The organism is Vibrio sp. CyArs1 (assembly GCF_022432925.1).
Classification (GTDB): Bacteria; Pseudomonadota; Gammaproteobacteria; order Enterobacterales; family Vibrionaceae; genus Vibrio; species Vibrio mediterranei.
The window spans coordinates 173,015-230,685 of sequence record NZ_JAKRBO010000003.1; the positions used below are offsets into that span (position 1 = coordinate 173,015).

Annotated in this window: 49 protein-coding genes (1 of these 49 cut by a window edge); 25 read left to right on the plus strand and 24 right to left on the minus strand. The window is 43.4% G+C overall.

Annotation, left to right across the window (positions count from 1 at the left end):
- Positions 1-225: the end of a methylated-DNA--[protein]-cysteine S-methyltransferase gene (locus MMA19_RS11365; RefSeq protein WP_063602988.1), read on the plus strand. The gene continues 252 nt to the left of window position 1, outside the view; the window shows 225 of its 477 coding nt (coding positions 253-477); the start codon falls outside the window, past its left edge; its stop codon occupies positions 223-225.
- 423 nt (positions 226-648) lie between these two features.
- On the opposite strand, the gene MMA19_RS11370 is transcribed toward MMA19_RS11365, so the two are convergent.
- Positions 649-2,196 (minus strand): DUF3612 domain-containing protein, encoded by a 1,548-nt coding sequence (locus MMA19_RS11370; RefSeq protein WP_081411533.1) that lies wholly within the window; start codon positions 2,194-2,196, stop codon positions 649-651.
- Positions 2,197-2,351: 155 nt separating this feature from the next.
- On the opposite strand from MMA19_RS11370, the gene MMA19_RS11375 reads away from it, so the two are divergent.
- The 3 genes from MMA19_RS11375 to MMA19_RS11385 all read left to right on the plus strand — a co-directional run bounded on the left by MMA19_RS11375 (position 2,352) and on the right by MMA19_RS11385 (position 8,938).
- Entirely contained in the window at positions 2,352-2,924 is a 573-nt protein-coding gene (locus MMA19_RS11375) for a malate synthase (RefSeq protein WP_006070283.1), read from the plus strand.
- Between the two features lie 160 nt (positions 2,925-3,084).
- Entirely contained in the window at positions 3,085-5,988 is a 2,904-nt protein-coding gene (locus tag MMA19_RS11380) for an HD domain-containing phosphohydrolase (protein WP_240206252.1), read from the plus strand.
- A 55-nt stretch (positions 5,989-6,043) separates the two neighbouring features.
- Positions 6,044-8,938: an HD domain-containing phosphohydrolase gene (locus MMA19_RS11385; RefSeq protein WP_240206253.1), complete on the plus strand. Its 2,895-nt coding sequence runs from the start codon at positions 6,044-6,046 to the stop codon at positions 8,936-8,938.
- 74 nt (positions 8,939-9,012) lie between these two features.
- On the opposite strand, the gene MMA19_RS11390 is transcribed toward MMA19_RS11385, so the two are convergent.
- Together MMA19_RS11390 and MMA19_RS11395 are read right to left on the minus strand one after the other, a co-directional pair.
- The gene (locus MMA19_RS11390; RefSeq protein ID WP_063602991.1) at positions 9,013-10,035 is read right to left on the minus strand and encodes a diguanylate cyclase; all 1,023 of its coding nucleotides are present in this window, start codon (positions 10,033-10,035) and stop codon (positions 9,013-9,015) included.
- 239 nt (positions 10,036-10,274) lie between these two features.
- Positions 10,275-11,516, minus strand: a complete 1,242-nt coding sequence (locus tag MMA19_RS11395; RefSeq protein WP_240206254.1) for an NADH:ubiquinone reductase (Na(+)-transporting) subunit B — start codon at positions 11,514-11,516, stop codon at positions 10,275-10,277.
- A 65-nt stretch (positions 11,517-11,581) separates the two neighbouring features.
- Between MMA19_RS11395 and MMA19_RS11400 the strand changes: the two genes are divergently transcribed.
- Genes MMA19_RS11400 through MMA19_RS11410 form a run of 3 tightly spaced genes read left to right on the plus strand, consistent with a single transcriptional unit; the run spans position 11,582 to position 15,295 of the window.
- Positions 11,582-13,000, plus strand: a complete 1,419-nt coding sequence (locus MMA19_RS11400; RefSeq protein WP_346657536.1) for a DASH family cryptochrome — start codon at positions 11,582-11,584, stop codon at positions 12,998-13,000.
- Positions 13,001-13,011: 11 nt separating this feature from the next.
- Positions 13,012-14,562 (plus strand): cryptochrome/photolyase family protein, encoded by a 1,551-nt coding sequence (locus tag MMA19_RS11405; RefSeq protein ID WP_240206255.1) that lies wholly within the window; start codon positions 13,012-13,014, stop codon positions 14,560-14,562.
- Between the two features lie 7 nt (positions 14,563-14,569).
- A complete protein-coding gene (locus tag MMA19_RS11410) occupies positions 14,570-15,295 on the plus strand; it encodes an SDR family NAD(P)-dependent oxidoreductase (RefSeq protein WP_240206256.1) in 726 nt (241 codons plus the stop codon).
- A gap of 5 nt (positions 15,296-15,300) precedes the next feature.
- On the opposite strand, the gene MMA19_RS11415 is transcribed toward MMA19_RS11410, so the two are convergent.
- Positions 15,301-15,459: a DUF2256 domain-containing protein gene (locus tag MMA19_RS11415; RefSeq protein ID WP_081875819.1), complete on the minus strand. Its 159-nt coding sequence runs from the start codon at positions 15,457-15,459 to the stop codon at positions 15,301-15,303.
- A gap of 133 nt (positions 15,460-15,592) precedes the next feature.
- On the opposite strand from MMA19_RS11415, the gene MMA19_RS11420 reads away from it, so the two are divergent.
- Genes MMA19_RS11420 through MMA19_RS11430 form a run of 3 tightly spaced genes read left to right on the plus strand, consistent with a single transcriptional unit; the run spans position 15,593 to position 17,251 of the window.
- On the plus strand, positions 15,593-16,390 hold the full coding sequence (locus MMA19_RS11420; protein WP_240206257.1) for a PhzF family phenazine biosynthesis protein: 798 nt from the start codon (positions 15,593-15,595) through the stop codon (positions 16,388-16,390).
- A gap of 43 nt (positions 16,391-16,433) precedes the next feature.
- Positions 16,434-17,015 carry an HD domain-containing protein gene (locus MMA19_RS11425; protein WP_240206432.1) on the plus strand — a complete coding sequence of 194 codons (582 nt, stop codon included), beginning with the start codon at positions 16,434-16,436 and terminating at the stop codon, positions 17,013-17,015.
- Positions 17,012-17,251 carry a GNAT family N-acetyltransferase gene (locus MMA19_RS11430; RefSeq protein ID WP_006070294.1) on the plus strand — a complete coding sequence of 80 codons (240 nt, stop codon included), beginning with the start codon at positions 17,012-17,014 and terminating at the stop codon, positions 17,249-17,251. The genes MMA19_RS11425 and MMA19_RS11430 overlap by 4 nt, the downstream gene beginning before the upstream one ends.
- A gap of 59 nt (positions 17,252-17,310) precedes the next feature.
- On the opposite strand, the gene MMA19_RS11435 is transcribed toward MMA19_RS11430, so the two are convergent.
- Positions 17,311-19,164 (minus strand): heparin lyase I family protein, encoded by a 1,854-nt coding sequence (locus MMA19_RS11435; protein ID WP_240206258.1) that lies wholly within the window; start codon positions 19,162-19,164, stop codon positions 17,311-17,313.
- Between the two features lie 532 nt (positions 19,165-19,696).
- Here MMA19_RS11435 and MMA19_RS11440 point away from each other — a divergent pair.
- From MMA19_RS11440 to MMA19_RS11465, 6 genes are all read left to right on the plus strand, one after another.
- Positions 19,697-20,473, plus strand: a complete 777-nt coding sequence (locus tag MMA19_RS11440) for an alpha/beta fold hydrolase (RefSeq protein WP_006070296.1) — start codon at positions 19,697-19,699, stop codon at positions 20,471-20,473.
- Between the two features lie 425 nt (positions 20,474-20,898).
- On the plus strand, positions 20,899-22,350 hold the full coding sequence (locus MMA19_RS11445; RefSeq protein ID WP_171389933.1) for a YfcC family protein: 1,452 nt from the start codon (positions 20,899-20,901) through the stop codon (positions 22,348-22,350).
- Between the two features lie 598 nt (positions 22,351-22,948).
- On the plus strand, positions 22,949-24,169 hold the full coding sequence (arcA, locus tag MMA19_RS11450; protein WP_038227808.1) for an arginine deiminase: 1,221 nt from the start codon (positions 22,949-22,951) through the stop codon (positions 24,167-24,169).
- 38 nt (positions 24,170-24,207) lie between these two features.
- Positions 24,208-25,119, plus strand: coding sequence for a carbamate kinase (gene arcC / locus MMA19_RS11455; RefSeq protein ID WP_240206259.1), 912 nt, complete (start codon positions 24,208-24,210; stop codon positions 25,117-25,119).
- A gap of 95 nt (positions 25,120-25,214) precedes the next feature.
- Complete coding sequence (argF, locus tag MMA19_RS11460) at positions 25,215-26,225, plus strand: ornithine carbamoyltransferase (RefSeq protein ID WP_240206260.1); 1,011 nt, start codon at positions 25,215-25,217, stop codon at positions 26,223-26,225.
- A gap of 189 nt (positions 26,226-26,414) precedes the next feature.
- Positions 26,415-26,900: an arginine repressor gene (locus tag MMA19_RS11465; RefSeq protein ID WP_050798595.1), complete on the plus strand. Its 486-nt coding sequence runs from the start codon at positions 26,415-26,417 to the stop codon at positions 26,898-26,900.
- Between the two features lie 86 nt (positions 26,901-26,986).
- Here MMA19_RS11465 and MMA19_RS11470 read toward each other — a convergent pair whose 3' ends face one another.
- On the minus strand, positions 26,987-28,672 hold the full coding sequence (locus MMA19_RS11470) for an alpha-glucosidase (protein WP_240206261.1): 1,686 nt from the start codon (positions 28,670-28,672) through the stop codon (positions 26,987-26,989).
- Between the two features lie 32 nt (positions 28,673-28,704).
- Positions 28,705-29,724: a LacI family DNA-binding transcriptional regulator gene (locus MMA19_RS11475; protein WP_006070303.1), complete on the minus strand. Its 1,020-nt coding sequence runs from the start codon at positions 29,722-29,724 to the stop codon at positions 28,705-28,707.
- Between the two features lie 327 nt (positions 29,725-30,051).
- On the opposite strand from MMA19_RS11475, the gene MMA19_RS11480 reads away from it, so the two are divergent.
- The 4 genes from MMA19_RS11480 (at position 30,052) to ugpC (ending at position 34,857) form a co-directional block, all read left to right on the plus strand.
- The gene (locus MMA19_RS11480; RefSeq protein ID WP_006070304.1) at positions 30,052-31,404 is read left to right on the plus strand and encodes an ABC transporter substrate-binding protein; all 1,353 of its coding nucleotides are present in this window, start codon (positions 30,052-30,054) and stop codon (positions 31,402-31,404) included.
- A gap of 116 nt (positions 31,405-31,520) precedes the next feature.
- Positions 31,521-32,534, plus strand: coding sequence for a sugar ABC transporter permease (locus tag MMA19_RS11485; RefSeq protein WP_235225472.1), 1,014 nt, complete (start codon positions 31,521-31,523; stop codon positions 32,532-32,534).
- Positions 32,534-33,733 (plus strand): carbohydrate ABC transporter permease, encoded by a 1,200-nt coding sequence (locus tag MMA19_RS11490; protein WP_240206262.1) that lies wholly within the window; start codon positions 32,534-32,536, stop codon positions 33,731-33,733. Before MMA19_RS11485 ends, MMA19_RS11490 begins: the two co-directional genes overlap by 1 nt.
- A gap of 32 nt (positions 33,734-33,765) precedes the next feature.
- Positions 33,766-34,857 (plus strand): sn-glycerol-3-phosphate ABC transporter ATP-binding protein UgpC, encoded by a 1,092-nt coding sequence (gene ugpC, locus MMA19_RS11495; RefSeq protein ID WP_006070307.1) that lies wholly within the window; start codon positions 33,766-33,768, stop codon positions 34,855-34,857.
- Positions 34,858-34,903: 46 nt separating this feature from the next.
- Here ugpC and MMA19_RS11500 read toward each other — a convergent pair whose 3' ends face one another.
- The 3 genes from MMA19_RS11500 to MMA19_RS11510 all read right to left on the minus strand — a co-directional run bounded on the left by MMA19_RS11500 (position 34,904) and on the right by MMA19_RS11510 (position 37,714).
- Entirely contained in the window at positions 34,904-35,692 is a 789-nt protein-coding gene (locus MMA19_RS11500) for a LuxR C-terminal-related transcriptional regulator (RefSeq protein WP_240206263.1), read from the minus strand.
- 57 nt (positions 35,693-35,749) lie between these two features.
- Positions 35,750-36,424, minus strand: coding sequence for a GntR family transcriptional regulator (locus MMA19_RS11505; protein ID WP_006070309.1), 675 nt, complete (start codon positions 36,422-36,424; stop codon positions 35,750-35,752).
- 186 nt (positions 36,425-36,610) lie between these two features.
- The gene (locus MMA19_RS11510) at positions 36,611-37,714 is read right to left on the minus strand and encodes a DUF3541 domain-containing protein (RefSeq protein WP_198559227.1); all 1,104 of its coding nucleotides are present in this window, start codon (positions 37,712-37,714) and stop codon (positions 36,611-36,613) included.
- Between the two features lie 244 nt (positions 37,715-37,958).
- Here MMA19_RS11510 and MMA19_RS11515 point away from each other — a divergent pair, with 244 nt between their 5' ends.
- The gene (locus tag MMA19_RS11515) at positions 37,959-38,114 is read left to right on the plus strand and encodes a hypothetical protein (RefSeq protein WP_198559226.1); all 156 of its coding nucleotides are present in this window, start codon (positions 37,959-37,961) and stop codon (positions 38,112-38,114) included.
- Positions 38,115-38,191: 77 nt separating this feature from the next.
- On the opposite strand, the gene MMA19_RS11520 is transcribed toward MMA19_RS11515, so the two are convergent.
- Positions 38,192-39,853 carry a methyl-accepting chemotaxis protein gene (locus MMA19_RS11520; RefSeq protein WP_240206264.1) on the minus strand — a complete coding sequence of 554 codons (1,662 nt, stop codon included), beginning with the start codon at positions 39,851-39,853 and terminating at the stop codon, positions 38,192-38,194.
- Between the two features lie 402 nt (positions 39,854-40,255).
- On the opposite strand from MMA19_RS11520, the gene MMA19_RS11525 reads away from it, so the two are divergent.
- The gene (locus tag MMA19_RS11525; RefSeq protein ID WP_006070313.1) at positions 40,256-40,411 is read left to right on the plus strand and encodes a hypothetical protein; all 156 of its coding nucleotides are present in this window, start codon (positions 40,256-40,258) and stop codon (positions 40,409-40,411) included.
- A gap of 71 nt (positions 40,412-40,482) precedes the next feature.
- On the opposite strand, the gene MMA19_RS11530 is transcribed toward MMA19_RS11525, so the two are convergent.
- From MMA19_RS11530 to MMA19_RS11585, 12 genes are read right to left on the minus strand one after another with little or no spacing between them, the layout of a single operon-like run.
- Positions 40,483-41,121 (minus strand): hypothetical protein, encoded by a 639-nt coding sequence (locus MMA19_RS11530; protein ID WP_240206265.1) that lies wholly within the window; start codon positions 41,119-41,121, stop codon positions 40,483-40,485.
- A 56-nt stretch (positions 41,122-41,177) separates the two neighbouring features.
- A complete protein-coding gene (locus MMA19_RS11535) occupies positions 41,178-41,807 on the minus strand; it encodes a bifunctional 4-hydroxy-2-oxoglutarate aldolase/2-dehydro-3-deoxy-phosphogluconate aldolase (RefSeq protein ID WP_240206266.1) in 630 nt (209 codons plus the stop codon).
- A gap of 9 nt (positions 41,808-41,816) precedes the next feature.
- Positions 41,817-42,776: a sugar kinase gene (locus tag MMA19_RS11540; RefSeq protein WP_171389948.1), complete on the minus strand. Its 960-nt coding sequence runs from the start codon at positions 42,774-42,776 to the stop codon at positions 41,817-41,819.
- Positions 42,777-42,793: 17 nt separating this feature from the next.
- The gene (uxaC, locus tag MMA19_RS11545) at positions 42,794-44,203 is read right to left on the minus strand and encodes a glucuronate isomerase (RefSeq protein WP_240206267.1); all 1,410 of its coding nucleotides are present in this window, start codon (positions 44,201-44,203) and stop codon (positions 42,794-42,796) included.
- 22 nt (positions 44,204-44,225) lie between these two features.
- Positions 44,226-45,689, minus strand: a complete 1,464-nt coding sequence (locus tag MMA19_RS11550; protein ID WP_240206268.1) for a fructuronate reductase — start codon at positions 45,687-45,689, stop codon at positions 44,226-44,228.
- Positions 45,690-45,718: 29 nt separating this feature from the next.
- Positions 45,719-46,147, minus strand: coding sequence for an RbsD/FucU domain-containing protein (locus tag MMA19_RS11555; protein WP_088877940.1), 429 nt, complete (start codon positions 46,145-46,147; stop codon positions 45,719-45,721).
- The gene (locus tag MMA19_RS11560) at positions 46,141-46,662 is read right to left on the minus strand and encodes a YgjV family protein (RefSeq protein WP_161493974.1); all 522 of its coding nucleotides are present in this window, start codon (positions 46,660-46,662) and stop codon (positions 46,141-46,143) included. The genes MMA19_RS11555 and MMA19_RS11560 overlap by 7 nt, the downstream gene beginning before the upstream one ends.
- Positions 46,663-46,711: 49 nt before the next feature.
- Positions 46,712-47,605, minus strand: coding sequence for a sugar phosphate isomerase/epimerase (locus MMA19_RS11565; RefSeq protein ID WP_107306074.1), 894 nt, complete (start codon positions 47,603-47,605; stop codon positions 46,712-46,714).
- Positions 47,598-50,099 carry a TIM-barrel domain-containing protein gene (locus MMA19_RS11570; RefSeq protein WP_240206269.1) on the minus strand — a complete coding sequence of 834 codons (2,502 nt, stop codon included), beginning with the start codon at positions 50,097-50,099 and terminating at the stop codon, positions 47,598-47,600. The genes MMA19_RS11565 and MMA19_RS11570 overlap by 8 nt, the downstream gene beginning before the upstream one ends.
- Positions 50,100-50,125: 26 nt before the next feature.
- Positions 50,126-51,448, minus strand: coding sequence for a TRAP transporter large permease (locus MMA19_RS11575; RefSeq protein WP_088877944.1), 1,323 nt, complete (start codon positions 51,446-51,448; stop codon positions 50,126-50,128).
- Positions 51,449-51,460: 12 nt separating this feature from the next.
- Positions 51,461-51,955 (minus strand): TRAP transporter small permease, encoded by a 495-nt coding sequence (locus tag MMA19_RS11580; RefSeq protein ID WP_240206270.1) that lies wholly within the window; start codon positions 51,953-51,955, stop codon positions 51,461-51,463.
- 56 nt (positions 51,956-52,011) lie between these two features.
- Positions 52,012-52,986, minus strand: coding sequence for a TRAP transporter substrate-binding protein (locus tag MMA19_RS11585; protein ID WP_088877946.1), 975 nt, complete (start codon positions 52,984-52,986; stop codon positions 52,012-52,014).
- 347 nt (positions 52,987-53,333) lie between these two features.
- Between MMA19_RS11585 and MMA19_RS11590 the strand changes: the two genes are divergently transcribed.
- Genes MMA19_RS11590 through uxuA form a run of 3 tightly spaced genes read left to right on the plus strand, consistent with a single transcriptional unit; the run spans position 53,334 to position 56,845 of the window.
- On the plus strand, positions 53,334-54,839 hold the full coding sequence (locus MMA19_RS11590; RefSeq protein ID WP_107306066.1) for a fucose isomerase: 1,506 nt from the start codon (positions 53,334-53,336) through the stop codon (positions 54,837-54,839).
- Positions 54,840-54,850: 11 nt separating this feature from the next.
- On the plus strand, positions 54,851-55,603 hold the full coding sequence (locus MMA19_RS11595) for an FCD domain-containing protein (RefSeq protein ID WP_088877948.1): 753 nt from the start codon (positions 54,851-54,853) through the stop codon (positions 55,601-55,603).
- Between the two features lie 60 nt (positions 55,604-55,663).
- Positions 55,664-56,845 carry a mannonate dehydratase gene (gene uxuA, locus MMA19_RS11600; protein WP_240206271.1) on the plus strand — a complete coding sequence of 394 codons (1,182 nt, stop codon included), beginning with the start codon at positions 55,664-55,666 and terminating at the stop codon, positions 56,843-56,845.
- A gap of 62 nt (positions 56,846-56,907) precedes the next feature.
- Here uxuA and MMA19_RS11605 read toward each other — a convergent pair whose 3' ends face one another.
- On the minus strand, positions 56,908-57,639 hold the full coding sequence (locus MMA19_RS11605) for a sulfite exporter TauE/SafE family protein (RefSeq protein WP_006070327.1): 732 nt from the start codon (positions 57,637-57,639) through the stop codon (positions 56,908-56,910).
- Positions 57,640-57,671 lie beyond the last annotated feature (32 nt).

Sequence of the window (57,671 nt, forward strand, 5' to 3'; positions counted from 1 at the left end):
TTGTGTGATATCCCTTTCGGAGAGTCGATAAGTTACCAAGAGTTAGCGAATCGAATAGGCAAACCTAAAGCCGTAAGAGCCGTTGGAGCTGCAAATGGAAAAAACCCCATCTCAGTTATCGTTCCTTGTCATCGCGTAATTGGGAAAAGTGGTACATTGACAGGCTATGCTGGCGGAGTTGAACGAAAAAGAAAGCTGCTGGAGCTTGAAGGAATTAAGCTCTAACACTACAGAGAACCTAAAATGTTGGAGCATTGTAGGGTATTTAGTCTCTTATCTATTGGTACTGTTTTATAAATAGCAGGTTGCTTAGATACTGATTTCATATTGCTATGGTTTTTTTAATGCGTTTTTGCAAATATAGAGAAGGGTCAATTGCAAAATGCAACTGTATTTGCAAAATGAAAATACCATATGAGTATGGTTTACATGAAATCGATACTTATCTGACCAGAATTATCTGAAAACAACGATTTAAAAAGTTGGCACGCTTGATGCATTACTTAGAGCGACCCTTTTTAAGCCGAGGGTCACCTAGCCAACTGACGTTGTTAGTGAACCTCTATTGTTCACACTTGTATATAGCCAGTCACACTATTTGGTGGCTGGCTTTTTTTATTTTTAGGCTAAGAGCTAAATCACTAAGGCTTACACAATATCGCCTAGTTCAACTCCCTTACTTTCAGCACAGCCTTCATAACAGCTTGGTTTTCTCGGACATGCTGCTCCTCTCGAACAAATTAACCGTGCATCGCCTTCAATACCTCGTTCAACCCAATTGATATTGAGGATTTTAGCCACTGTTTGCAGATCCTTTTTGATAGAACGAGGAATGCTGACACTGCCACCCCCTTCGACACATGATCGTTTTAGTTCACTGGCTATCTCCAATGCGTTGCCGCCTTGAGCATCTATCGCAGGATTTAGATCAATACCCGCGCAGAGTACTCGATTATTTCCAGCCGGGTCGGTCATGTTGATGGATTCACAGCAATAAATACGAGGTTCATCACCCACATTAAGAATAGAGATTTGTGCAGAAGAGCCGTTTTGAGGTTCAGATAAGCGCCTAAATACCGCCCAGTGTTGACACGGGTCGTTCACCATCCGCATATTTCCCCATGGCAGCGGAATACCGTTTCCTCGGTAGACGGCTTTGAGCTTTCCAGGCCCGTAGGCGTCGAAATAGTGCCAATGTGGATAGGGAGATACCACGGTCATACGACGCATGGCGACAGACGGAGATACGCCTGCACGTTTGTGAACGTCGATTTCATACCCACTTCTGTCTAGTAGTTGTCTAAACGGGACTTTAGGGCAAAGTAGGGCTCCTGCAAAAAAGCTGGATTCAAAATCTCGCCATGCTTGCAAAATATCTTGTGAGTTGAGAGCAGATGTGGACTGGTTGGCTGCAGAGTCTTCCCAGCTATTGTGATGACCAACACTGAGTACGCTTTTCAGCCCTTCTTCACTGTGCAAAATTCGGTGTCCGATATAAACCGCTAGATCATATTTGAGTCTTGTTGGGTATGCTTTGAGTATTTCGTTTAGGTAGATGGTACCTGGAGGCTCAAAAAACGAGGTAACGAGTTGCTTAGCATTAATTCCTAACTCATCCACCACATCTTTCGGTGTGCGATTGACCCATTGAACTCGCAAACCTAAATCGCCAGCAATATCGATCAGATCTTCTACAGATAGATTCAATCGCTTCAGTCCCACTTCTTCTGCAGCCCGTTCTAGATCGGGAAAGTGGTTTTGCAAACTTTCTTGGTGAGCGCGGATCAAAAGATGGGCGAATTGTCTTCCGGTGATTCCGGTTTGCGACAACATTTCCGGAATGGCAATTTGCAGTATGTCGTTTGAAAATAAAAAGCTTGGCTCTAAAGCCATGCCACTGATGCCTCCGCGATTGCCTTTAACCGGAGTAATTTCTTCTTGCTCAGGCTCATTATCTAAAAACCATGCTGGATCTTTTTGGAAAACTTCGGCGATAACTTCAAGCATATCGATGCTTGGGACGCGTTTTCCTCGTTCAATCATCGATAGATACGAAACAGAAGGAGCGTACTCTGGGTTGATGCGAATACAACGCGCAGAGAGGTCTTCCATTGTTAAATGGTTGCGTTTTCTAAGGTTTCTTACCTTAGTGCCCAAAAAATGGGACTGACGGATTAGACTTTTTGACAGAGGCATTTTGTAAAATTCACATTGTAAAATTTTTGTTGTGAAATTGTAGTCAAAAACAGGCTAGTCTACAAAGTATACAAATCACAAAACGAATATAAATTTAAACACTTGTTTAGGATATTTGCTCTAAATAGAACAAAAGGCCGTATGAGGGAAAGACTATGAACATGCTGACATTCGATAAAACAGAACTACATAAAAACCACTCAACGTTTATCGCAGAAGCTGTCTTTGCCGTGGAAATGGTGAAAGCCGACGAGCAAATAGAGAAACAAAAGATGGCGAAACAGCTGCTTGATACTTTGTTTCCACTAGAAAATGGCTCACACGAAGACGTGGTAAGTTACGAAATAGATTATCGTCACGTGCAAGCTTATTTTAAGAATGGTGAGCATACGGGGTTGAAGCGCGCAAAACACTTTGTGGCTTACGCCGGTGATAAATGTGCTCCTGAAGCAATTCTATTCCGTGATGAGAGTGGGACACACGTAGAAGTGATGATGGGTAAGCGCAAAGGAACCGGTAATCTAGAGCTTGTAGAAATTGAAGATATCCAACTAGAAACGTGCACAACCTTCGGCCAAACAGAGCAATGCCATGCGTCTGGTATTCGCCATTGGGTTAGCCTAGTTCAAGGTGATGACCAAGGCCGTCCTAGAGCTTGTAGTGAAGACAAAGAGTTTACGGCGAAAAACGGTGACGATTATAACCTCGGATTTAGTTTCGCCTTTTAATACCCGCTAGCACTTTTACTTAAATACCGTTTTCCTTTGGTAGTGAAGCCCCACTTACGAGCAGTGGGGTATTTTTTTATATTATTTTTCTATATTTAACTTCTCGTCAATAGCTAACTCGACTAGTCTTATATTGTGTCAATTCAAAGTGTTAGTCGATATGCCAACCAGCTCGCAATCCAGTAAAAAGTTCACTCTGCCTTTGCATATTCATATCTCCGCAATTTTCGTCATTTTGGTGTTGGTGATAAGTGGTGTTCAGATATGGATTACTCAAACGAGCATGAATAAAGTTCTATTGAATGCGAATGAAAACTTATTTGAACGTATCGCCGGCGAGACACGCAGTAATATGTCCTATCACTTCGGCCCAGCATTTAGCATTGTCGATGCCTACTCAGCTGGAGAGCTGGTTCGGGAAGTAGACCCAGAGCAGCGTTTTGCATTTGTCCCGGAGTTAGTGTCGCTTTTAAGAGCAAATAGACATATCTTCTCGCTAAAAGCGGCGTTTCCTGATGGTGAGTGGTTAGCGGTTGTTCGTTTAGCGGATGATCGGATGCGGACTCATTTAGGGATTGACCACAGTGCAGAGTATGCGGCGTTAAACTTTAATACAGATACAAATAAGCTAGAGGTCAGAACTTACAGTGCTCACCTTGCCTTGCTGCAATCCCGTGAAATGAGTAGCCCGCTTCGCAACCCACGAAAATTAGATTGGTTTCGCACAGCATCGCTGGTACACGCTCACGTATCTAAACCATATTTTATGCCGGTACTGTCGCGAACCGGTATCACTATTCATCGAAAAGCAGCTAATGGAGCGGTGTTTGGAGCGGATATTTTATTGGATCAAGTATCTGAAGTATTAAGGGACAGTGATGAAAACCGCGATGCACTTAGAGTGTTGTATGACGACGACTTTAATGTATTTGCTTACAGCCGACCTGAATTATTTGAAGTAAGAGATGCTTTAAGACAGTCGGCACCTCTCAAGTTGGGAGAAATTAACCACCCTTTAATCTCAGGAACAACAAACATCGTTGAGTTCGGTCCGCAAGCCAAAGAAATCAACTATCAAGGAGAAAAGTGGGTAGTTAAAGTCGATAAGCTGCGCGGCACTCGTGACCAGCTATTTAACCTAGTGATGGCAGTAAAGTCAGAGCAGCTCTTGAAAGATGCCAATATTGTAGCGAAACGCTCGCTGATAGGTTCGTTCTTCGCATTATTAATCGCATTACCCTGCATTTACTATCTTTCGCAGTGGCTAGCACGGCCAATTCGTCAGGCTACTCAGAAAGCACGAGCCATACAACATTTCAACTTTGATGATGGTGGTCAGGAGCACTCTAGAGTCACTGAAATCAAAGCTATGTCGGATTCATTGACGGTGATGCAGGCGACAATAAAGCGTTTTCTTTCTCTGACCAATTCAATGGCAAAAGAGAATGACCTAGAGCGGATACTTGAATTGGTTTGTGTCGAAACCGCAGATGCAACGAGCGCAAACAGTACATATTTGTATTTGTTGAGTAAAGATGAGAAATATCTCGAACCTAAGTTTATCAAGCTCAAAACCAAAGGCATTATTGATATCACTACACAGCCGCGATTACCTCTAGATGAACCTAGGCTTGCTCAAGATGTAGAGGTATTTTTTAATCAAAAGCAACCGGTTTATTCTAAGTATTACGAGGCTAGGCCTTTTGTTGTTAAGGAAAATGAAACCGACAACTTATTGTTTATTCCTTTGATAGACCGCAACAAAAAAGTAATTGGTGGGCTGGGTTTAGGCTTTGATGAAGAGCATGAATCTCAAGTATTAATGGATAACAAAGAGTATCTAGAGACGTTGGTCGCATATGCCTCTGTTACCATTGAAACTCAAACAATGTTGGCTGACCAGAGAGCGCTATTGGACTCATTCATTCAAGTGATGGCAGGAGCTATTGATACCAAATCACCCTATACCGGCAACCATTGCCAGCGTGTTCCAGTGTTGACTGAAATGCTGACTCAAGCAGCTCAGGACTCTACTAAAGGGTCTTTCGCCGATTTTTCAATGAGTAAAGAACAGTGGGAAGAGCTGCATATTGCCTCTTGGCTACATGACTGCGGGAAAGTGACCACACCTGAGCATATTATCGATAAGTCCACCAAACTGGAGACCATCTACAATCGAATTCATGAAGTCAGGACTCGCTTTGAGGTATTAAAGCGCGATGTAGAACTAACCACTTATCGAGCTAAATTTAGTGGTCAAATAGATAATCAGCACTTGGAAGCGATTCGCTTGGCTCAGGAAGAGTTAGATAAGGAATTTGCACTGATTGCTGAAATCAATTTGGGCTCTGAGTTTTTAGATGACGACAAAGTAAAACGTTTAGAAACTATTGCTCAAAGAACATGGCAGAGCACGATTGATCCTAGATTAGGTCTTTCATGGGAGGAGCTCGCACGTTATTCGGACAATCCTTTTGTTGAAGGTAAACATGTTCCCGTGTTGGCAGATAATGAATCGCACTTGGTTGCGTGGGAAAAAGCGCCTCTTCGGGAAGAACGTTTTGTTTTAAAGGCTGGTGAGCATCAAAATAACCAAGGTGAGATGTACAACTTAACCATTCGCAAAGGCACGTTGAACCCTGAAGAACGCTACATCATAAACAGCCATATGATAGAGACACTGCGAATGCTAGAGAGCTTGCCATTCCCAAGACATATGAAAAATGTGCCTCTTTTAGCTGGCAGTCATCATGAGAAAGTGGACGGAACCGGGTATCCATTAGGTTTGAAAGCCAGCGAACTTCCCCTCCCTGCTCGTGCCATGGCTATCGCTGATGTTTTTGAGGCACTAACAAGTTGTGACCGACCATACAAGAAGTCAAAGATGCTTTCTGAAGCCATTAAAATCATGAGTTTTATGGTCAAGGACGGACATTTGGACCCAGCTTTGTTCAAACTGTTTTTAACCTCTGGTGTCTATCGTGACTATGCGCAGGCGCACATTGATAGCAAGCAAATAGATGACGTAGATATTTCTCAGTATGTGGAGGAGTTAAGCTACTAAAATCGTTGGCGTAACCTATTATTAATTATCAGCTAATTAGTTTTAGGTACGTGAAATGGATTTCAAGAAGGCGGGCAAAAGTTGGTTCCGTTACCCGCTGCACATACACATATCGAGTTTGTTTATCATCATTGTGATGTTGGTGTGTGGTGTGCAGTTATGGCTTACGTATTCAAGCTTAAATAAAGTATTGGTCGACGCTAATGACCATCTATTTGATCGAATATCTGGTGAAGCGAGAGCTAATTTGCTTCATCATTATAGTCCTGCATTTTCGACCGTCACTGCGTTTTCCAAAGGGCAGTTGAGTCGTTTTTCAACACATGAAGAACGTCTAAATTACGTCCCCGAAATCAGTTATTTATTATCCGCTAGCCCTTCTATTTTTTCCTATACTTTAACACTACCTAATGGTGACCATTTTAGTGTTTATCGAGTATTTGACCGTAAGATCCAAAAAGGTTTTGAGGTTTCTCCTGAAGCACATTACGTGGTGTTTAGTTACTATGCTGATCAGCAACTCTTGCACAGATACGAATACAATGAAGCACACGAATTAGTCAATTTTACCTCGCAAGATGGGTATCAGACCGACTTAAGAGACCGAGAGTGGTTTGATATAGCCAATCGTGACTCTGTAGCGATGTCGGCTCCCTACTATTTTCAAAAACTGGGTAAAATTGGTGTCACGGTATCAAGGCGCTCAGAGAGCGGAGCGGTGGTCGCGGCGGACATCACCTTAGATCAAATTTCCCAGGTGCTTGCCGAAACCATCAGTCGCAAATCTTCATTTCGGGTGCTCTACGATGAAAGTGGGCGCTTGTACGCCTACAGCAACCCGAAGCAAGTAATCATTCAAGAAGACGCTTTGGATAGTGCCACCATTCTTATTGAAGATATTGATAACCCAGTTGTTCACGAAGCTGTTCTGTTATTTGGCAATACGGTAGATACCGTACATGAGTTTTATGTCGACGGTGAAAAATGGATAGGTAAAGTCACCAAGTCGGTCAACAACTCGGGTCATGACTTGTATTTGATGATGATGGTGAAATCCACAGAGTTGTTGGATAAGTCTCAAGTTATCGCCAAGCGATCGATTCTGACCTCTGTGATCGTCTTATTGGTTGCTCTCCCTTTTGTGTATATTACAGCACAGCGCGTTTCTGCACCGATTCGAAGGGCAACACTACGGGCACAGAAAATTGAGAGTTTTGACTTTTCTAAAAAGACACCGCAAAAGTCACATATCAAAGAGATTCATGACTTATCTCACGCCCTGTTTGGTATGCAGCAGACGTTGTCTAGGTTCTTGCTATTGACCAATGCGATTGCAAGGCAAGACGAGTTGAAACCTTTGTTGGATTTAGTGGCTAACGGAGCACTAGATGCGACCAGTGCGAAGCGTGCTTTGTTGTATCTAAGTGATGATGACAACGTGTTGATTCCGCACAGTGTGGTCTCAAAAACGGACGATAAGTTTGATCTCTCTGAACTGTCACCAATTGATGCAAAGAATCCAGATGTCGCGTATTTATTCGAATCTTTAAATGGCACCCGCCCAAAAGCGTTAGCGGTCGAATATCAGGAAATCAAACATGCTATTCCGCAAATAGGAACCCATGACGTATTCTTGTTTCTACCGTTGTTAGACAGAGGCGGTCAGGTGTTAGGTGGTTTCGGTTTGATTATTGAAAATGAACAGCTTGATACGTTGTCGACCACACGTTTGCCATTTATTGAATCGTTAAGCGAATACGCTTCTGTTGCCATTGAGTCTCAGCAAATTCTTGCTAATCAAAAAGCGTTGCTTAACTCGTTTATTGAGGTTATGGCGGGAGCGATTGATACGAAATCTCCATACACGGGCAATCACTGTCAACGTGTTCCAGTACTAACAGAAATGTTGACCAAAGCGGCCGAGCAGTCTGAAGCCGAGCCATTTAAAGACTTTAAGCTGTCATCTGAAGAGTGGCAAGAGTTGCAACTTGCAGCTTGGCTGCATGATTGTGGCAAGGTGACGACGCCAGAACATGTGGTTGATAAAGCAGTGAAGCTAGAGACAATCTATAACCGCATTCACGAAATAAGAACACGATTCGAGGTGCTTAAACGTGATGCACATATCTTGATATTACAGCAGGCCCTAGGTGAACCATTATCGTTGGAATTACAACAAGAGCTTGATGCTACATGGAAGCACATTGATGACGATTTTGCCTTTATTGCCGCTACGAATGTAGGCGGTGAATTTATGACGGACGATGCGGTGACACGTCTTCATTCTATAGCTCTGAGGCAATGGACTAAAACTATTGATGAAGGCCAAGGGTTGTCTTGGGAAGAGCGTCGACGTTATGAGCAAGCTGAAACAAAACCTGGTGAAAGTGAGTCGGTGTTGGCCGATCAGCCATATCATGCCATTCCATGGGCAGTTGAAACAGAGCCTTCGACTCGATTTACGCTTAAAAAACCGATGTATCAGAATAATTTGGGAGAGCTGTATAACTTATCGATTCGCAAAGGCACGTTAAACGATGAGGAGCGTTATGTGATTAACAACCATATCGTTGAAACCATTAAGATGCTGGAGAGTCTGCCATTTCCAAAAGGAATGCGTAATGTTCCTGCTATAGCTGGCGGTCATCATGAAAAAGTGGATGGAACGGGATACCCTATGGGGCTCAAAGCCGATGAAATGCCGCTTACTGCCAGAGTGATGGCGTTAGCCGATGTCTTTGAAGCGTTGACCAGTGCAGATAGACCTTATAAAGAACCCAAGACGTTATCAGAGTCGATTAAGATCATGTCTTTTATGGTCAAAGACCAACACCTTGATGCAGAGTTATTTAAGCTATTCTTGACGTCTGGGGTTTACCAAACATTTGCCATGAAGTTCTTAAACCCTGAACAGATTGATGAAGTAGATATAGAGCAGTATTTATCGTGACGTAATAAAAGGGGCAGAGAGTGAATTATCTGCCCTTGTTATTCTAATTTATGACTAGGGTTTTTACTGAGCGATTAAAAAGGCATAACTCGGTTGCGGCCTGCTCGTTTGGCATCATAAAGCATCTTATCTGCGCGATCGACCAGTGAGGTGTAGGTATCACCTGCTGTAAATTCAGCGACACCAAAGGAAGCGGTAATATTGCCGACCTTTGAACCATTTTTTCGATCTTTAATCGTCATTTTTTCAATGGCCAGACGCAGTGCATCCGCCATTTGTCTTGCCACTCTCAAGGACTTATTCGGAATGATCAATGCGAATTCCTCTCCGCCAAAACGGTAGGCAGTTATCCCACCTCGACAAGCTTGTTTTAGACGTTGTGAAATACCTTTTAAGATCGTATCACCAAATAGGTGCCCGAATTCGTCATTGAATTTCTTAAAGTGGTCAATATCCAAAAAAATGAGGCTCATTGGCTGCTTAGCATCGCAGAACATGTTGAGGTCGGCGTCAAACGCTCCGCGATTATACAATGACGTCAAACTATCGAATAACGCATTGCATTGAACCTTAGCCAACTGTGATTTTAGGCGCGCTATCTCATCGCTGGCGTTTTTTAGTTGGTTATGAATAAAGTCGGTTGAATGGCGAATGTCGTTTGCTTCGTCAACCAACTGTTGAATCAAAGGCATTACTTCATCAAGTGTCGGATCGCGCTGCGATTCTATTTGCGTGCTTAATCCGTCAAAACTTTGCTCAAGCACTTTGGAGAACTGTGATGTATCGGCGATGGCATCCGTCATTGAACTTGAAACTTCAGTAACTAGGGCTTCCATATTGTGTTTGAGATCTTGCAAATTAACTTCGGCTTTGCCGGCAATATGGTCGCGATAAAGTAGATTGGTGTTTGCTGGCGGTAAAATGTCGAAATCTTTGAGAATAGCGTCAACTTCAGCGTTCAGTTCTGGAATGGTCTGATCGACATAAGTATACCAAAGTGCATAATTGGCAGGCGTCGCGGGAACGTGGTGTTTTACCATCAATGGTACTGCTTTTTTTAAATTAGCCGCCGATTTCTGAAAATCGTTCTTTTTCATGATCTAACTATTGTCCTTGGCTCATTCTGATTGGCGAGGCTTGCACTTAATTTGAACTCAGACTCTTCTGGTCCGATTATTTATAATTATCCAACGAGTTCAGTAGTTTGTCACTTTAGAAAGTTCAGTTTTTGAAAACGGACTCAAATATTAACGTGATTTTGGTTCAATAATGGCGCTATTTATAAAATGCATTAAAATTAACGCCATTATTTGTTGGCTGTGTAAATTTGTAGCGTCTAATTGCTAATGCGTCTCTCTCGCCGTCTAACTACGGCCTCTTTCACGAAGTGGTCGAATAGCGGTGCGAATAAATTAGCAAATAATATGGCGAGCATAATACCTTCCGGATAGGCTGGGTTGAGCACTCTGATACCAATAGTCATAACTCCTATCAATAAACCATAAGCCCATTTCCCTGTATCAGTAAACGCAGCGGACACTGGGTCGGTTGCCATAAAAAAGGTACCAAAAGCGACACCACCAATGACGAAATGCCAATAAACGGGCATCGAAAACATAGGGTTGGAATCCGAACCAATGGCATTCAGTAAAGTGGCGGTTACGGTGAGGCCAATTAAGACTCCCGCCACAATTCGCCAAGAGGCGATTCCGATTGCTATCAAGAATATACCCGCCAACATAATCAGTAATGTTGATACTTCGCCCATAGACCCAGGCTGGTTGCCAAAGAAAGCATCCCACCACGTTAATGGTTGTCCGGTTAGGGTACTATAAAGGGCACTCTCCCCACCTTCATACCATTGGCTTAGCGGTGTAGCGCCCGAATAACCATCTGCGGCGACCCATACGGCCCCTCCAGACATTTGAGCGGGGTAGGCGAAGTAAAGAAATGCCCGTCCAGCGAGAGCCGGATTTAGAAAATTGCGCCCTGTACCGCCGAAAACCTCCTTAGCGACCACAATACCAAAGGTTATCCCTAATGCTGCTTGCCAAAGCGGGATAGTTGGCGGGAGGATGAGAGCAAACAAGATTGAGCTGACAAAGAAACCTTCGTTAACTTCATGCTTGCGGACGATAGCAAAAAGGACTTCCCAAAAGCCGCCCACAATAAAGACGGTGAGGTAGACAGGTAAGAAGTAGCTAGCGCCAAACAACATTTTACTTGCCCAGCCCGCCGCAATCAGATCATTGGCAGACCCAAATGCCAATGATAGGCGCCAGCTTTCGGCGATCATTTGATTGATTTCTTCTGGGGAATAGGTGACCGATAGCGCTGCGACAGTCTGGTTGCCAATATTAAACATCCCCCAGAACATAGCGGGGAATACAGCGATCCAAACCATTATCATGATGCGTTTGAGGTCAATACTATCCCGCAGATGTGTCTGTCCTCGAGTGACGTGCCCAGGCGTGTAAAACAACGTGGCGACTGCCTCATAAAGTGGATAAAAAGTTTGGTATTTGCCTCCCGCTTCAAAATGAGGAGCGAGTTTATCGAGGTTTTTTTTCAATGACATCCCAAAGCCCTCCTTGAGGTGTTGTTTATAGCTTCAACAAAGTTTCTACGTGATGGAATCACAGAATGACCAACTCTCTTCTAAGCTATCAAGGGTGTTACTGCGTATCAGATGTCTGGGAAAAGATGACGTTGGGAAATGGTATGTCAAAAAGAAGAGGAATTTATTGGTTCAACCATGATCTCCGGTTGCACGATAATAAGTTATTACAAAAGGCCAGTGAGCACGTCGACAGACTGCATTGCGTGTACTTTGATGAGCTGAAAACCATGTATGACAGACGCTTTCTGCCGGTAGAGATAGACGATTCAGCGAAGCGAGAGTTCAAAATGCAGGCGCTGGGTGAGCTGAACCAATCTCTGATGCAACTCGGGCAAGTACTACATCAAGTTTCAGTCACCAGCCTTGATGAGGCCGTGAGCCAGCTAGAACAGATGTTCGACTATTATTCGATTACTGACCTGTATGTAGCGAACAGTGCAAGCTGGTACATTGACTATGTGGTTACTAAAGCGCTCTTCAAGCGCACCGATATCGTTTTGCATCGTGATGATACCGAGTCCTTATTTCACCAAACGTTACTGCCTTTTGACTTAGAAGACTTGCCACATTCTTTCACTCGTTTTAAGAACAAAATGGAAAGCATTGTAGTGCCGTCCCCATCTCAAACTACGACCCAGCTACCACCTCCAATGAATAATCGAGATGGCCTCCCTGCCAGCTATGGGTGCGAACCTTCTTCTTTGAAGCTTCATGGCAGCGTTCGTGGAGGTGAACTGGCGGGCTTAGGGCATGTGCGAGACTACTTTGCTACTCAGGCGGCGCTTAGTTACAAATCCACACGCAACGAACTCGATAACTGGAGCAGCTCGACCAAATTTTCTCTCTGGTTAGCCAACGGCAATGTGTCGCCCAGAGCAGTGGTGAATCAACTACACCGTTTCGAGCAAAAGCATGGTAGTAACGAGTCCACTTACTGGATTCTGTTTGAACTACTCTGGCGCGAGTACTTTCATTGGTACAGCCACAAACATGGCGCCAAGCTGTTTGCATTTGGTGGGATACAAGACAAGCGTCCCCTGACCACTTTTTATGCCTCAAGATTACGTCAGTGGGTCGAAGGCAACACGCCGTTTCCCATTGTGAATGCTTGCATGAACCAACTCCGCGAAACGGGTTACATGTCTAATCGGGGGAGGCAGCTGGTCGCGAGCTGTTTGGTGCACGAGCTATCACTCGATTGGCGCTATGGTGCGTGTTATTTCCAGCACATGCTTATTGATTATGATGTCGGGTCGAATTGGGGAAACTGGCAATATTTGGCTGGAGTAGGTGCTGACCCGAGGGGAAATAGAAAGTTTGATCTAGATAAACAGACCCAACTCTATGATCCTGAAAATGTTTTCATCCGTAAGTGGAAAGGTGACCAGCCAAATTCTCGTTTGAACGCGGTGGATATGGCGGATTGGCCAATTCAGGATTGATAGGAATGAAAATGGGATACAAAACGCTGAGGCTCGTCTTAGGTGACCAGTTGGATAGCCAACATTCGTGGTTCTCTGAACAGGACAATGATGTGCTCTATCTAATCGCCGAACTAAAGCAAGAATCTGAATACGTGACGCATCACATTCAAAAGCAAGTGGCGTTCTTCCTATCAATGGAAAGCTTTGCGCAAAGCCTAATGCAGCAAGGGCATCACGTTCACTATCTCACTCTAGATGACACTTGTGCTTTTGACTCTTTATCGGAGCTGATTGCCTCAGTTGGTGAGCAATACAACATCGTTAGATTTGAATATCAAAGGCCAGATGAATATCGTCTACTTGACCAACTGTCTCACTTTTCTCACCCACAATTTTCAGCCACTTTGGTGGAGTCTGAACACTTTTTACTGCCTTTTTCAGAATTAGAAACCTATTTCGTGAGAGGTAAAGCATTAGTCATGGACCACTTTTACCGCAAAATGCGCAAGAAACATGGCGTGTTGATGGAAAGTGAAACTAAACCGCTTGGTGGTAAGTGGAGTTATGATGCCAATAACCGCAACAAACTGAAAAAATCTGACATAGAAGCGCTACCCACACCGTTATTGTTTGCATCACCGACGAAGGAGACGGTGTCTCGGATAGAGCGTCACAACCTAAACTCGATAGGACGAATTGAAGAACAACTCATTTGGCCTATCAATCGCTCTCAATCTCTCACTCTACTGGCACACTTTTGCCAAGTCTGTTTGCCTAATTTTGGCCGTTTTCAAGATGCCATGACGGAACAGCATGAGAGTCAGTGGAGCCTGTACCATAGCCGCCTTTCTTTCTCGCTCAACTGTAAGATGCTATCCCCTCTAGAAGTGCTATATGCAGCCATTGAGCAATATGCTCACTCTGAAGGACAGATCACACTTGCGCAGATTGAAGGCTTTGTCCGACAGATACTCGGTTGGCGTGAGTATATTCGAGGCATGTATTGGAGCAATATGCCAGACTACTTGACGACCAATGCGCTAAAAGCCTCTAGGGCGTTACCTCAATATTTTTGGAACGGCGAGACAAAGATGAGTTGTATGAAGCGAGCCATCACTCAGTCTCTTGATTTCGCTTACGCTCATCATATTCAGCGTTTAATGGTGACTGGTAATTTCGCGTTGCTCACAGAGTTGGATCCAGACCAAGTAGAGCAATGGTATCTTGGTATTTATGTTGATGCGATTGAGTGGGTAGAAATGCCCAATACACGAGGTATGGCTTTATACGCAGATGGAGGACTTATTGCGACCAAACCTTATGGTTCCAGTGGTGGTTATATCAACAAAATGAGTGATTATTGTAGTGGGTGTTTTTATAACGTCAAAGAGCGTTCAGGCCAACAAGCCTGTCCTTTTAACGGCTTCTATTGGCGGTTTATGCATAAGCATCGTGAGTGGTTGAGTAAGAATCCTCGTACGGCGATGATTTATCGAACTTGGGACCGGTTGGCGCCCGATGTTCAAGATGAACATCTTACAACGGCCGAAGCAAACTTAGCTCGAATAGAGCGCCTGTGAGGTAGAGATGCAGCCATTGAATGTTTTGATCGTTGGTGCTTCCGGAGGGATAGGGAGTGCGTTATGCCAGCAGATTCTGACTCATACCAATGCCAATGTCTTTGCTACTTATCGCCGTGCTCAGCCTAGAGTGCAGCATGCGCGATTGTGCTGGTATGCTTTAGATGTCACCGAAGAAGATGATTATAGCTCGTTAACGACGTCACTCGATGCTGAGGTTGACCATCTAGATTGGGTCATCAATTGTGTTGGTGTCTTGTCGATAAATGAGCTCACTCCTGAAAAGACTTTAAAGGCAGTTACCTCTAACAACCTTATGACCAGTATTCAAGTTAATACCCTGCCTACTTTGCTGTTAGCAAAGCACGTTTTACCTTTTCTCAGACGCTCGGATGCTCCCCGCTTTGTTACCATCTCTGCAAGAGTGGGAAGTATTGACGATAATGAGTTAGGTGGCTGGTACAGCTATCGCTGCTCAAAAGCCGCGTTGAATATGGCGGTGAAGAACATAAGCATTGAATGGGGGCGTTTAATGAAACGTTCTTGCACGATAGCTTTACATCCAGGGACCACGGACACAGCACTTTCTCTGCCTTTTCAAGCCAATGTGCCAGAAAAACAGCTATTCGCGCCAGATAAAAGCGCAAATTTACTGTTCCACGTTTTGAAAAATCTTAGTCCAGAAGACAACGGCCGCTTCATTGCTTACGATGGCAGTGATATTACGTGGTGACGTTGTTAACATTCAGACGATTTCTTAGCTCCGCGCGCTTTACTTGAGCATCGCTTTGAGCAATATCGAACTTGTTCCCAACAGTGTTGCCACTTTTTGCGCCAAGTGAAAGGCTTATCACAACCAATGCAGATCTTACTCGGTAGGTGGGCTTTTCGGTGCATATTAGCTACTTTTTGACTCTTTTTGTTATCTACGAATTGATAACAGGCGAGATCATCACCCATAACAATTTAAACTCCGCTCGCGATTATTTTATCTATCCTTTAAAGTAGTAACGGTCCATAAGGAGTTGTCATGCAGTTAGATATCTATCAAGTAAATGCATTTACCAGCGAGCCCTTTAAGGGGAATCCTGCTGGTGTGTGTATTACTCAAGAACCGTTACCCGCCTCATTAATGCTGTCTATTGCCAAGGAAATGGCGATCTCAGAAACCGCTTTTCTATCACTATCCGATAACAGATTGCGTTGGTTTACACCACAAGTGGAAGTAGCGCTTTGTGGTCATGGAACACTGGCTACTGTTAATGTGCTAGATGAGATAGGGCTGCTAGAAAAAGATGGAAAGTGCAGTTTTCATACGCTTTCTGGGGAGCTTCATGCGCAGAAAGTTGGTGAACGTATTTCCTTAGATTTTCCACTTTATCCTGCCAATGAGGCTAACATGTCGCTTGCGAAATTGGAGGCTCTGGGTCTGAAAGAAGAGGATATCGAGTTCTGGGGTGAATTCGAAGGTGGTAAAGACTTATTGGTGATGAAAAGTGAAGAACGCCTGCATCATCTAACTCCAAATTTTCACGCTCTTAACCAATGTGAAGGTCGAGCATTGGCGGTAACGGCTAAATCTGAGCGTAGTGATGTGGATTTCATCGTTCGCTATTTTGCTCCTTGGGTTGGAGTCAATGAGGATCCTGTTACTGGATCTGCCTATTGTGCATTGGCTCCTTATTGGGCCGATAAACTCAATAAGTGTTCATTAATTGGCTTCCAAGATTCTGAGCGCGGAGGCTACGTTGGTATGATGTTGAAACAAGACCGTATTGAGCTTAGTGGTCAAGCGATTACGCTTATCAAAGGTACTATCAGTGTTTAATGAGAAATGGGTTCCTCAGTTTCTGGACTTTATTCGAGCGGAAATGATCACTGATGCGGCGCATGATCTTAACCATGTATTACGGGTCGTTAATTGTGCTAAACGCTTATCAGTGACAGAAAACGCTGATTTGGATGTGGTTATTCCAGCGGCCTATTTGCATGATTGCTTTACTTATCCTAAAGATCATCCAGAACGTGCGAGCAGTTCAACTATCGCGGCACACAAGGCGTGTCAGTTTTTGAGATCAATAGGTTACCCAGAGCTGCATATTGATGCCATCCACCATGCGATTGTCGCGCACAGTTTTTCCGCTAATATCGCAACCGATTCTATTGAAGCTAAAGTAGTACAAGATGCCGACAGATTAGATGCATTGGGTGCTATAGGTGTTACACGTTGTATTCAGGTTGCGACCAGTCTAGGTCGAACTTTGTATAGTACTGATGACCCTTTTTGCATTGAGCGTTCTGCTGACGATGCCAAGTTCACCATTGACCATTTTTACATCAAGCTATTTTCCATTGCAGACACAATGAAAACCGAAGCGGGTAAACAGGAAGCAATCAGTAGAGTGGCGTTTATGAAACAATATCTAGCGCAATTAGGGCACGAAATATCATGATTGAACATCAACAAGATAGACAGAGATTTGTACTCTCTTCGAACGGGCAAGACTCGGTATTGGATTACAAGCTTTCGGGTAATACGGTTAATTTTACTCACACCTTTGTACCAGAATCACTGCGTGGAAAGGGCGCTGCAAAACAGTTAGTCGATCAGGGTCTTGCGTGGGCTAGAGAGCAAGGCTATCAGATTGAAGCCGACTGTTGGTATGTGGCTAGATTCTTGAGTAGATAACCGTACCTTGGGTTAGCTTAGCGACGGTTTTCACACCGTCGCTGCAAGAGTGACGAAGGCTAACGTTCTGTGTCAAATGGATACGGGTCTAAGCCATTACTTTTACCGTCATCGTCACTGTCATTATAGATACCATCCACGGGGGAGCGTCCCCAAGCATCCAACTCTCTATTAATGGCTTTAGAGACAGAAACGTTGTCGAAATAGATTGTCCTAGGACTGCGAATTTCTGTATACATTCCGATCTTGGTGTAGCCATTATTGCTAATCAGCATGTTTTTACCTTTCCGGTCGAGCTTCAGCTCACCATTGACCCAGACTTTTACTCGTCCATCGTCGGCCAAAGACTTTTTAAAGTAGATACGAATATCAGTCCATTGGTCTTGTGGTGCAACGCCTAAATCGATCACCGGATAGTTAGGTGCGTGGAAGCTGAGTCTGAAAAGCCCATCATTGCTTAGACGCACTGCGGCGTGAGGACCAGAACTGAATGACTTCCACTGTGCCAAGATAATGGAGTACTTAGTGATGGTCTGCCAAGATGCATCGGGGCGAATACTGGCACTAAAATAGAAGTCATCTCCCGGTGCGTACTGATAGCGGCCATCCATAAAGGCTGTTTCGCTTCGATAAGCTGGTGGCTCGCCGTAAAACTTCATCACATGATTACCTGTGCGAGCCCAGTCTACTTGAGCTACCTCGTAATAGTGATAGCTGGCGGGTATTTTGGTGAGTGAGTCGTAACTACTAGAAAAAGAGGGGGTTAGTTCCCCAGGTAAGCCGGAATCTGCTAGACCGTTTTCCCAACCAGCAGTGTATATGGTGGCTGGATTTTCGATTGTCGTGGTTCGGTCGATTTGAATGTCGACCCAAGCTGGTTGCGATCGGTTAAATCCGTCTTCTACATGGTAGAAGAAGCCATCTAAGCCGACAAAGTCAGCATTTGGCTGATATAGTATTTGTCCTTCGACAACGGTAACTGTTCCATAGTTTGGTTCAGATGCAATGACGATGGTTAGTTCATCACCTTCAGGGTCTAGGTCGTTTGCTAACACATTGCATAGTAGTGCTTGGTTCTCTAAACCATTGCAGCTATCTGGGGAGATAATGGTGACCTCATTTTTCCACCTTTCTGGGTCAAGTGGATAATCATCGTCTATATCGGCAACACCATCTCCATCATCATCAATGTCTTTGTTATTTCCAATGCCATCGCTGTCCGTATCGAGAGACTCGTTAGGGTCATAGGGAAAGGCATCTTCGGCATCAACGACACCGTCGTTATCAGAGTCTTTGGAAAGGGGCGATAAGTCAAACTGCAAGCGATCAATACGGATTGAACCTTCTACTGCTGCGAGCGTAAACGTATGTTCCCCTTTAGTTAACCAAATGGTTTGAGGTGAGGTTTGCTCAAATTCGCGAGTAATCTGGGTGGAGGAAAGGAATGGAATCCGGAACAACACCTCTGTGCCCTTACGCAGTTCTACATGTTTGGTTTTGTCGGCAGAAGAACCTAACCAAGCAGAAAATTCGTAGTAGGCATCCTCTTCGATTTGTACGGTGTAGTTGATCCATTCGTCGCGCGCAAACCGGCCAACGTGTACCTGTCCATCACTGTGAGTAGAGAAGTCCACACCATCGTTACGGTATTGCTTTCCCCCTCGGTTCTCTGGTTCTTTGTCGAAGTAGGCGATGCCTTGTCCACCAAGGTCGTAATCTTCCGCTTCCACAATGGAAGGTAATCGGTGAATAGGTAAGGCAGACTTGGTGTCGTCCCAGGGATAAATATCTTCAAGGTCGGGAACTCCGTCGCCATCAGAATCGACATTGGCGAAGGTCAGTGAGGTACTCAGCAGCATCCCCAACATCAATGCGGGGAGAATCATTGTAGGGTAACTTAATCTTGTTCTCATAATATATTCCTTAGTTATTTACGCCTGTTACGAGCTCTGGTCGCAACATGTAATAGGCGGAGCAAATTGGAATTAAATGAGTGCACTCTTCAACACCTTAGAAAGTTTGGAATGCATATCAAACAGGTTTTATATTGATTCGGTGAATGTATGTTGGGAAAGAAAGGCTATTTCTACGCATTAGATAGAAAAATAGCGACTAAGGCTCAAAATTCACGAATAAGTTCTTTAGCCAATATATACGTGATACCAAGGGTTAATACGGCAGTAATTTTGTTAGTGATGGACACATAAAAACAGTGAATATAATAAGATTTCTTTGCGATCGGTTAGTAATGAGCGCATAAGTTTTAAATTGTCATCTTTCACACTCCAGCACATTGAATAACCGATTAAAAACTCGGCGGTAAAGTGGTTTTTGATTTTTTGTAAATTTACTTAGATTTGGAATGAAAGTCTTACAGAGATGGTGTAGAAGTGGTTAAACCACTTTGATATTCTTGGGGTGGGTATCGAGGTTAGGAGGCGTAGAATGAAGTGGAAAGTCAGTATGGCAATATTGACCGCTCTTGCTCTAGTGGGTTGCAGTAAGCCGGAGATAGAAACCGTCGATAGTGAACTAAATGCACACCACTTAGATCAAGTTGTTGTAGTGCACGGCTTAGCGAGAAGCGCTTGGTCGATGCAGAATATGTCAAAAGATATTGCCAAACAAGGCTATCAAGTCTGTGTCGTGGATTATCCAACACTTCGCCAGCCTATTGAAAATACGCTTGCCGAGAGTGCGAAGGAGCTCTCTCGATGTATTGACGAATTTAATCACTCAAAAAACCTTGTCACTAATCAGTCGAAAATTCACTTTGTTGGGCATTCATTAGGTGGGTTGGTGATCCGCTCGTACTTGGCACAGCACCCTGATTTTGTCGACTCATCGGAGATGGGAAAAGTGGTGTTTGTTGGTACTCCCAACCATGGTAGTGATGTTGCTGATTTCTTTTCGGACACTTGGATGCTATCTCTAGTGGGTGGTACCGCTGAATCGCTAACAACCAGTCCTAATTCATTCCCAAACAGTTTGCCAATTCCAAACTACGATTTCGGTGTCATAGCAGGTACGCAAAGCTACCCGGTTTTCAGTGGCATGTTTAGCAAGAGCAACGATGGGCTAGTCTCGGTGGAATCGACAAAACTTGATGGTATGCGAGACTTTATTGAAGTAGATATCAAACACGATAGGCTACGTCGTGATCCTTATGTAACCTCATTGGTACTGAACTTTATTGAGACCGATAAGTTCGAATCGAAATAACGTAGCATTATAGAACGATACGATAGTGTTAGTTCTTTAGTGCTGCGGCATTTTGTCTCGTGACTTCGTTAGCTAATAGCATTTTGAGTGACATTCTTCAAAAAATAGAAAATTCATTTCATTAGATATTTATAATTATATATCTGAATAAATATCCAAATTCAAAAGTAGTTATCATTTGAGATTGTTTTGTTTGCGAATATTCTTCAAAAATATCTAATTATTAATCCAGACAAATAATTCTATTTCAGCGGCCATTTAACTATTGCAAGAATAAGTGTGAACAAGGCACCAGAATAACAGTAAATAAAGGCGTATATTTTCTTTGAAATTATGATTAGTAATTCTTATGGCTTCAATGTGGTGATTGAATGTAAAACATACAGCTAAAGTAGCAGGATAGCCCTTCTACTAAGGAGAATACTATGACTACCCACGTCGTTCACGAGCCGAAAAAGTCGGGAGGCTTTTTTGCAAATTTCAAGTTTCCCTCAGCCTATACCATTTTATTTGTGTTGATTGCTATCGTTGCAGTCATGACCTGGATTATTCCTGCGGGTCAATATGAGAGAGTGATGAATGAAGATCTGGGCAGAGAAGTTCCAGTGGCTGGAACTTATTCTAGCGTAGAAAGTAATCCACAAACTCCAATCGACGTCTTAATGGCTCCTATTGATGGCTTCTATGATCACAATAGTTATGAAGCAGGTGCAATCGATGTCTCGTTATTTGTATTAGTCATTGGTGGCTTCTTGGGATTAGTGACTAAGACCGGAGCGATAGATGCTGGAATTGAGCGTGTAACTCACAAGTTAGAGGGTAGAGAAGAGTTGATGATTCCCATCCTTATGGCCTTGTTTGCCGCGGGTGGCACTGTCTATGGGATGGCAGAAGAATCTCTACCATTCTACACACTTCTCGTCCCAGTAATGATGGCAGCTCGATTTGACCCACTTGTAGCGGCCGCTACCATCTTATTGGGAGCTGGGATTGGAGTTCTGGGTTCCACAATTAATCCATTTGCTACGGTGATTGCTGCGAATGCATCAGGTATTCCTTTTACCGATGGTATTTTATTGCGTCTAGCCATGTTAGTGCTTGGGTGGATCATCTGTGTTGCTTATGTCATGAGATATGCTCGAATGGTCAAGGCTGACCCGTCTAAATCCATTGTTTATGATAAACACGAGGAGAACAAGGCTCATTTCCTCGGTAATAAAGGAGAGGAAAAACTCGATTTCACTACAACGAGAAAAGTGATTTTAGCGATCTTTGGTGGTTCATTTGCTGTAATGATATACGGTGTTTCGGTTGCTGGCTGGTGGATGGCAGAGATCTCTGCGATGTTCCTAGCCTCGTCTATCTTGGTTGGGCTTGTCGCTAGAATGAGTGAAGAATCTTTCATCAATAGCTTTATTGAAGGAGCGAGAGACTTACTCGGAGTAGCTTTGATTATTGGTATTGCTCGAGGCATCGTTGTTGTGATGGACCGAGGGATGATCACTGATACCATATTGAATTCTGCGGAACATATTGTCACTGGTCTTTCTTCGATCGTGTTTGTTAATGTTATGTTTTTCCTAGAAATATTATTGTCTTTCTTGGTGCCTTCGACTTCTGGACTGGCTGTGTTGACGATGCCGATAATGGCTCCTCTAGGTGATTTTGCCGGTGTTGGTCGAGAGTTGGTTATTACAGCGTATCAATCCGCTTCAGGGCTGGTGAATTTGATAACTCCAACCTCTGCTGTTGTGATGGGAGGTCTTGCCATAGCTCGGGTTCCTTACGTGAGATGGCTGAAATGGGTGGCTCCACTAATGGCTATTCTGACCGTATTCTGCGTGGTAATGCTTAGTATTGGTACGCTTGTCGGTTAAATGTTCGTTTGCCTAGTCTTTATACTGGCCCATTGCTATTAGCAGTGGGCTTTTTTTGTTGCAGTTTCTGAGTTAGCTGCGAAAGATAGTCGTCACTTCTATGCCCTTGTGACGAAATACCAATTTTTCTCCTTTTTGTTTGAATATGAGCAGCGTTCTATCGCTTATGTCCGACGGTCTCTTGAATGTGATATTTATCACGAAAATAGACTAAAAATTGTTAATGGATACAGAGGAGGTGAGCTAGGAATAGGTAACTAACAAAAGCCAATGCATATTTCTTCCAAGTAATCACATCCATTAGAATTAATAATGCGAATCAAGTTTCTTAAAAGAACGTAACTATGACTGCTTCACGAATAATCCATGCATACTATTTCATTTAATATGCGAGATTAATTCTCGGTAATTATATTTATCAAGGAATAAATATTGTTAACAGCCACTTTTATGACGCCTTTGTTTACATATATATTTGTGTGATCGGTGTCCAATATTATTTTGAATGATTGGTACATATTAATTACACCACAACGAAGCTATTAATATATTCCATAAAGAACGATTTTGGTTCTTATAATATTAGAGAGACATGATTATGAATAAACTATATGTTGGTTCTGAAGTTGGTCAGTTACGCCGTGTCTTAATACATCGTCCACGACGTGCTCTCACTCACTTAACGCCTTCTAACTGCCATCAACTGTTGTTTGACGATGTACTAGCGGTAGAGAAGGCTGGCGAAGAGCATGATGTTTTTGCCAAAACACTAGAATCACAAGGTGTTGAGGTTTTACTTCTAACAAATTTACTTGCTGAAACTCTCGCTATTTCAGAAGCAAAAGATTGGCTGCTAAATATTCAGGTTTCAGATTTTCGTTATGGCAATACCTTTGCCAACGATGTGAGATGTTATTTGAGTGATATGCCAAACATCGAATTAGCTAAAGTACTTACTGGGGGCTTGTCATTTGGTGAAATGCCGCTTGAGTCTTCGTCAATGTTGCAATCTTTATATAAAGCTAACGATTTCATTATCGACCCGTTGCCAAATCACTTATTTACTCGTGATACATCATGCTGGGTTTATGGTGGTGTCTCTATCAACCCGATGGCGAAGGTCGCTCGTCAAAGGGAAACAAATCATTTACGTGCAATATATCGCTGGCATCCGACCTTTGCTGGACAAGACTTCATTAAATACTTTGGTGATGAGCAGCAATCGTATGATCACTCGACTATCGAAGGTGGAGATGTACTGGTCATAGGCAAAGGCTCTGTGTTGATCGGCATGTCTGAGCGTACCACGCCACAGGGTGTAGAGCATTTAGCATCGAGCTTATTTAAGAATAACCAAGCTAAGCAGGTTATTGCTTTAGAACTACCGAAAGATCGCTCATGCATGCACCTAGATACGGTTATGACACACATGCGTGAGGATACGTTCTCCATCTACCCTAATGTTATTCCTGATGACGTGAAATGTTGGAGTCTTACTGGTGATGAATCCGGTCGAGTAACGGCTACGCAGCAGAGTTCGTACATTACGACGATCGAAAAAGCGTTACAGGTCGACAAGTTAAATCTTATCACTACTGGAGGCGACAACTTCGAAGCTGAACGTGAACAATGGAATGATGCAAATAACGTCCTGACGGTCAAACCCGGTGTTGTTATTGGTTACGAACGCAATACCTATACCAACGAGAAGTACGATAAAGCCGGCATTACCGTACTACCAATCCCTGGTGATGAGCTTGGCCGCGGCCGCGGTGGTGCGCGTTGTATGAGCTGCCCAATTGAACGTGATGGTATTTAGTCACTTCGCTTTTCATTACCTGTATTGGATAAAAGATTATGAAGAAACAAACTATCGTTGTTGCTTTGGGTGGTAATGCCTTACTAAAGCGCGGAGAGCCACTCGAAGCAGAAGTACAACGCCACAATATTGAAATCGCGGTTAAAACCATATCGGAAATTGTCCTGCAATATAACGTCGTTTTGGTGCACGGAAATGGCCCTCAAGTCGGGCTATTGGCATTGCAAGGACTGGAATATAAGAAAGTGAGTCCTTACCCACTTGATGTATTGGGTAGCGAGACACAGGGCATGATTGGCTACATGTTGATGCAAGAGTTCAAGAATCAAATGCCCAGTAAGAATATCACCTGCATGTTGACCCAAATGACTGTGGATCCAGCCGATCCGGCATTCAAAGATCCTACCAAGTTTATTGGCCCTGTCTATGACAAGCAGGAGGCATGTGAACTGGCTGAGAAATATAATTGGACTGTGAAACCTGATGGTGATTATTTCCGCCGTGTGGTCCCAAGTCCATTACCAACTGGCATTGTTGAGCACGAAGCTATCACCTCCCTTATTGATGAGGGGCACCTTGTTATTTGCACTGGTGGGGGGGGTATTCCGGTCACGCATAAAGATGGCAAGCTGGTTGGAGTTGAGGCGGTGATTGATAAAGACATGTCGGCAGCTTTCCTTGCCAAACAACTTCACGCAGACCGATTACTGATATTAACTGATGCCGACGCCGTTTACCTAGATTGGGGTAAACCAACTCAACATGCGTTGAGAGCCACGACACCATCAGAACTGTCACGTTACCAGTTCGATGAAGGTTCAATGGGGCCTAAAATTGATGCCTCGTGTGAGTTTATTAATCAAGGTGGGCAAATGGTGGGGATCGGCGCGCTACAAGATGGTCTTCGCATTCTTGAAGGGACCGCAGGTACCACGATTTCAAAACACTAATTTTGTCGTCGAATACGTATTTAAATTAAAGCACGAGCGTGTCAGTAGCAGAGTGATGTCGTGACTGACACGCATAGATAGAAAAGGAACACAATATGGCTTTCAATCTTCGCAATCGCAACTTCCTTAAACTTCTAGATTTTACTCCTCGTGAGATTCAGCACTTGCTTGAGCTGTCCATTGAGCTAAAAAAAGCCAAGTACAACGGATACGAACAACCTCGTTTAATAGGCAAAAATATCGCGCTCATCTTTGAAAAAACATCGACCCGCACTCGTTGCGCTTTTGAGGTGGCGGCATTCGATCAAGGAGCACAAGTTTCTTATCTTGGGCCTACGGGATCGCAGATCGGCCATAAAGAATCAATGAAAGATACCGCTCGGGTACTTGGGCGTATGTACGACGGGATTGAGTATCGCGGCTATGGTCAATCTATCGTTGAAGAGCTTGGTGCTTATGCAGGTGTACCGGTTTGGAACGGCTTAACAGACGAATTCCACCCAACTCAAATTCTTGCAGACTTTATGACCATGATGGAGCATGCTCCAGGTCGTCCATTGCAAGATATTCGCTTTGCCTACTTAGGGGATGCTCGTAATAACATGGGCAATTCGTTAATGGTAGGCGCGGCAAAAATGGGTATGGAAATCCATTTAGTTGCGCCAAAACAGTTCTGGCCTGAAGAAGCACTTGTTGCGGAATGTCAATCCATTGCTAAACACACCGGAGCGAAAATTATACTCACGGAAGACGTACGTGAAGGTGTTCAAGGATGTGACTTCCTATATACAGACGTTTGGGTTTCTATGGGTGAAGCAAAAGAAGCCTGGGCTGAACGTATCAAGTTGATGCTGCCTTATCAGGTCAATATGGAAATGCTCAAAGCGACAGGCAATCCAAACGTGAAATTCATGCACTGCTTGCCTGCTTTTCATGGCGAAGATACGACGGTGGGTAAGTCTTTATCAGCAGAATATCCAATGTTAGCTGATGGCTGCGAAGTGACCGACGAAGTGATTGAATCCGAGCATTCTATTGTCTTTGATGAAGCGGAAAACCGTATGCACACGATTAAAGCGGTAATGGTCGCGACCTTAGGTAGCTAAAGGGCTAGCATATTGCATGAGAGGAACAGGAATGTCCTCTCATCTTAACTAAAGTAGCAATAAGTTGCTGTAACAATGCGATTGGATCGGGATTTTTCAGAACGATTAATTGTTACGTTATACCAGCGAAACAAATACAAGATCACGAACCCACTCATGGATGAGTTTCAATATTTTACAGGTGATAACATGTATGAAACTCCAACTTGTAACGACATGCTCGATGTCGATCAAAAACTGACAGATGTATGTAAGAAGCTTCTTCAGCAGCAGAGCTTTACTACACAGAATAAGCTCCGCGAAGCACTGGTAGACCTTGGTTATGATGGGATTAGTCAATCGACGGTCTCTCGTCTATTGACCAACCTGGGAGTAGTCAAAGTTCAAAATGCCTGCGGTAAAAAGGCGTATTGTCTAACGTCGGAGAACAGCCCTGTTCGTGTTGACTCTTCTATTTCGTCACAGATCGAGCTGATCACTAACAATCAGTCTCTCGTTGTCGTGAAAACTCACCCTGGAAGTGCCCAGCTTATTGCTCGCTTGATTGATATTGACCCGCACGCTGATATTTTGGCGACTATTGGTGGCAATGATACGATTCTAGTGATCCCGAAACAGGCTTCTGAAGTGAGTCGATGTGAGCGTGTCGTTAGAGCCAGGCTTGGTGCACTGTAGCCATATTGATACAACACGATAACTGTTGTACCCCAACAAAAAAGCAGCGATGTTGTTAATCGCTGCTTTTGCTAAATTTGCCTTAGTTATTCAATATCAATGATCATGGCTTGATAAGGCTTCAATACTAGCTCGTGTAGTGAGCTTGGTGCATCATCATAGTTATTTAGTACGACTTGTTTCACACCGTATTGGTAGGTTCTCTCTAAGGTACTATCAGTAAAGTTAGCAATGATAAGCAAAGATTTTTCGCCGCTCGAGCGAATATATGCGTAGACTTCACTGTCTTGTGGGTCGAGTAACGTATGATTGCCATAAACCACAACATCCCCATATTCTTCACCTTGGCGCAGTTGGATAAGCTGGCGATAATGATGATAAATGGAATCCTCGTCGTTAACCGCGTGTTCTGCATTGATCTCCACATAGTTTTCATTCACTGGGAGCCAAGGCGTGCCTGTAGTGAAACCTGCATGAGCTTTTGTATCCCACTGCACTGGGACACGGGCATGGTCACGAGAGAAGTAGTTTAAAAACTCAATGGCATCATCATTGGAAACGCCACGTTCAATCATTTTCTGGTAATGGAACTTCGCCATGAGGTCATTAAACTCTTCGATGTTATTGAAGTGCTTATTGGTCATGCCGATTTCTTCACCTTGATAAATATACGGGGTGCCGCTCATCATATGTAAAACCGTGCCGAGCATTTTTGCACTGATGATGCGATATTCAGGAGAGTCAGAGCCATAACGCGATACAGTACGAGGTTGGTCGTGATTACTCCAATACACACTATTCCAACCTTTCTGGTATAAGTCTTCCTGCCAGCGCGACATGATTTCTTTGTACTGAACTAAGTTAAAATCTTTTTTCACTGCATTGTGTTCTTCGCGGTCGATGCTGACATGTTCGAATTGGAAGATCATACTAATTTCATTGCGATCAGGGTGAGAGTAGTAACGGCCATCCAGTGTTGTGGTGAAGGGAGTTTCGCCTACGGTGAGCACATCGTAATGCTTCAGAACTTTATCGTGCATTTCACGCAGATATTGGTGCACAAGTAGGTTATTTGACCAATGCTCCCAACCAGCGACTCCAGCGTCAAAAATGGTTGCATCTGGATAGTCTGACGGTTTGCCGATCATATTAATGACGTCCATTCGGAAACCACCTAAGCCCTTTTTCAGCCAAAAGTGCATCATGTCGTAGACTGCTTCACGTACCTCTGGATTTGCCCAGTTTAGGTCAGGTTGTTTATTGCTAAACAGGTGCAGATAGTATTGGCCGGTCGCTTCATCAAGTGTCCACGCTTTAGGCTTGAAGAAAGATTCCCAATTATTGGGTTCACTGCCATCTTCTTTGGGATCTTTCCAAATATACCAATCGCGTTTTGGATTATCCTTACTGCTTTTGGATTCGATAAACCAAGGGTGTTCATCTGAGGTGTGGTTTACCACGAGATCCATGACAATTTTGATACCGCGTTTATCCGCTTCGAATAGCAGCTTTTCCATATCGGACATGGTGCCAAATTCTGGTGCAATTTCACGATAGCCAGAAATATCATAGCCGTTGTCATCCATCGGAGATTTATACACAGGACTGAGCCAAATGACGTTCGCGCCAAGGGCTTTGATGTAATCCAATTTTTCTATAATACCTGGGATATCACCAATGCCATCTCCGTTAGAGTCGTTGAAACTTCTTGGATAGATTTGATAAACGACAGCGTCATGCCACCAACGCTTTTCCAGTTGTTCCGTACTCATGGATCAATTCTCCTTAGCAAGTGAGGTAATGTCTAACTGCTGGTACGAATAATAAGCTCCGTATCCAGTTGGATAGATTCGTAGGGTAGTTGGCCGAGCGCCATCTTTGCAGCGATTCGGCCTTTATTCTCAATAGGCTGCTGAATAGTCGTTAAGCCGGCCTCTGCAGCTTTGGGTATTCCGTCAAAGCCAACAATTCGAATATCGATGTTGATTTCTCTAGCCACTTCCAGAGCGGCCAAAGCGATTTTATCGCTCATACAAAGCAGTACATCCACGCGCTTAGGGGCCGTTAGTGTGCCACGCAACATGGTTTTTAACGTTGTTTCGTCAAGATCGTGAATTTGCCAGACATTTTCGAATGACAACGGTATGCCGTTTTCCTCGAGAGCTTTTTTGTAACCTTCAAAACGACAACGAGAAACGGATTCTTCGCTGGTATAAAGATTGTCGAGGTTGGCAAGCGATAACGATGTTGATGGCTCAAGACGCAGCCCCAAGATAAGCACATTGTCGTCGGATGAATGAATGGCATGCATGGCTATGTCGTAGCTTGCTTTGCGGTTGTCGACATTGATGGATGGAATGTCAGGCAAGGCGAAATCGACTGCCACGACAGGCTTATGCTGGCGTAGTATCAGGTTGATTATGCTTGAGTCCACAGGTTTACCATAAACTATGAAACTATCGGGGATAGTTTCAACCTGCGTATTCTGATAGTTGTCACTGCTTGATGGCAGCAACAGCATGTTGACATGAGACTCGTCTAAAGTCTTTGATATTCCAGCTAAAAATTGAGTAGCTACTGGGTCGGTAAAGTTATAGGCGAGGTTGTCTGCGAGCAAAACTCCGATTACGCCGGTCTTTCCGGTGCGTAAGCTTCGTGCAGTGATACTTGGGCCTGTGTAACCGAGTTTTTCACATTCAAGCAGAATGTTCTCTCTCAGCGCCTTCGAAAGTTGGTTTGGACGGTTGAAAGCGTTTGATACGGTAGCCGTTGATACACCTAGGTGAGCGGCGACGGTTTTCAATGTAGGTTTCTTCCGTTCCATATCAGTCATTGTCCATATTTATATTATCTGCGATCTAGAATAGCGAAATTTATCAGTTGAGTCTAAATCGATTAAGAAGGAATGCGAAATTAAAATTTCATAGCCATTATAATTTGTTTGATGCTTGTCACTTAATTGTAATCAAGGTATTTCAAAACATGATCAAAGGCACAAGATTTGGCAAGAAAGTGGTCGAATTGTCAATAAGGTTTTATGGTATTCATTAACGGCTTAACCGATTAAGTAATTAAGTAAGAAGTTAAGTCGAGGACATAAGAACTGACTATAAAAACGAAACAAAGTATCTGAATACATGGAGTCTTACTGATGAAAACCTCTCTACTTGCTAGCGCAGTAGCTCTTGCTGTTTCTGCATCCTCCGCATTCGCCGCTGATTTAAAATTCGCACCTGGCGAAGACGCACGCTTTAACTGGCAAAGCTACGAAGAGCTGAAAAATATGGATCTGAAAGGTGAAACGGTCACCATTTTTGGTCCTTGGTTAACAGAAGATAAAGAGCTTGTTGAAAGTGTCATTGCGTATTTTGAAGAGGCAACTGGTGCCGATGTGAAATATTCAGGCTCTGACTCATTTGAACAGCAAATTGCGATTGATGTGCAAGCAGGTAGTGCACCTAACATTGCGATTTTCCCGCAGCCTGGTTTAGCGGCAGACTTAGCCTCTAAAGGTTTCCTAACTCCACTTGACCCTAAAATGGGTGATTGGATCAATGACAACTACGCCGCTGGTTCTTCATGGGTTGACCTAGGCACATTTGCTGGTAAAGACGGTAAAGATCATCTGTATGGTTTCTTCTATAAAGTCGATTTGAAGTCACTAGTATGGTATGTGCCTGAAAACTTCGAAGATGCCGGTTATGAAGTACCTCAATCAATGGAAGAGCTAAAAGCACTGACTGAACAGATTGTTGAAGATGGCGAAACACCATGGTGTGTTGGGTTAGGTTCTGGTGGTGCAACGGGCTGGCCTGCAACGGACTGGGTGGAAGATATGATGCTTCGTACTCAATCGCCAGCTGATTACGATAAGTGGACTACAAACGAACTCAAGTTCAATGATGAGAAAGTTGTTGGTGCTATTGAAGAGTTTGGATGGTTTGTACGTAACGATAAGTTCGTCGACGGCGGTGCACGTGCAGTAGCTGCAACGGACTTCCGTGATTCACCAAAAGGTTTGTTTACATCGCCAGCTAAGTGTTACATGCACCGTCAGGCATCATTCATTCCAAGCTTCTTCCCAGAAGGTACAGAGCTAGGTGCTGACGTTGATTTCTTCTACTTCCCAGCGTATGAATCAAAAGACTTAGGTAAGCCAGTACTTGGCGCAGGTACTATGTGGAGTATTACCAAAGATTCTAAAGCCGCACGCGCATTTATGGAGTTCTTACAGTCACCAATCGCACATGAAATCTGGATGGCTCAATCGGGCTTCCTGACTCCGCATAAAGGTGCCAACGTTAATGCTTATGGCAACGACACTCTGAAGAAACAAGGTGAAATCTTGTTGGATGCGACGACGTTCCGTTTCGATGGTTCAGACTTGATGCCAGGTAAGATCGGTGCCGGCGCATTCTGGACAGGTATGGTCGACTACAGTGGCGGCAAACCTGCGAAAGAGGTCGCTGATGACATCCAAAAAACTTGGGATGCACTTAAGTAACCAAGGAAGTAAGTAACTTGGCGAAGTAACGCGATGCCGGTAGACGTAATTTCATTGGGTCGTCTATCGGCTTTCGCAATCTTGATATTCGTTAAGTCTCTCTATAAAGCGAGGTAATGATGGAACAGCTTTATTCCTCTTTATTTATCATGGCACTAGGCGTCGCTGGATGTGTGGTCTACTTCGTAGGCAGCAACTGGCTTCTCACTATCCTATTTCCTACCAGAAATGTCTCAAACCAAAAGATGGCACAAAACCTTAGACGAGCGGCAGCGATTCGTCCTTGGTTATTCCTTGGGCCTGCCTTGGCGTTTTTAGGCCTCTATCTTGTCTATCCAGTATTTGAGTCATTCTATCTGTCAATGCACGACAGAAATGCTGACAAATTTGTAGGATTAGGAAATTACATTTGGCTCTTCAACGATCCTGAGTTTAGAGAGTCACTATTTAACAATCTATTGTGGTTATTGGTTGTGCCTGCCGCCTCCACATTTTTTGGCTTGGTTATCGCAGCACTGACTGACAAAGTGAGCTGGGGGAATATTGCTAAGAGTTTAATCTTTATGCCAATGGCTATTTCATTCATTGGTGCATCGATCATTTGGAAGTTTGTCTACGACTACCGTGCGCCGGGGTCGGAGCAGATAGGTATTTTGAATGCCGTGGTTGAGTTCTTTGGAGGTACTGCACAGGCTTGGATAACCATCCCGTTTTGGAATAACTTCTTTTTGATGGTCATTCTTATTTGGATTCAAACCGGCTTTGCAATGGTTATTTTGTCTGCGGCTCTGCGCGGTATTCCAGAAGAAACGGTGGAAGCGGCGGTACTGGATGGAGCCAATGGAGTACAAATATTCTTTAAAATTCTCATTCCACAGATATGGGGAACGATTGCAGTAGTGTGGACCACAATCACCATTCTGGTTCTGAAGGTCTTCGATATCGTGTTAGCGATGACGAACGGCCAGTGGAGTACTCAGGTTCTGGCAAATATGATGTTTGACTGGATGTTCCGTGGTGGCGGTGACTTTGGCCGTGGCGCAGCGATTGCGGTCGTGATCATGGTGGCGGTAATTCCTGTCATGGTATGGAACATGCGCCAAGCTAGCGCTCAAATGGAGGGGCGATAATGACTGAAAAAGCCCAAACAGCGCCAAGTCTTGAAGAGAGTAACGCACGCTTTAGCTTAAGCAAATTACGACGTTCGCCACTGACTATTTTGGTTCACGCTTCGGTGTTGCTGATTGTGATTCTATGGACTCTACCTACAGCAGGTCTTTTTATCTCATCGTTTAGGGACAAAGATCAGCTTGCTTTATCAGGCTGGTGGACGTCATTAACCGCTTCCGAACAGAACCTTGTGGGTCGTACCGGGGCGCCTGACACCCAAGTTCAGGAAGGTGACGTTTATGTACTCAAGGGGCAACTACTTGTCGATGGTAAGCCTGCTGAAGTCCATGCCTTTGGTTTCTCTTCTCGCGAACCGACAAAATTCGTCCCTGGTGATGTTGCTGAAATGAGAAAGGGTGGAACGCTAACGGTAACGGAAGATGGCCACTACAAAATGACAGCACTCGAACCGTTCAAAGGCAAACGAGGGAAACGAATTTTCTTTACCGCTGTGGTGCCACCGAAGTTTGGTTTAGACAACTATCGTGAAGTACTTACGGCAGAAGGTATTGGTCGTTCGTTTATTAATTCTTTGACCGTTACTATTCCCGCAACAATCATCCCAATTCTTATTGCGGCGTACGCGGCTTATGCGTTGTCTTGGATGAGAATGCCGGGTAGAAACCTACTTATTGCAGTTGTGGTTGGTTTGTTGGTTGTACCGCTGCAAATGTCTTTGATTCCTCTTTTAAGACTTTATAACGACATTGGGGCTTTCTTTGGTGTCGGGGCTAAAACCTATTTGGGAATATGGTTAGCGCATACTGGGTTTGGATTGCCATTGGCGATTTATTTGCTGCGAAACTACATCTCCAGTTTGCCTAGAGAGATTATCGAGTCGGCGAAAGTGGACGGTGCGACTGACTTCGAAATATTCATGAGAATCGTTCTGCCACTGTCGTTCCCAGCACTAGCATCATTCGGGATATTCCAGTTCTTATGGGTATGGAATGACCTTCTTGTTGCAACAGTATTCTTGGGCACTGGTGAAGAGCACATGGTACTCACAGCACGATTACGTGAACTATTAGGCTCTCGTGGTGGTAACTGGGAGATTTTGACAGCGTCTGCATTTGTTTCGATTGCTGTGCCTTTGGGCGTGTTCTTTACGCTGCAACGTTATCTAGTTCGTGGCCTACTTTCTGGTTCTGTTAAGTAAGCAGTTCCTGATTCAACGATGAGAAGAAAGAAATGACAGGATTATCTCTAACAAACGTTAAAAAATCATACGGTGAAACTCAGGTACTGCACGGCATCGATCTGGACATCGACCAAGGCGAATTCATCGTATTCGTTGGGCCTTCAGGTTGCGGTAAGTCTACTCTGCTTCGAATGATTGCGGGCCTTGAGGACATCACTTCAGGTGAGCTTTGTATTGAAGGGGCTCGAGTGAATGAGTTGCCAGCCGCGATGCGGGGCATTGCCATGGTATTCCAGACTTATGCTCTCTATCCGCATATGACTGTATACGACAATATGGCTTTTGCGATGCGCATAGCGAAGGAGCCGAAAGACGCTATACATGAGCGCGTTATGGAAGCTGCTCGTATGTTGCAACTTGAACCGTATCTTGATCGTCTGCCTAAGGCGCTCTCCGGTGGTCAGCGACAAAGGGTGGCGATTGGTCGAGCGATTGTTCGCCAACCTAAGGTGTTCTTATTCGATGAACCGCTTTCCAATTTAGATGCAGCGTTACGTGTTCAAACGCGAATCGAAATTGCCAACTTGAAGGAAGAGTTAACGGAGACCACGATGATTTACGTGACTCATGATCAAGTAGAAGCAATGACGCTCGCTGACAGAATCGTTGTCTTATCAGCAGGTAAGATTGAGCAAGTAGGCACGCCACTTGAGCTTTATACCAATCCGGCGAATGTGTTTGTTGCTCAGTTTATTGGCTCTCCGGCGATGAACATTAGTAAAGCGCGTATGGAGAAGGCAGGTGAGCACTCCTTGGTTACTGCAGAGAGTGGCCACAACGTAGAAATACCAATTGCAGCAGCACAAGAGCTCAATGGCTGTACGTTACAATTGGGAATCAGACCGGAAGACTTTTTAGTCGCTGAAGAGTCCGATGCACTTATGTCTGGGAAAGTGTTATTTGTCGAATCCTTGGGTGAAGTGACTCTCCTACATATTAATGTTGAAGGACATGATGAAACGGTCGTGGCAAAGTTACCAGGTATCCTTGATTTCCACAAAGGTGAAACCATTCACTTAAAAGCGCAACCAGAGAAAATTCACTTATTTAATGAAGAGGGTATTTCTTTGAAATATCTTTAAATAGAGGTTGTTAGCAATTATTCAAAGAGCTCCTTTCAGGGGCTCTTTAACTTTTAAGAGGTGAACCTAAACCGTTTCTTAAAGCAAATTGAATGAGCTCCGCCTTGCTATCCAAACCAAGACCAATCTGCATACGGTACTTGTGTGATTCAATGGTCCTTGGGCTTAGATGAAGCAATTCTCCACATTCTTTAGCGGATTTACCTTGAGCAAGTAACGATAAGATGGTCGTTTGCTTTAGTGTCAGTTTAATGAGTCGTTCATTGTCGGACTCTTGAGCAATACTGCCAGCATTGCCATGTAAACTTAAACGTAAATCAGCATGCTGCCAATAACACAACCACATTTCGGCGACCATTTTTATCTGTCGAGCTAGAGTCTCTGTGAACTCATCATAACCTCGTTCAAAGTTGGTTAACGATATTGCTCCCCACGGTTTGGCAAAGAAACATAGGGGAATAATGGCGTGCCAACGTCCGCCTTGACGAAAAATACGTTTTAAAACGTATTGACTGGATGTCGCTAATTCTACTTCATCAAATACTCGATAAAGTGATTTCGTTTTGAGCAAGCGCAAGTAGTGTAAATGACTATCATCATCCGACAGATAATCGAACTTATGCAGAGGGGGAATAGTTTCACGAGCACTGGAGAGAGTTTTTTGATCTCGGAGTAGTATTGGAGAGTTTGGATAAACCGTTAGTCTATCCAAACCATAAAACTCAAGTAGTTCTGAGGCGCAGGCATTCCATGTGCCAACAAATTGCTCGATTTCTCCAGCATGCAGTTTTTGGGACTGAGATAAAATCAAAGACTCAAAATTCATTTTCGACATAAAGACTTATTAGCTTTTCAACATACACTAAAAATAATTATAGGCACGTAGATGAAATTAGTGATCGTAACTTTGTTCTAAACAGAAAACTTCTTGAATCGTTTTTGTATTAGCTTGTACAGCGCGCTGAATAATCTCTTCATTTTCATAGCTTACTTGATTGAATGACCCATTCAGTAGACTGAATAGTGACTCAATATCAATCATCTGTTTATAGCTTCTGGTTTTCAGGTAATACAGACGGCGATATCGGGATAGTACACCAAGTATTGTCTTAAGCAGTTGGTGGGAAATAGTCTTTGATTTTTCTTCAGTGAGAGTCAGCAGAAATCGCTGATAAAGTTGCTCTATTCTATCGATATGGTTGAGTGTTAATGGTGATTCTAATAATGCGTGAGATAACTCAGTAACCAAGGTCTTCGCTTTTTTCAGCTGTGCAGGTGCTAGGGGGTATTCTCGTTGAGATAAAAGCTGTGACAAGATGAAGTTTGCAGTGGAAGTGGATTCGATGAACTCTTTCCATGTTAGGTTTGAAACAAAACCTCCCAAATGCGTTTTATATTCGACGAAACCTTCGCTACTTAATGCAATTATGGCTTCTCGCATTGGAGAAAGGCCTACATCATAAAGTTCTGCTAATTCGTTTACTCTGAGTTTTTGACCGGGTGGAAATTGATAATTAATGATATCGGATTTTAAGCGAAGTTTGGCTCGCTCTTTTGCTAGTGACATTCAGTACTCCTTAACCTGAACTACTTTGTAACTAATAATTGCCCGACTGAGTACCGTAAAACTACTGCATTATCGTTGAAAAACGATTAGTTATATAAGTGAGGTGTATGGTGGTCGATTAACCACTCCATCAGTTGAATGTTTACTCGAAATTTAGACTACTAGTTAATCGCCATATTCGACGTGCTACTGAGGTTTTGAAATCTTCTTTACGCCGTAAGGGAGTTCAGAGAACAGCTTTGGAACTGTGACTGTGCTTGGTCCCTCTTTGGGCGGTTGCCAATCGAGCAGCATAATAGCAAGGACATTTCGATGTTCCCCATAAGCAAAATCAAAGTCGCCGGAAACTGATGGGATCATGCCTTTATCTTTGTCGATGGCTTTTTGTATCGCCACTCTTGTTTTCGCTACAACAGGATCTTCATCTAACCCAGCAAGCAAGAAACTTAACCCGACTTCTGCTACGACGTCTTCTTTAGTATGCAAAATGATGTCATCGATGTTTTTTCTAAAGTAGTCGAAGATCCACTGGTGCTCTTTTTCGTCGACCAATCGTTGGTAATAACCCGAGTCTGCGAGGATAATATGCGTCATGCCGTAAAGTTTATTACCGAATTGCTGATTGCTTAATCGGTAGTCCTCACCATCAGGGTAAGTTTTTCTAAATGCAGCGATAAATTCATCAACAAGATCTTGTTCACCGATTTGCTTCAGCCAATAGGCTTGATTTGCTAGTTGAGCAGCCCAAGCTGTAATCATTTCTGGGTCAGTTAATACAGTTTCAAAATCGTATTGCTGTAAAATCGACCTTAGTTTTTTATCGTCTTTATGAACTACACCGTATTCATTCAGTCGTGCCAAATAGCGCAACAAGTCCAGTCCCATATAGAAATATTCAGGTTGCTCTTTAGTTGCTTCGTAGCGACGTTGGCTGCGTTCATCTTTGCCTTTTTTATAGTCGTTAAGTCTTTGCAGAGAATACGCTCGAATGGCTTTAGGCGTGGTTACATCAGCTGCAATTTCATTCACTCTAGAAGTTACGTTGGCAAGATCACCTAAAACGACAGCATTGTATCTAGGGTCTTGTGTTTGCCTATACATACGCAGTCCGAAGTGACCTTGTTTGTAGGCAGACAGAGTAAATAATTGTGACTCGTAGGTGTCTTTAACCACGTTTGCTGACGCCTGAAAATGTTGCTTGGTTGGTGGGGTATCAAGAGTGATGATACTAGCACCGGTTAGCAAAAATACGCTAACAATTATTGCAACGATCGCCTTGTTCATTTTCATAACGTGCAGCCTAAATGGTAAGTGAAAGGTGGATTGTAAAAAGTTATTAATAAACGTGTGTGATTTTGAGGTTAATTTTTATTCAGAATATTTATGAACACTTGATTTTAGATCCCTCACTTTTTCATTTAGCTTGGTTGTAGAAGCGCATAATTTGAAATCGAATTGTTTCTTCCTAGTCTATGTTATGCAGAGGCAGGGAGGCGGCGCTTCTGTCTAATTCTAGTACAGAAGGAGTGACAAAATGAGAACATTATTAGTGACACTTAGCTTGATTTTTGCATCATTCTCAAGCTTTGCTGAAAATGGTGGTGCGCCAGGTACCATCTGTCAGATGGAGTCAGGACAAGTGATTACGACTCATCTGGAGCGTTGTCCTAAAAACACAACCAAACTCTGATCATATGTATGATTGAGAAGCTAACACGAACCAGCGATATATCGCTGGTTCGTTTGGTCTTATAGGGGGAGGACGGGTTATACGGTAAAACGGGATACCAGTTGCTCTAACTGCGTTGCGCGTTGATTTAGATTGTCACTCCCGCTCTTATTTAGACCTGCAAGTTGTGCGGATTCACCACTTTGGTCTGAAATCACCACGATACGTTGAGCTATATCTTTACCGACAATCGCTTGTTCCTCCGTTGCCGTTGCAATTAGCGCGTTCATATCGTGAATATTAGCGATGGCTCGTTGTATTTCTTCAATGGCGGTAGCGGCATCATTGGTTTGACGTACCGTTTCATCTCCTCTAGTTCGGCTGGAGTCCATCGCTCTGACGGCTTCATCGGAAGCGCTTTTGAGTTGCTCGATCATCTGATGGATTTCGCCTGTGCTGTCTTGTGTGCGGCTAGCTAACTGTCGAACTTCATCCGCTACGACGGCGAAACCTCGTCCTTGTTCACCCGCTCGAGCTGCTTCAATGGCTGCATTTAATGCCAGTAAATTAGTTTGTTCGGCAATATCTTGAATAACGGTCAAAGAGGTAGAGATGTTTTTGACATCTTCTTCTAACTTACTGATAACTGAACTTGCCTGAAGGACTTCATCAGCTAGAGCTTGTACAGACGTTGCAGCTGTATTCACCGTTTGTTGGGCGTCTCGGGCATTTTCGTCTGCTTGCTGTGCTGATGTTGCAGCGCTAGTGGCGTTAGATGAAATTTCAGAGGATGTTGTCGTCATTTCAGTCATAGCTGTGGCTACTTGTTCGGTCTCTTCTCGCTGATTGGTAGCAAGGCTATCCACCTGCATTGCTCTTCTTTTCATCGCGCGAGTTTCTTCCACAACAATATGGCTGGTCTCCGAGACGTTGGTAATGATCTCCTGGAGACTGCTCACAAACGCATTGAAGTTCTCTCCAAGACGTTTAAATTCAGGTGCATCGAAGCTCTCCATTCTTGCAGTCAAGTCGGCATCGCCTGTCGCAAACGTTTTTAGCGAAGCATCGAATTTATCAAGTGGCTTCATAATGCTTCGGTTGATGAAGGTAGCCATACCAAATACCACAACCAGTGTCAGTCCAGATAATAAAATGATAGTGATAATTTTCGCATTAAGCGCTTCTGTTGCTTGCTGCTCCATAGCAGAAATAGTGGTGTCTATGTCGTCTATGTAAAAACCAGTACCGAGTATCAAATCCCACTCAGGTATATATATCGAGTAGCTTAATTTAGCTTCAGGATTGGTTTGTCCTGGTTTAGGGAAATAGTAGGTAGTAAATGCATTAGATTTGGCGTTATTAATAAGATCTTTAATAAACAAGTTGCCTTTGCTGTCTTTAGCATCGATAAAGTTTTGGCCTAGACCTGAACCATTTTTACCTACAAGCAGACGATTTCCTTTCGAGTCATAGCCAAATAGATAGCCATTTTCTCCATATTCAAGATTTTTAAGTAGCTGAAGCACCTCTTCTCTCTGGCTTTTTTTCTCAATTAGAGGGAGAAGTGAGGACTTAGCAAGTTGTAAGTAGTTGCGCAGTTCTTGTTTCTTATTAACCAGCAAGCTTTCTCGGGTATCATCAAATTGTTGTTGGTTGAGTTCAGAAACCTTTGAGTAAGTGACTCCTAAAATTCCTAATGTAACGAGTAGTAAAGGAAGTATCGTTAAGACATACAACCGCTTTCGAATAGACAAATTCATAACATTCGTATCCTAATTATTATAATAAATACGCAATTATTGAGTTGCGTATCAATAACAAAGCAAGTGGTGTGCCTAAAATTTATTCAGGGAATGGTGTTTGGAAAATAGTTCTTCTACCTGAATGGTTTATAAAGGTTGTGCCCTCAAGTCAGCTAATTTGAAGAAGTGCTTGTCAAATTTTCTATAACGGCTTTTGTTCCGTAACCGGAGAACGATTGCCGCTGAAATTACCGATTATATGATTCAGCGGATAAATCTTGCCATTTAACATATTGATGTGGTTTATCTATTTGAAAAATAAAGATAAAAATCAGTTTGCGAGTTGATTTCTTCGACTAAGCTATAAATGACGAAGTAAAGGAAATCGTCATTTTTGAACGTAATGACATGGAGAATAATATGAAAGCAGTCTTTATTTTTATGCTAGGCGTTATGTGTTCGTTCGCTTCTATAGCTGAGGAAGGAGGCGCACCGGGTAATATTTGTCTAACGGAAGCGGGTTTAGTTGTCACTACTCACCTCGATACCTGTCCGAAAACGATGACGAAGCTTTAATAACTTGAGGCAAAGTGTTGAACCAGCATTTATGCTGGTTCGTGTTTTTTGAGAACCAAGTTTTGAGTGCACTATAAATCGTTTTCTAGTCGCTTCCCTAAATAGCGTAGACAGCTCTCTGGGCTAGATAAAACGGGAATGTTAAATTGGCAGTAATCTACTGCATACGCCATTGATGCTTGTGCCAACAAAACAGCGTTATAGTTTTCTGAAGATTTCTTGATGTGTTTATCAATAGTATTGATGATACTTGTGTTGAATTTATCCATAGAGTCACTGACATAATGGCTCCACGCTTCGGGAATAAATAAGAACTCAAACTGAGATTGCGGGTTCGTGCTTTCTAACAATGACCGAGTTGGAACAATGGTGCTTTCAAGAGTAACGGCGACAAGTACTCTTTTGTAATTAATAGTTTGCTCTGCCATCGGTCGATCGACTCGAAAAACGCGGTTATCAGGATAAGCATCTGCAATTGGGCCTAGGGTTGAACAAGTGCAAACAATAAAGTCATAGCCTTGAGTAAGCCGCTGGCTTAAATAATCTTGAATCTGTTTGACGATAGAAGGAGTTGGCCCTGTTTTGCGTATCTCGTTTAGAAACGATTCTTGGACATCGTGGGATAGCTCGTGTTTAGGGAGCGATGTTGTGGCTAGAGGTTTAAAGAGGGTGATGTTGCTCGATAAAGTGTGCAGGAACAAAATCTTCATAAAAATCCTTTTCGTTACTGCTTGGGAGGCTCCTTCTGGAGCCTCAACAATACAGATTAATTATTCACCAATGCAACCGCTTCACGAGTAAGTAGAGCAAGTTCGTCCCATTCGCCAGCTTCGATAAGCTTTTTATCAACCATCCATGTTCCACCGCAAGCAAGTACACGAGGGATCGCTAGATAGTCTTTGATGTTCTTAGGGTTGATTCCACCTGTAGGCATTAAGCAAATATCACCGTAGGGTGCTAACAGTGACTTCACCATATTAACGCCACCAGATGCCTCCGCAGGGAAGAATTTTAAAGTAGTGAGCCCCATTTCCAACGCCGCTTCAACCGTACTTGGGTTATTGACTCCGGGTACAATGTCAATCTCAAGCTCTTGGCACGCTTTAACGGTATTTGGGTTGAATCCAGGTGAAACAATAAATGTCGCTCCCGCTTCTTTTGCTGCAATCACTTGCTCGCGATTTAAAACCGTACCAGCTCCAATCAACATATCTGGTTGCGCTTCTCTTAGCAAACGAATCGCTTCGACCGCGGCTTCAGAGCGGAAAGTGATCTCAGCGGCAGGTAGGCCGTTTTCAGCCAGTACTTTGCCTAAAGGGATAATATCTTCCGCTTTGTCGATAGCGATAACAGGGATGACTTTAAGCGCCTGTAGTTGTTCGTTGATAGTCGACATGTAAATTCCTTAATGTTTTTGGGTCACGACATCAGTCGCAGTCTTGGGGATTATTGCCCCTTTATGTTGAATTACGATTCCAGCAAGGCGATTGCCTCTCTGACAAGATTGCCTTAATGATCCTCCAGCGAGGTAGCAGGATAGGAAGCCACCGTTAAAGGAGTCTCCAGCAGAAGTGGTGTCCACTACCTTCTCAACAACTTGTGTTGGAATGTGTTGACTACTAGTGGCAAATTCTTCGGAAATGAAACAACCTTGAGAGCCTAGTTTTACCACCACATGTCTTACGCCTTCAGCGTGAAGTCGTTGCACAGTATCTTGTGGTGTAGTGTCTCCCCAAATTAGCTGTTCGTCATCGAACGTAACCAGTGCGAGGTCAGTGAGTTGATACATTTGCTGATAGGTTGATTTTACGGTTTTCAGCTCATCTATCGGCCACAAACTCGCACGATAGTTACTATCAAAACTGACTTCTACGCCTTGTTTTTTCAGCTCTTGAAGAAGTTGGAACATGAGTATTCGGTCTTCCTCAGGTAAAATCGCAAGACTAATCCCACTCAGGAAAACCATGTTGACCTGCTTAAGTGAAGCTTTGACGGCCTCAAAACCAGATTGCTGAAAAAGGTAGCGAGCAGCAGATTGATTTCGCCAATATAGAAACGTTCGTTCACCTTGTTCATCTAACTGGATCAGATAAAGCCCAGGTGTACGTTGTTGATCTCGAAGAACCAATGAGGTGTCAACTCCTTCTTTGTGCCAGCGAGACAGCATGCCGACACTAATGGGGTCAATGCCTAGGGCTGAGACATAGGACGTTTTAATTAATGTAGGGTCCGGGTTTAAGGCGCAGGCACGGCTAAGATAAACTGCGGCGTTGAGGGTATCGCCACCGAATGTTTGATGCATCTCGCCAAATGGTTTGCCATTTAACTCGATCATACATTCTCCGATAATCGCAATGTGTTTCATCATGATTTCTCCGGTGGTTAGATGTTGGTAAAGTAACGCTTAGCGTTATTGAAACAGATATCTTCGACCATAGGGCCAAGTAGCATCATGTCATTAGGTACTTCTCCATCTTCCGCCCATTTTCCGACAACGTTGCACAGTATTCTTCGGAAATATTCGTGGCGCGTATAAGAGAGGAAGCTGCGAGAGTCGGTTAACATACCAACAAACTGACTCAGTAGTCCTAGTTGAGACAACTGTTCTATTTGTCGTTGCATGCCATCTTTTTGGTCGTTAAACCACCAACCAGAGCCAAATTGAACTTTGCCCGCAATGCCGCCACCTTGGAAGTTTCCAATCATCGTTGCCATCATTTCGTTATCACGAGGGTTTAGGCAGTAAAGAATGGTTTTAGGTAGTTCATTACTTTGATCCATTTCATCAAGAAGATGAGCTAATTCGAATGCAAAGGTACGGTCACTGATGGAGTCAAAGCCGGCATCTGCACCAAGCAATTTGAACATGCGTGTATTATTGTTTCGCTGTGCGCCAATGTGCAGTTGCATTACCCAACCTAGCTTGGCGTAGCGTTTACCTAACCAGACTTGGACCGCAGTAGAGAATTGTGCGCACTCTTCTTCTGTAAGTTTTTCTCCGCTTAAGCGGCGATTCATCAAGTGGTCTAATGCTTGCTCTGATGGAACTTGTGCGTAACGAACGATTTCAATGCCATGATCGGCTGCACGACAGCCGTGAGCATCGAAGTGAGAAAGACGTCGATCAAGTGCGTCAAGCAGGGTTGCGAAACTGTTAATCTCAACATCTGCTGCGCGGCCTAATAACGTCATATAGTCTGCAAAACCATCCAACTCAATTTTGAAGGCTTTATCAGGACGCCAACTAGGTAGTACTTCAATATCGAAACTTTCATCATCAGCAATCGCTTTATGATGTTCAAGCGTATCGACTGGGTCATCAGTTGTCCCGGCCATGACAACATTCATTTGCTTCATAATACCGCGTGCTGAAAACTCAGGCGTTTGTAGCAGCTCGTTACAATGGTTCCAAATGGTGTCAGCCGTCTCGGGACTAAGTCGCTTCCCTGTAATACCAAATGGTCGACGCAACTCTAAATGCGTCCAGTGATAGAGCGGGTTACCTAACGTCATAGGCACTGTCTTTGCCCACGCTTGAAATTTGTCGTAATCAGAGGCAGAACCTGTGATCAATTGCTCTTGAATACCAGCTGAGCGCATACCGCGCCATTTGTAGTGGTCGCCTTCAAGCCAAATTTGACCGAGGTTATCGAACTTACGATTGCTTGCAACTTCGGCTGGATTTAAGTGGCAGTGATAATCATAAATCGGCTGTTCAGCCGCGTATTCATGATATAGGCGACGAGCCGTCTCGTTACTTAGTAAAAAATCTTCGCAGAGAAAGTCTTTCATCACTTAGGTCCTTAACGAAGCTTTAGAGTGCAGCAACAGTTGCTTTAGCACCATGATCGATAAGTGATTGGTAGGCGCTTGAAACTGCATCAATCACAATTGGGTTCTGACCAATCTCTCTTGGAAAAATCGCTTCGATACCAAGTAATGCTGGGACGACATTGACGTTTAGACCGTGCTGGTCGCAGACACTTCGAAGCATTGTTGCCATTGGGTCGCGAACGTCGATTTCGTTACCTTGCTCATCAATACCCGACACATAGCGCATCCAGCCAGCGATACCTGCGGCAAGCCATTTAAATTCAGAACCTTGGTCTAGATGGAATTTTAGACTTCCCCCCATACGTTGAGGGATCTTTTGGCTACCGTCCATCGCGATCTGCCAAGTCTTGTGTTTTAAGCTAGGGTTAGTGAAACGATCAATGAGCAGCTTGGCGTAAGCTTCTAAATCTGTCCCTTCGGGCATCTTAAGCGATGGGGCTTGCGCTAACATCATCATATCGAAAGCGGCTTTGCGATAACCGGCATCTGTCATCGTGTCTGAGATATGAGCGTAACCCCCGAGGTAACCTAGGTAAGCTAAGAATGAGTGACTACCGTTTAGCATTCTGAGCTTCATCTCTTCATAAGGTACAACGTCCGCGACAAACTCTGCACCAGCAATGTTCCAATCTGGACGGCCAGCTACGAAGTTGTCTTCGATTACCCACTGGCGGAAAGGTTCACAAGCAATACCACATGGGTCTTCAACGCCGAGTAGTTCAGTGATTTCACGTAGCGTTTCTTCCGTTGCTGCAGGAACGATACGGTCTACCATAGTGCAAGGGAAAGTTACGTTTGCTTCAATCCAGGCACCTAGCTCAGCATCTAGTAACTTGGCGAATTCTAAAATAGCCGCTTTCGCCACGTGACCGTTTTCTTGTACATTGTCGCAAGACATGACAGTAAATGGTGATAGACCACGTTCGCGACGAACTTTCAAAGCTTGAACTATGCAGCCTAGTGCTGATTTTGGAGAAGATGGGTTTTCTAAGTCGGCAATGACTAAAGGATTGTTCTTATCTAGTCGACCAGTAGCAGGGTCTGCGCAGTAACCTTTTTCAGTGATAGTCATTGAAACAATGGCGACCTGTGGCTCAGCCATCTTCTCAATAACAGTATCGATGCCTTCTAAACTTGGGTGTAGAGACTCTGTCACTGAACCAATAACTTTGACGTCAGTAGACTGAGCGCCTTTTTCCGCGACAGTATATAAATGATCTTGTGCGCGTAACGAAGTAATTAACTCTTCTCCACCGAAAAGGTTGATTTCACAAATACCCCAATCGCTTTGTGATTTTCGAGCAACCTCATCAGTAAAGAGTCCTTGGTGTGCGCGGTGAAAGGCGCCGAATCCTAGGTGAACAATTCGAGATTTAAGTGTTGAGCGATCATAGTTAGGTGTTTCTGCGGTGTGGTTCAAAGAAGTATTGCTGATATTATTCATTGCTTGGCCTATTTAATTCTTGTTTAGGGTTATGCTTGTCTAATGACGCCTTTGGTCAGAATGACGTTTGCCTTCAGTGCACGCTCAGACGTAGCAACGATGGCAAAACAGGTTTTAGCCTCTTCATAGAAAGCGAACCTTTCTTTGTATTCCCAACCCTTAAACTTTTCGTGCTTGTTAATGATCGTTTCGTACTGACTCCAGACTTCTGGAATTTGATTGGCAGCGATAGGCTCCATGACACATGTCGGTTTCTCAATATAATCATCCAACGGCATCAAAGAGAGGATGGCATCAAGTAGTTCAGGGATGGAATGCCCATCGGCACGGATTACGTGCTTTGCATTTGATACCACAGGAAAGTTGGCATCGGCGAGTACGATTTTGTCGCCGTGTCCCATTTCCATTAGTGTCTTCATTAGTTCTGGTGAGATAATTGGGGGAATTGTTTTTAGCATGATTTGCTGTCCTGCATAGCGGCTTTTTTGGTATCGATACTTAGGCGATAGATTGTGATTAAATTCATTAGAATAAATGTTGACTCCATGAGTGTTCCCCCAATGGATCCAACGATGTAATTGTTGATTGTCCATCCCACATTATTGGTAAGAAATAATAACCTCATCTTAATTCCACTGGTTCTATAGAGCCCATACGTCGCTAAGCTAGAGGTGAATATGGTGATGAGTTGATAGTATTCTGTGAACTGAGATAGACCTAAAATCCACATTAATGTGATAAAACCAAACATAACTTTTAAGCTTTTGGTCTTACCTGAAAAATACGTTCGAGCACCGTTTAAAATGCACATAAATGCTGATATGAAGCTGCCTAACAACGCGAAATGCACCATCATCACTGCACACATACATACGAGTAAAAAGCGTAATTTAGCGTCATCTTTCTGTAGTGAAAGAGTGATTCCGATAAGGTAGCCGACAAAGCCAAGTGCTTGCGCAAAGTTAATGTCCACGTATTGCTCCAAGAGGAAGCCGCGAAGGCGGCCTCCTCAACTAACTTAATTAAGCGATAGTTCCGTTGGACAACATAGCGTGGTAGCGTTTAGCATCTTCCACTTGCTGCTCCATAAAGCGATAAGCGTGGTTTGCGATATCCTCGCTGTTGCTCCATGTTTCGCGCCAGATTGCTAATTTTCCGGAATGCGCAGGCTCAGAAACTGCAGATGAGAAAACTTCCAAACCAATGAAGTGCTGGTAGTCTATCTCAGCTAATGCACGAAATAATTTAGTAAAGTTGAACTCACCAGTACCTAGATAACCGCGATAGTTATCAGCAACTTGGATATACCCTAATTTATCCCCTAACGTGAGAATAGCACCACGAATGTCTGACTCTTCGATATTCATATGGAAGGAATCAAGTTGGATATAGAGGTTATCGGCTCCAACCTTATTCGCGTAATCTAGACCTTGTTTAGCGGTGTTAACTAGGTTGTTTTCATAGCGGTTCAATGCTTCAACGCAAATGTTGATGCCGAATTGCTTTGCATAAGTAGTCAGTTCTTTCATCGAACGAACAGAATTTTCTATTTCCTTATCTGTACGTTGGATATCAAACTTGCCTAGTGCAGAGGAAGTTGGCCCCGTAATCCACTTGGCACCCAGTTTGGCTGCACAGTCGATGCCTTTCTTCATTTTTTCAACGGCAGCTTGTCGAGTCGCTTCATCTTCCGTTGCAATATCTAGGTCGGCAGCGTGAACATAAGGACACACACAGGTCATACCATAAGTATCTAGGATCGCTTTAACCGCTTCTGTGTCTACTGTCTCAGGAGCGCGGATAGGTACTTCTAAAAAGTGATAACCTAGCTCAGACGCCTTTTTCGCCGCTGCTTCAACTTCGCCTGGAGTCCACGTTGGTTTCCAAACTTGAATATGAGTCCCAAACTTATTCATCTTCCGTCTCCTCAATCATGCCGATTAGGTCGAACTTCTCGAAGCTCACCTCAAGCTGGTGGTCTTTGTTTAGGTTTGGATAGCGAACGCGAACAGTGTTGTCGGCACAATCGAAAATCCAACCAATCTCGCAATCAGCGAAGTGGTTGCGGTCTAGTACTTGTGGAATGAGTTCCCCATCCAACTTACACCAGAAAGCTCCTTTCTCAGGACTGATTACATGCCACTCATACATCTTGATTGGACTTACATAATCACCTTCTGCTTTAACATTGATCGTGCAGATATCTTTGGAATCCACATTGAAGCGAGAAAGTTTATACTCCCCCTGTTGGAACTTATTAGTTTCACCATCGTCTTCATACAGCTCATAACTGGCTGTCGCTGGAGCAAGGTGAAGCTTGAGTGTTTCGACTTGGTCCAGTTTTAGGTGATTAATGTCTGACGTTGATGTTACGAAACCACCTTGCTTAATGAACATTGGAATGGTGTCTAGTTCGACATCCAAAGTGATAGTCTGACCGCCTTGATACACTTCATGCGTACCCCAACGAAGCCATCTTTGACCTGCTGGTAAGTAAACGTCTTTTTGCTTCACACCTTTCTCTAGTACTGGAGCAACTAGAAGGCTGTCACCCCACATGAACTGGTCTTCAACGTCATAGACATTCGTGTCATTCTGGAAGTCAACCATCAATGGACGTAGGATTGGCTCACCTGTTTGAGTAGAGCGATGAAGCCAAGTGTATAAGTATGGGCTCAACGATAAGCGTAATTGGATAGCATCGCGAATAAGTTGAGTGACGTCCTTATACATCCAAGGTTCAGTAACTGTGTTGTCTGTATTACATGAGTGGATAGAAAAACGAGGATAGAATACGCCGCTCTGTACCCAACGTACGAACAGCTCTTTCTCTGGTCGAGGTCCTGCAAAACCGCCAACATCCGCACCGTTATTTGGAACGCCGGATAGACCCATACCCATGATGGTCTTTAAACCATATTGCATCGCACACCAAGTAGAAGGGTTGTCACCACTCCAAGTTTGAGCGTAGCGCTGAATACCGGCTGAGCCGGAACGGTTAATAACGTAAGGACGAACGTCTGGAGCTGATTCTGCCAATGCTTCTTGAGCAACTTTACCCATAAGCGTAGGCTGTATAGCTTTCAGTTCTCCAGCGACACCACCTAATCCATCGAAGTGACAGGTTGCCATACGATCGTTGATCTCGTATTCGCAGTTATCATTCCAAATAGAGGTAACACCATGGTCGATCAATGAACGTTTCATTTGATCTTTCCATACGCGACGGCCATCTGGGTGAGTGAAGTCAACAAATGAGCCCATACCACCCCACCAGCTGTCGGTATATGGATTTTCACTGTCCGCTGTTTTTATAAAGCCATTATTACTAGCATATTCATCGTAGTACGGGTGAGTGACGAGAATACCAGGCTTAATATTTGGTGATACCGGACAGCCACGCTCTTCCATCGCTTTAAAGAATCGGCTTGGCTCAGGGAATCGTTTCTGATTCCAAGTAAATACATAGCGCTTATTATCAGAGCCTACGGTGTAACCTGACGAAAGTTGGAAGCCGCTTACTGGAATTTGTTCACGATCGTTTTGTTCCATGAAACCAAGGATTGCGTCGTCACAATCCTGTGGTAGCTCAGGATAATACATGGTTGAGCCTAGATACCCCATTGAGTACTTCGGTGGCATGTATGGTTTACCTGTAAGTTGTGTGTAGCGTTCCAATACGTCAGTGACCTTTGGTCCATTGATGAAGAACACATCAATGTCACCACCTTCAGCGCGGAAGTAAGAATAACGAGGCCAATAACCAGACACTTCACTGTCCATATGGAACTCAGATTCCCAGCTATTATGGTAGAACATACCAAGAGCGTGGTGCGATTCGTTATCGACGCGCATGTAGAAAGGAATGTGTTTATACATATTCTTAGTCTTAGATGGGTCATGGTTGATCGCATCTTTTGGACTAATTGAAATATGTTCACCTTTTTTATTGATGTTGCCAGTTGTCTCTCCGAAACCGAAATAGCGCTCATCACGAGTCTCACTATAATGATAAACACGTCCAAGGTGGTCTTGCTGGATAGCTCGGTTAGGAAGATCGGAGTAGATCACTTTGCCATCTTGGTTGTAAATCTTAACGACAAATGGGTCTTTAAACAGCTTTACAGTAAGCGAAGCCGTTTTGATTGCGTAATGTGTTTTGTTTTCTACAAACTCTGGTTCTAATAATTCTATTCTTTGGCGTTCATTGCCTAACAATGAGTCAAGTTTATCATCCCAGCCTGTCATGGTTAGAATATATGATGCCTCTTCATACTTCTCTGTAAAGTCGGCACGTAGACGAATGATATCATCTGATAAGAAGTACATTCTAAGAGCAATAGATTCTGTTTGAATAGAGAACCAGTCGTTCTCTTTGTTCACAGAAATTAATTTATTCGTTGTTTTCATTTTATTAATCCAAATTCAAAAATCAGTTACATCAAATTCAGTAGAGTAGGTAGACCAGTTGTTAGGAACGGGACATAAGTAATAAAGAGCAACATCACTAATAACGCAAAGAAGAATGGTATTAATGGTTTGGTTACCGCTTCAATCGTTGTATTGCCAACGCTACAGCCAATAAACAGCACACTTCCTACTGGAGGAGTCATATTTCCAAGGCCTAAGTTAAAAATCATCATCAAGCCAAAATGAACAGGGTCCATTCCTAAATGACTGGTGATAGGCATGAAAATTGGAGTAAAAATAAGTACTGCTGGTGTTAGGTCCATAAATGTTCCTACGACTAATAAACATACGTTTATAAGGAGCAGAACAAGAATAGGGTTGTCAATCTGCAGAATCAGTTCACTGATTGCATCTGGAATACCCGTAAAAGCCATAACCCAGGACATAATTCCCGATGCAGCTATCAACAATAGAATCGAAGCAGACATGATCAGAGATTTACGAAGAGTCTCTATGTAGTCTTTTATTGTTGCCATGCGATAGATTATGGAGAGAGCCAGAGAGTATATAACGGCGATACCTGCACCTTCAGTAGCAGTAAAGATACCTGCGACAATACCTCCAATTACTACCACGACTAACAGCAGACTAGGTAGTGCTTCAAAGGTTACTCGTTTTGCTTCTTGGAATGTAGGCTTACCAGCAACAGGGTAGTTATTCTTCTTAGCGTAATACCAAGCTACAATCATACAAGCTAAGCCCATCATGATACCTGGGATATAGCCGCCAATGAAAAGTGCACTAATTGAGGTACCACCACTTACCAATGAGAAGAGAATAAGTGGACCACTTGGCGGGATAAGAATGCCAGATGGTGCGGAAGCAATGTTTACTGCGGCAGAGAATTCAGGGCTGTAGCCTTCTTTTTTCTGTAGAGGTGCCATTACGCCACCGACAGCTGCAGCCGCCGCAATAGATGAGCCAGATATGGAACCGAATAACATGTTTGCTACAATATTCGTATGGGCGAGTCCTCCTGCGAAACGACCTGCGGACAGTTTTGCAAAGTTAACTAACCGCAGTGCTATCCCGCCGCTATTCATGATGTTACCGGCTAAAATAAAGAACGGAATGGCGAGCAAGGTAAAGCTATCAATACCCGCATACATTTTTTGGGCACCCACAAACGCAGCCATATCCGGCATTATGAAAAAGCCTAGAATTGCGGATGATAAGGCGATAGCTATAGCAATAGGTACGCCAATAAATAATAGAATAAAGAAAACTGAAAATAGTAATACTGCAGCATATAGGGGCTCGTATACTAACTCTGAAATGACTTCAAACATTTTTAATTACCTTCAGTTAGCTACAGAAGTATCTGCAGTACTGCTATTGTCAGGCTGCGATTTTATTGTTATGAGAATATGCTGGATTTGAATTAGCGTAACTAACAATCCAGAAATGAATACACATGAATAAACCCAAGACATAGGAATGCCTAAAATGGCGGTCTTTTGACTTCCTGCCGAAACTATTAAATCGTAACCACCATATACCATTACGAAAAGAGTAAAGAAGAGCACAATGCAATCATTAATTATACGAAGTTTCTTACCTGCTTTAGGTGAAAGCTTCTCAAATATAAATACTAGTGCTAAATGTTCTCTTGTTTTAAAAGCAAGGGCAGAGCCAAGCATAACCATCCAAACCAAAAATGAGCGCAGCAATTCTTCAGTAAATGTACTTGGGTTATTTAAACCATACCGAGAAAATACTTGCCAAAAACAAAGAATGACTAACGCAACTAAAATTATTATGCATAGTCGTTCTAACTGTTTAAAAATAATTTCCATAACGACAACTCCAAGATTAGGCTCAATATCGCTATTGAGCCTAAGATATGTACTAGTTAGCTTTGAATAAGATCTAGCAATTTAGCAATGTCAGGGTTCGCACGATATTCATCATAGAGCGGCGCAACTTTTTCACGGAAAGGTTCAATTTCAGGATAGAAGAACTGAACTCCCATTTTCTCTTTAGCTTCTTCAATCGCTAGCTTCTCTTCTGTACCCCAAAGCTCTTTTTGGAAGTCTCTCGCAATGTCCGCTGACTCTTGTACTGCTTCTTGTTGTTCAGGTGTTAATTTCTTCCAAGAATTAGTACTAATTACAACAAAATCAGGGATTCGGTTATGACGGTCAAAGCTATAGTACTTAGCAACTTCACCATGGCGACCAAGTGTTAATGCAGTCGGGTTGTTTTCTGCACCATCAATAACGCCTTGCTGAAGAGAAGTGAAGATTTCGCCGTAAGCTAGTGGTGTTGGTGTACCACCGATCAGTTGAACCATCTTAATTGCTGTTGGACTGTTCATTACTCGGATCTTTTGGCCGCGTAAATCATCAGGAGTCATAATTGGCTTGCTAAGGGTATAGAAGTTACGCTCACCACCATCAAAGAACGTCAGTCCTTTAAGGCCTGTATCCATCGTTTGCTCGTAAACAAACTTACCTGCATCGCCTTCAAGAGCTGTGTACATGTGTTCTCTATCATCGAATAGGTAAGGCAGCGCGAAAGCAGAGTAAAGAGGATCAAATGTTTCAAGGGTAGACGCACCAACACGTGTCATATCAATAACACCACGTTGTACTTGCTCAACGACTGAACGCTCGTCACCTAATACACCATTAAAAAACAAACGGATTTTCACTTCACCATCAGTTCTTTCTTTTACTTCATCTGCAAATTTCTGCATAGCTTGGCTAGTTGGGTGATCCTCTGCCAAGTTGTGTGCCATTCGTAGCGTAAGTGCTTGTGCATTAAAAGCAGCAATACTAAGGGCTACAGTAGAGAGGGTAGTCAGTAGTTTTATTTTTTTACTCATTGTGAATGTCCTTTTATGTTTCACTGGTATGCCAATATAGGCTTGTTGTGACCAAATAACAGTCGAATTTGAGATTTATGTGCCATGCATCACAGGTTTTTGTACTGACAAGTCTGTAAATGAGTCATTCATCAAAAAAATGGAATCACATTAAATATTGGTAAATAAACAATTAAGTCATTAAAAAACAGTGGCTTATAGAATTTGTGTCAGAGCATTGTAAAAACCTGATATACGTCATAACTATAAAAACTGAAGTTAAATTGGTATTTTTAAAAATTGATATTGGCATGCCAGTGTGGTTAGAATGGTCGAGAAGTTAATGAATTCTGTTGGAGAAACACTCAATGAGTAAAAGAGTTGCGATATATTGGCCCGGTGAGTTTTATGAAAAACCAAACAAACTTGCACAGCCAGAGGCCGAAGCTGCCTTAGTTCAGTTACAAAGAGCATTCGAAAAGCTAGGTTGGGAACCTTATGTAATTGAAGGTTGTATTGATAGGCCCCATAAAGCTCAAGAGAAGTTGTGGAATATTAAGGACCCAGTTGTCGGTTTGTTTGTCCACTTTGCTTGGGGTACTCATACTTTAGAAGGTGTGATAGGAAAAGATACACCGCTATTGCTATGTTCAAATTTCAACAGAAAGTGGCCTGGGTTAGTAGGTCTTCTTTCTACGTCAGCATCCCTTAAGTCTTTTGATCATGACCATAGCCGCATTTGGACCGACGCAGAGGATTGGTCTAGTGATGAGCTATTTATGTCAAGATTGTCTGAGTGGTGTACCACTGGACAGATTCAGTATGATGATTCTGAAATTAAGCGCGTTATGCCTATCTCCTCTGAGTCAGTTGATATTGCAAAGTCTGTTGCGGAGGAAATCAGACGTAAGCGTATTACGATGTTAATGCTGGGTGATACCTCCCAAGGTATGGTCAATTCTTACTTTGGTCCTCGTCTACTTATGAAGCACGGCTTTTCCGAGTATAAGTTTGATCAATCTTGGATTGCTCACCGTGGTCAGTTTGTTACACAAGAGCGTATTGAAGAAGCTTTCAAATTTGTGGTGGAGAAAGGTGTTAAGTTCCATTGGGAAGATGACTTTACTCCGGAATCAACGAAAGAGCAGCTTCGAGATTACCTTACGGTTTTGGACATGGTTAACGAATACAAAGCTGACTGTCTAGGCTGGCAACATCAAATTGGTATGCTAGAAGTATTACCACCTTCAGATTTCGCTGAAGGTTTGTTGAACTCAGCTTGTAGACCTGAATCAAATGGCAAGTCCATTGTTTGTGCCACGGAAGCGGACCAAGGTAATGCGATGCCGGCTGAGCTTCTTAAGCGACTACTTGAGAAGAAAGGCCTACACGGTGCCGTATTTATGCACGACTTACGTTGGTGCGGTGAGCACGAAAATAAAGACATATGGATGATGTGTAACTCAGGTTCAAGTGGTGCTTATGGTTTTAACAAACAGGTAGATTCGCTTGAAGGTGTAAACTCATATCGACAAGTTCGTCGTAAGTTCCCAATTGGTGGTGGTACATTTGCTGGTTTAGGTCAGCCGGGTGAAATCACCTGGGCACGTTGTTACAATATCAATGATAAGTTGATAATGGACATCGGTCGCGGAAATATCGTTGACTTGCCAGAAGAAAAACGTAATGAGTGGTGGAATGGTGCGACACCTGAGTGGCCGCTATTACCAACTGACCTCGGTGTAAGTAAAGAAACCATCATGGGGCACTATATGAGTAACCATATTGCAATTTGTTACGGTGACGTCATGCAAGAGATGGTAGCATTGTCCACTGAGCTAGGTTTTGAAGTCAGAATTTTTGGCAATAACTAAGGAATAATTTAATGAATAGCAGTACGGTTGGGTTAAAAAGATATCAAGAAATAGGTAACAGCCTAAAACAAGATATTTTTAGTGGCCGGTATTCTATAGGTGACAGATATAAATCAGAGCGAGAAATTGCTGAAACATATGATGTCAGTCGTACTGTTGTTCGAGAAGCCTTTGTTATGCTAGAAATTGAAGGCGTCGTTGAAGTGAAAAAAGGCGCTGGCATCTATATTCAACGAGCTAGTGAAATCAATGGTAATGCAATCATTACCAGTGAACTAGCAGATGTCGGTCCTTTTGAGCTTCTACAAGCTCGACAATATATTGAGTCAGAAATAGCGTCGCTAGCAGCTCTGCAAGTAACTAAGAACGATATTATCAAACTCAAAAAAGCTCTAGAAAGTGAAAGACAGTTTTTAAATAATGCGGATTTGAACCAATCAGACATCGAAGATGATGCTGATGAGCAGTTCCACCGTCTCATTGCTGAAGCAACTCAGAATAGCGTTTTAGCACAAGTTGCCAAAGACTTATGGTCACGCCGTCATAATAGTGCGATGTGGGCTCAGCTGCATTCTCGTATTGAGAATAAAGACTACCGTAAAAAGTGGTTAGATGATCATGAAGTAATTTTAGCGGCCTTAGTTCGAAGAGACGCTAGCGGAGCTAAAGAAGCAATGTGGCAACATCTTGAAAACGTCAAACAGACATTATTGGAACTTTCTAATATTGATGATCCTAATTTCGATGGATATCTATTCGGATAAATTGATATAGAGCTAATTAGTTAACTTAGGCTTCCTTTATTTATTTTTGGAGGAAGTAAGATGGAACAAACATGGCGTTGGTATGGCCCTAATGACCCTGTATCACTAGATGATATTAAACAGGCGGGAGCAACTGGTATTGTAAATGCTCTGCACCATATTCCAAATGGTGAAATTTGGACAAAAGAAGAAATACTAAAGCGTAAAGAAATAATTGAAGCAAAAGGCTTTGTTTGGTCGGTTGTAGAAAGTGTGCCAGTACATGAAGAAATTAAGACTCGCTCTGGTAATTATCAACAGTGGATTGATAACTACAAGCAATCGCTAATCAATCTTGCTGAGTGCGGTATTGATACGGTGTGTTATAACTTCATGCCGGTATTAGATTGGACGCGTACAGATTTGGAATATGAATTAGCTGATGGCTCAAAAGCACTGCGTTTCGACCAAATCGAGTTTGCAGCGTTTGAACTATTTATTCTCAAACGTCCAGGCGCGAAAGCTGAATATACCGAACAGGAGCAAGCGGATGCCAAGGCGTGTTTTGATGCTATGTCTCAAGCTCAGATCGATAAGCTAACGTCTAACATCATTGCTGGACTGCCTGGTGCCGAAGAAGGGTACACACTTGAAGAGTTTCAAGCGCGCTTAGATACCTATAAAGGCATCGATAAAGAGAAGCTGCGCGAACACATGGTGCTGTTCTTACAAGAGCTGATTCCAGTTTGTGAGCAGTATGGACTCAAGTTGGCGGTTCACCCTGATGATCCACCGCGTCCGATTCTTGGCCTACCACGCATTGTGTCGACGATTGAAGATATTGAAGCGTTAACAACGGCGGTGCCGAGTAAAATGAACGGTATCACGATGTGCACAGGTTCGTATGGTGTTCGTGGTGACAATGACTTGGTGAAAATGATCGAATCATACGGAGAGCGAATTTACTTTACGCACTTACGCTCCACTCAGCGTGAAGATAATCCGATGAGTTTCCATGAGGCAGCTCATCTGGAGGGCGATGTCGATATGTACAATGTGATCAATGCGTTGTTGAAAGAAGAGAACCGTCGACTAAGCGCCGGCGAGAGTCGCATGATTCCAATGAGACCAGACCATGGTCATCAAATGATCGACGATCTGAAGAAACAAACCAACCCAGGTTATTCTTGTATCGGTCGTTTGAAAGGGTTGGCTGAGATCCGTGGTGTGGAACTCGCTTTGAAGCGCGCATTTTATATGTAATGGTTCCACCATTCGTATACTAAAAAAGAAGGAGGCGTTTGCCTCCTTTTTTGTTTTTGTTGTTAATGAATTAGACCTTGAACAATAGCGGTAACACCACTGAGTGAACATAATGCCAGTGCGCCAATACGGATCTTCTCTTTTGGTAGAGAATGAGTAGTCATTAAAGCCAACTTATAGCCTAACCATGCTGCTGGGATAAGCGGTACTGTGATATACAAATGATGTAGTGTTAGGAAACCTATCGGCGCTTGCACGACTAATGACATGATCGAACTGAATACAAAGAAAGCGGACAAATTGCCTCTTAATTGGTTCGCCTCTTGGTGCTGGAGTAACAAAGCCATCGGTGGCCCTCCAATGGCACTGCTGGTACCAAAAAAGCCGGAGAAGAAGCCAGCGACCCCCATTCTGGTAGGTGTTGGTTCTATTCTGAATGGTAGCAGGCTAACTACAACTGCGAATACTACTAATACCCCTAACCACAGAGATAGAACCTGTGTGGAAACGTACAGAAGCAGCGCAGCTCCTGCAATCGAGCCCGGTACACGGCCAATCATGGCCATTTTTAATCCGCCGATTGCAATATTAGAGCGATGTTTCGCAGCATTAAGTAAAGAGATAAATAATGCAACCAAGCAGATAGGAGCCGGTACATAGTCAGGAGATACTTGGAACAGCAGTGGTGCAGCAACGATCGCTAACCCAAATCCAATGGCAGTTTGTACAAACGAACCCAAAAAGATCAGCAACATCGCGATAAGTGCCGTGTGACTAAACCAGTCAGCGAGCATGGGACTTCCTTTATAAAGAACAACAATACAAC

What these genes read in the sequence shown, in the direction of transcription:
- uxuA (WP_240206271.1), top strand. Translation starts at nt 55,664, where the DNA reads ATGGAACAAACATGGCGTTGGTATGGCCCTAATGACCCTGTATCACTA.
- MMA19_RS11520 (WP_240206264.1), bottom strand. Translation starts at nt 39,853, where the DNA reads ATGAATTTGTCTATTCGAAAGCGGTTGTATGTCTTAACGATACTTCCT.
- MMA19_RS11540 (WP_171389948.1), bottom strand. Translation starts at nt 42,776, where the DNA reads ATGAAACACATTGCGATTATCGGAGAATGTATGATCGAGTTAAATGGC.
- MMA19_RS11435 (WP_240206258.1), bottom strand. Translation starts at nt 19,164, where the DNA reads ATGAGAACAAGATTAAGTTACCCTACAATGATTCTCCCCGCATTGATG.
- MMA19_RS11420 (WP_240206257.1), top strand. Translation starts at nt 15,593, where the DNA reads ATGCAGTTAGATATCTATCAAGTAAATGCATTTACCAGCGAGCCCTTT.
- MMA19_RS11400 (WP_346657536.1), top strand. Translation starts at nt 11,582, where the DNA reads ATGACCAACTCTCTTCTAAGCTATCAAGGGTGTTACTGCGTATCAGAT.
- MMA19_RS11500 (WP_240206263.1), bottom strand. Translation starts at nt 35,692, where the DNA reads ATGTCGAAAATGAATTTTGAGTCTTTGATTTTATCTCAGTCCCAAAAA.
- MMA19_RS11595 (WP_088877948.1), top strand. Translation starts at nt 54,851, where the DNA reads ATGAATAGCAGTACGGTTGGGTTAAAAAGATATCAAGAAATAGGTAAC.
- MMA19_RS11590 (WP_107306066.1), top strand. Translation starts at nt 53,334, where the DNA reads ATGAGTAAAAGAGTTGCGATATATTGGCCCGGTGAGTTTTATGAAAAA.
- argF (WP_240206260.1), top strand. Translation starts at nt 25,215, where the DNA reads ATGGCTTTCAATCTTCGCAATCGCAACTTCCTTAAACTTCTAGATTTT.
- arcA (WP_038227808.1), top strand. Translation starts at nt 22,949, where the DNA reads ATGAATAAACTATATGTTGGTTCTGAAGTTGGTCAGTTACGCCGTGTC.
- MMA19_RS11405 (WP_240206255.1), top strand. Translation starts at nt 13,012, where the DNA reads ATGGGATACAAAACGCTGAGGCTCGTCTTAGGTGACCAGTTGGATAGC.
- MMA19_RS11605 (WP_006070327.1), bottom strand. Translation starts at nt 57,639, where the DNA reads ATGCTCGCTGACTGGTTTAGTCACACGGCACTTATCGCGATGTTGCTG.
- MMA19_RS11430 (WP_006070294.1), top strand. Translation starts at nt 17,012, where the DNA reads ATGATTGAACATCAACAAGATAGACAGAGATTTGTACTCTCTTCGAAC.
- MMA19_RS11480 (WP_006070304.1), top strand. Translation starts at nt 30,052, where the DNA reads ATGAAAACCTCTCTACTTGCTAGCGCAGTAGCTCTTGCTGTTTCTGCA.
- MMA19_RS11410 (WP_240206256.1), top strand. Translation starts at nt 14,570, where the DNA reads ATGCAGCCATTGAATGTTTTGATCGTTGGTGCTTCCGGAGGGATAGGG.
- MMA19_RS11370 (WP_081411533.1), bottom strand. Translation starts at nt 2,196, where the DNA reads ATGCCTCTGTCAAAAAGTCTAATCCGTCAGTCCCATTTTTTGGGCACT.
- MMA19_RS11395 (WP_240206254.1), bottom strand. Translation starts at nt 11,516, where the DNA reads ATGTCATTGAAAAAAAACCTCGATAAACTCGCTCCTCATTTTGAAGCG.
- MMA19_RS11475 (WP_006070303.1), bottom strand. Translation starts at nt 29,724, where the DNA reads ATGGAACGGAAGAAACCTACATTGAAAACCGTCGCCGCTCACCTAGGT.
- MMA19_RS11470 (WP_240206261.1), bottom strand. Translation starts at nt 28,672, where the DNA reads ATGAGTACGGAACAACTGGAAAAGCGTTGGTGGCATGACGCTGTCGTT.
- MMA19_RS11425 (WP_240206432.1), top strand. Translation starts at nt 16,434, where the DNA reads ATGATCACTGATGCGGCGCATGATCTTAACCATGTATTACGGGTCGTT.
- MMA19_RS11530 (WP_240206265.1), bottom strand. Translation starts at nt 41,121, where the DNA reads ATGAAGATTTTGTTCCTGCACACTTTATCGAGCAACATCACCCTCTTT.
- uxaC (WP_240206267.1), bottom strand. Translation starts at nt 44,203, where the DNA reads ATGAAAGACTTTCTCTGCGAAGATTTTTTACTAAGTAACGAGACGGCT.
- MMA19_RS11465 (WP_050798595.1), top strand. Translation starts at nt 26,415, where the DNA reads ATGTATGAAACTCCAACTTGTAACGACATGCTCGATGTCGATCAAAAA.
- MMA19_RS11525 (WP_006070313.1), top strand. Translation starts at nt 40,256, where the DNA reads ATGAAAGCAGTCTTTATTTTTATGCTAGGCGTTATGTGTTCGTTCGCT.
- MMA19_RS11485 (WP_235225472.1), top strand. Translation starts at nt 31,521, where the DNA reads ATGATGGAACAGCTTTATTCCTCTTTATTTATCATGGCACTAGGCGTC.
- MMA19_RS11490 (WP_240206262.1), top strand. Translation starts at nt 32,534, where the DNA reads ATGACTGAAAAAGCCCAAACAGCGCCAAGTCTTGAAGAGAGTAACGCA.
- MMA19_RS11515 (WP_198559226.1), top strand. Translation starts at nt 37,959, where the DNA reads ATGAGAACATTATTAGTGACACTTAGCTTGATTTTTGCATCATTCTCA.
- MMA19_RS11570 (WP_240206269.1), bottom strand. Translation starts at nt 50,099, where the DNA reads ATGAAAACAACGAATAAATTAATTTCTGTGAACAAAGAGAACGACTGG.
- MMA19_RS11415 (WP_081875819.1), bottom strand. Translation starts at nt 15,459, where the DNA reads ATGCACCGAAAAGCCCACCTACCGAGTAAGATCTGCATTGGTTGTGAT.
- MMA19_RS11390 (WP_063602991.1), bottom strand. Translation starts at nt 10,035, where the DNA reads ATGAAAAAGAACGATTTTCAGAAATCGGCGGCTAATTTAAAAAAAGCA.
- ugpC (WP_006070307.1), top strand. Translation starts at nt 33,766, where the DNA reads ATGACAGGATTATCTCTAACAAACGTTAAAAAATCATACGGTGAAACT.
- MMA19_RS11555 (WP_088877940.1), bottom strand. Translation starts at nt 46,147, where the DNA reads ATGCTAAAAACAATTCCCCCAATTATCTCACCAGAACTAATGAAGACA.
- MMA19_RS11440 (WP_006070296.1), top strand. Translation starts at nt 19,697, where the DNA reads ATGAAGTGGAAAGTCAGTATGGCAATATTGACCGCTCTTGCTCTAGTG.
- MMA19_RS11550 (WP_240206268.1), bottom strand. Translation starts at nt 45,689, where the DNA reads ATGAATAATATCAGCAATACTTCTTTGAACCACACCGCAGAAACACCT.
- MMA19_RS11375 (WP_006070283.1), top strand. Translation starts at nt 2,352, where the DNA reads ATGAACATGCTGACATTCGATAAAACAGAACTACATAAAAACCACTCA.
- MMA19_RS11505 (WP_006070309.1), bottom strand. Translation starts at nt 36,424, where the DNA reads ATGTCACTAGCAAAAGAGCGAGCCAAACTTCGCTTAAAATCCGATATC.
- MMA19_RS11535 (WP_240206266.1), bottom strand. Translation starts at nt 41,807, where the DNA reads ATGTCGACTATCAACGAACAACTACAGGCGCTTAAAGTCATCCCTGTT.
- arcC (WP_240206259.1), top strand. Translation starts at nt 24,208, where the DNA reads ATGAAGAAACAAACTATCGTTGTTGCTTTGGGTGGTAATGCCTTACTA.
- MMA19_RS11380 (WP_240206252.1), top strand. Translation starts at nt 3,085, where the DNA reads ATGCCAACCAGCTCGCAATCCAGTAAAAAGTTCACTCTGCCTTTGCAT.
- MMA19_RS11580 (WP_240206270.1), bottom strand. Translation starts at nt 51,955, where the DNA reads ATGGAAATTATTTTTAAACAGTTAGAACGACTATGCATAATAATTTTA.
- MMA19_RS11510 (WP_198559227.1), bottom strand. Translation starts at nt 37,714, where the DNA reads ATGAAAATGAACAAGGCGATCGTTGCAATAATTGTTAGCGTATTTTTG.
- MMA19_RS11385 (WP_240206253.1), top strand. Translation starts at nt 6,044, where the DNA reads ATGGATTTCAAGAAGGCGGGCAAAAGTTGGTTCCGTTACCCGCTGCAC.
- MMA19_RS11585 (WP_088877946.1), bottom strand. Translation starts at nt 52,986, where the DNA reads ATGAGTAAAAAAATAAAACTACTGACTACCCTCTCTACTGTAGCCCTT.
- MMA19_RS11575 (WP_088877944.1), bottom strand. Translation starts at nt 51,448, where the DNA reads ATGTTTGAAGTCATTTCAGAGTTAGTATACGAGCCCCTATATGCTGCA.
- MMA19_RS11565 (WP_107306074.1), bottom strand. Translation starts at nt 47,605, where the DNA reads ATGAATAAGTTTGGGACTCATATTCAAGTTTGGAAACCAACGTGGACT.
- MMA19_RS11445 (WP_171389933.1), top strand. Translation starts at nt 20,899, where the DNA reads ATGACTACCCACGTCGTTCACGAGCCGAAAAAGTCGGGAGGCTTTTTT.